General features: G+C 63.0%; 53 protein-coding genes and 8 pseudogenes. 37 read left to right on the top strand and 24 right to left on the bottom strand.

The genetic code is table 11. The features are described 5' to 3' along the window. Positions 1–12 precede the first annotated feature (12 nt). A complete protein-coding gene (locus tag C1I89_RS31465; protein WP_102776166.1) occupies positions 13–231 on the bottom strand; it encodes an enoyl-CoA hydratase/isomerase family protein in 219 nt (72 codons plus the stop codon). 59 nt (positions 232–290) lie between these two features. Beyond that, a complete protein-coding gene (locus C1I89_RS31460; RefSeq protein WP_369008029.1) occupies positions 291–965 on the bottom strand; it encodes a CaiB/BaiF CoA transferase family protein in 675 nt (224 codons plus the stop codon). Positions 966–1,176: 211 nt separating this feature from the next. Here C1I89_RS31460 and C1I89_RS31455 point away from each other — a divergent pair, with 211 nt between their 5' ends. Then, positions 1,177–2,397 carry an ISL3 family transposase gene (locus tag C1I89_RS31455; protein WP_102770835.1) on the top strand — a complete coding sequence of 407 codons (1,221 nt, stop codon included), beginning with the start codon at positions 1,177–1,179 and terminating at the stop codon, positions 2,395–2,397. Positions 2,398–2,466: 69 nt separating this feature from the next. Here C1I89_RS31455 and C1I89_RS31450 read toward each other — a convergent pair whose 3' ends face one another. The 17 genes from C1I89_RS31450 to C1I89_RS31370 all read right to left on the bottom strand — a co-directional run bounded on the left by C1I89_RS31450 (position 2,467) and on the right by C1I89_RS31370 (position 23,127). Then, positions 2,467–3,066: an ABC-type transport auxiliary lipoprotein family protein gene (locus C1I89_RS31450; protein ID WP_181391097.1), complete on the bottom strand. Its 600-nt coding sequence runs from the start codon at positions 3,064–3,066 to the stop codon at positions 2,467–2,469. Between the two features lie 131 nt (positions 3,067–3,197). Beyond that, positions 3,198–4,163, bottom strand: a complete 966-nt coding sequence (locus C1I89_RS31445; protein ID WP_102776163.1) for an MlaD family protein — start codon at positions 4,161–4,163, stop codon at positions 3,198–3,200. Continuing rightward, a complete protein-coding gene (locus C1I89_RS31440; RefSeq protein ID WP_102776162.1) occupies positions 4,160–4,942 on the bottom strand; it encodes an ABC transporter ATP-binding protein in 783 nt (260 codons plus the stop codon). Before C1I89_RS31440 ends, C1I89_RS31445 begins: the two co-directional genes overlap by 4 nt. Before the next feature lie 2 nt (positions 4,943–4,944). After that, the gene (locus tag C1I89_RS31435) at positions 4,945–5,718 is read right to left on the bottom strand and encodes an MlaE family ABC transporter permease (RefSeq protein ID WP_102776161.1); all 774 of its coding nucleotides are present in this window, start codon (positions 5,716–5,718) and stop codon (positions 4,945–4,947) included. A 31-nt stretch (positions 5,719–5,749) separates the two neighbouring features. After that, complete coding sequence (locus C1I89_RS31430) at positions 5,750–6,970, bottom strand: acetate/propionate family kinase (protein WP_102776160.1); 1,221 nt, start codon at positions 6,968–6,970, stop codon at positions 5,750–5,752. Positions 6,971–6,991: 21 nt separating this feature from the next. Further along, positions 6,992–7,744, bottom strand: coding sequence for an SDR family NAD(P)-dependent oxidoreductase (locus C1I89_RS31425; RefSeq protein WP_102776159.1), 753 nt, complete (start codon positions 7,742–7,744; stop codon positions 6,992–6,994). A 48-nt stretch (positions 7,745–7,792) separates the two neighbouring features. Next, on the bottom strand, positions 7,793–9,211 hold the full coding sequence (locus C1I89_RS31420) for a bifunctional enoyl-CoA hydratase/phosphate acetyltransferase (protein WP_102776158.1): 1,419 nt from the start codon (positions 9,209–9,211) through the stop codon (positions 7,793–7,795). Further along, on the bottom strand, positions 9,208–11,568 hold the full coding sequence (locus C1I89_RS31415) for a DUF3141 domain-containing protein (RefSeq protein WP_102776157.1): 2,361 nt from the start codon (positions 11,566–11,568) through the stop codon (positions 9,208–9,210). The genes C1I89_RS31420 and C1I89_RS31415 overlap by 4 nt, the downstream gene beginning before the upstream one ends. Before the next feature lie 18 nt (positions 11,569–11,586). Next, positions 11,587–12,768 (bottom strand): acetyl-CoA C-acetyltransferase, encoded by a 1,182-nt coding sequence (locus C1I89_RS31410; protein ID WP_102776156.1) that lies wholly within the window; start codon positions 12,766–12,768, stop codon positions 11,587–11,589. A gap of 66 nt (positions 12,769–12,834) precedes the next feature. Next, the gene (gene phbB / locus C1I89_RS31405) at positions 12,835–13,581 is read right to left on the bottom strand and encodes an acetoacetyl-CoA reductase (RefSeq protein WP_102776155.1); all 747 of its coding nucleotides are present in this window, start codon (positions 13,579–13,581) and stop codon (positions 12,835–12,837) included. Beyond that, positions 13,571–14,035, bottom strand: coding sequence for a phasin family protein (locus tag C1I89_RS31400; protein ID WP_102776154.1), 465 nt, complete (start codon positions 14,033–14,035; stop codon positions 13,571–13,573). Before C1I89_RS31400 ends, phbB begins: the two co-directional genes overlap by 11 nt. A 42-nt stretch (positions 14,036–14,077) precedes the next feature. Next, the gene (locus C1I89_RS31395; RefSeq protein ID WP_102776153.1) at positions 14,078–15,202 is read right to left on the bottom strand and encodes an ABC transporter permease; all 1,125 of its coding nucleotides are present in this window, start codon (positions 15,200–15,202) and stop codon (positions 14,078–14,080) included. Position 15,203: 1 nt separating this feature from the next. Continuing rightward, entirely contained in the window at positions 15,204–17,969 is a 2,766-nt protein-coding gene (gene rbbA / locus C1I89_RS31390) for a ribosome-associated ATPase/putative transporter RbbA (protein WP_102776152.1), read from the bottom strand. Between the two features lie 10 nt (positions 17,970–17,979). Continuing rightward, positions 17,980–19,059 carry an HlyD family secretion protein gene (locus C1I89_RS31385; protein WP_102776151.1) on the bottom strand — a complete coding sequence of 360 codons (1,080 nt, stop codon included), beginning with the start codon at positions 19,057–19,059 and terminating at the stop codon, positions 17,980–17,982. Beyond that, a complete protein-coding gene (locus C1I89_RS31380; protein WP_440130678.1) occupies positions 19,056–20,579 on the bottom strand; it encodes an efflux transporter outer membrane subunit in 1,524 nt (507 codons plus the stop codon). The genes C1I89_RS31385 and C1I89_RS31380 overlap by 4 nt, the downstream gene beginning before the upstream one ends. Positions 20,580–20,591: 12 nt before the next feature. Then, positions 20,592–21,362 (bottom strand): enoyl-ACP reductase FabI, encoded by a 771-nt coding sequence (fabI, locus tag C1I89_RS31375; RefSeq protein ID WP_258231563.1) that lies wholly within the window; start codon positions 21,360–21,362, stop codon positions 20,592–20,594. Between the two features lies 1 nt (position 21,363). Continuing rightward, positions 21,364–23,127, bottom strand: coding sequence for a PHA/PHB synthase family protein (locus C1I89_RS31370; protein ID WP_102776148.1), 1,764 nt, complete (start codon positions 23,125–23,127; stop codon positions 21,364–21,366). A 240-nt stretch (positions 23,128–23,367) separates the two neighbouring features. On the opposite strand from C1I89_RS31370, the gene C1I89_RS31365 reads away from it, so the two are divergent. Beyond that, positions 23,368–24,036: a TetR/AcrR family transcriptional regulator gene (locus C1I89_RS31365; RefSeq protein WP_102776147.1), complete on the top strand. Its 669-nt coding sequence runs from the start codon at positions 23,368–23,370 to the stop codon at positions 24,034–24,036. A gap of 396 nt (positions 24,037–24,432) precedes the next feature. Here C1I89_RS31365 and C1I89_RS31355 read toward each other — a convergent pair. The 3 genes and pseudogenes from C1I89_RS31355 to C1I89_RS31345 form a co-directional block, all read right to left on the bottom strand. After that, positions 24,433–25,119: pseudogene (locus C1I89_RS31355) on the bottom strand (MarC family NAAT transporter). Between the two features lie 38 nt (positions 25,120–25,157). Beyond that, on the bottom strand, positions 25,158–26,456 hold the full coding sequence (locus tag C1I89_RS31350; protein ID WP_102776146.1) for a phospholipase A: 1,299 nt from the start codon (positions 26,454–26,456) through the stop codon (positions 25,158–25,160). 74 nt (positions 26,457–26,530) lie between these two features. Beyond that, entirely contained in the window at positions 26,531–27,526 is a 996-nt protein-coding gene (locus C1I89_RS31345) for an NAD(P)/FAD-dependent oxidoreductase (protein ID WP_258231562.1), read from the bottom strand. A 58-nt stretch (positions 27,527–27,584) separates the two neighbouring features. Here C1I89_RS31345 and C1I89_RS31340 point away from each other — a divergent pair, with 58 nt between their 5' ends. After that, on the top strand, positions 27,585–28,550 hold the full coding sequence (locus C1I89_RS31340; RefSeq protein WP_102770808.1) for an IS5 family transposase: 966 nt from the start codon (positions 27,585–27,587) through the stop codon (positions 28,548–28,550). Positions 28,551–28,708: 158 nt separating this feature from the next. Here C1I89_RS31340 and C1I89_RS31335 read toward each other — a convergent pair. Continuing rightward, positions 28,709–29,023 (bottom strand): annotated as a pseudogene (locus C1I89_RS31335) (FAD/NAD(P)-binding protein); the annotation flags it as partial. Between the two features lie 1,165 nt (positions 29,024–30,188). Further along, complete coding sequence (locus C1I89_RS31330) at positions 30,189–31,154, bottom strand: IS5 family transposase (RefSeq protein WP_102770808.1); 966 nt, start codon at positions 31,152–31,154, stop codon at positions 30,189–30,191. 277 nt (positions 31,155–31,431) lie between these two features. On the opposite strand from C1I89_RS31330, the gene C1I89_RS31325 reads away from it, so the two are divergent. From C1I89_RS31325 to C1I89_RS31170, 34 genes and pseudogenes are all read left to right on the top strand, one after another. Then, complete coding sequence (locus tag C1I89_RS31325; RefSeq protein WP_102776145.1) at positions 31,432–32,178, top strand: hypothetical protein; 747 nt, start codon at positions 31,432–31,434, stop codon at positions 32,176–32,178. Positions 32,179–32,296: 118 nt separating this feature from the next. Continuing rightward, positions 32,297–32,386 (top strand): annotated as a pseudogene (locus tag C1I89_RS36070) (AlpA family transcriptional regulator); the annotation flags it as partial. A gap of 68 nt (positions 32,387–32,454) precedes the next feature. Then, on the top strand, positions 32,455–32,526 hold the full coding sequence (locus C1I89_RS36065) for a hypothetical protein (RefSeq protein ID WP_440130679.1): 72 nt from the start codon (positions 32,455–32,457) through the stop codon (positions 32,524–32,526). A 43-nt stretch (positions 32,527–32,569) separates the two neighbouring features. Continuing rightward, positions 32,570–33,339, top strand: a pseudogene (locus C1I89_RS34725) (ParA family protein); the annotation flags it as partial. A 406-nt stretch (positions 33,340–33,745) separates the two neighbouring features. Continuing rightward, positions 33,746–34,003, top strand: a complete 258-nt coding sequence (locus C1I89_RS31310) for a hypothetical protein (RefSeq protein ID WP_003460282.1) — start codon at positions 33,746–33,748, stop codon at positions 34,001–34,003. Beyond that, a complete protein-coding gene (locus C1I89_RS31305) occupies positions 33,996–35,648 on the top strand; it encodes a ParB family protein (protein WP_102776144.1) in 1,653 nt (550 codons plus the stop codon). The genes C1I89_RS31310 and C1I89_RS31305 overlap by 8 nt, the downstream gene beginning before the upstream one ends. A gap of 15 nt (positions 35,649–35,663) precedes the next feature. Continuing rightward, entirely contained in the window at positions 35,664–36,224 is a 561-nt protein-coding gene (locus C1I89_RS31300) for a DUF2857 domain-containing protein (protein WP_011489279.1), read from the top strand. Positions 36,225–36,227: 3 nt separating this feature from the next. Beyond that, positions 36,228–37,472 (top strand): STY4528 family pathogenicity island replication protein, encoded by a 1,245-nt coding sequence (locus tag C1I89_RS31295; protein WP_102776143.1) that lies wholly within the window; start codon positions 36,228–36,230, stop codon positions 37,470–37,472. A 331-nt stretch (positions 37,473–37,803) separates the two neighbouring features. Next, positions 37,804–38,583, top strand: coding sequence for a PFL_4669 family integrating conjugative element protein (locus C1I89_RS31290; protein ID WP_011489281.1), 780 nt, complete (start codon positions 37,804–37,806; stop codon positions 38,581–38,583). Then, positions 38,580–39,107, top strand: coding sequence for a DUF3158 family protein (locus C1I89_RS31285; protein ID WP_102776142.1), 528 nt, complete (start codon positions 38,580–38,582; stop codon positions 39,105–39,107). Before C1I89_RS31290 ends, C1I89_RS31285 begins: the two co-directional genes overlap by 4 nt. Before the next feature lie 73 nt (positions 39,108–39,180). Further along, positions 39,181–39,621, top strand: coding sequence for a single-stranded DNA-binding protein (locus C1I89_RS31280; RefSeq protein ID WP_102776141.1), 441 nt, complete (start codon positions 39,181–39,183; stop codon positions 39,619–39,621). Positions 39,622–39,900: 279 nt separating this feature from the next. After that, positions 39,901–41,913 (top strand): DNA topoisomerase III, encoded by a 2,013-nt coding sequence (locus tag C1I89_RS31275; protein ID WP_102776140.1) that lies wholly within the window; start codon positions 39,901–39,903, stop codon positions 41,911–41,913. A gap of 247 nt (positions 41,914–42,160) precedes the next feature. Beyond that, a pseudogene (locus tag C1I89_RS31270) lies at positions 42,161–42,751 on the top strand (DNA topoisomerase); the annotation flags it as partial. A gap of 533 nt (positions 42,752–43,284) precedes the next feature. Next, positions 43,285–44,886, top strand: a complete 1,602-nt coding sequence (locus C1I89_RS31265) for a DNA cytosine methyltransferase (protein WP_102776139.1) — start codon at positions 43,285–43,287, stop codon at positions 44,884–44,886. A gap of 244 nt (positions 44,887–45,130) precedes the next feature. Further along, on the top strand, positions 45,131–45,688 hold the full coding sequence (locus C1I89_RS31260) for a hypothetical protein (protein ID WP_102776138.1): 558 nt from the start codon (positions 45,131–45,133) through the stop codon (positions 45,686–45,688). Positions 45,689–46,219: 531 nt separating this feature from the next. Next, positions 46,220–46,597: pseudogene (locus C1I89_RS35685) on the top strand (hypothetical protein); the annotation flags it as partial. A 330-nt stretch (positions 46,598–46,927) separates the two neighbouring features. After that, complete coding sequence (locus C1I89_RS31250) at positions 46,928–47,140, top strand: hypothetical protein (protein ID WP_003290186.1); 213 nt, start codon at positions 46,928–46,930, stop codon at positions 47,138–47,140. Between the two features lie 21 nt (positions 47,141–47,161). Next, positions 47,162–47,554, top strand: coding sequence for a hypothetical protein (locus C1I89_RS31245; protein WP_102776136.1), 393 nt, complete (start codon positions 47,162–47,164; stop codon positions 47,552–47,554). A gap of 172 nt (positions 47,555–47,726) precedes the next feature. Next, positions 47,727–48,413, top strand: a complete 687-nt coding sequence (locus C1I89_RS31240) for a hypothetical protein (RefSeq protein ID WP_102776135.1) — start codon at positions 47,727–47,729, stop codon at positions 48,411–48,413. 79 nt (positions 48,414–48,492) lie between these two features. Next, positions 48,493–49,230 carry an ABC transporter substrate-binding protein gene (locus C1I89_RS31235; RefSeq protein WP_102776134.1) on the top strand — a complete coding sequence of 246 codons (738 nt, stop codon included), beginning with the start codon at positions 48,493–48,495 and terminating at the stop codon, positions 49,228–49,230. Between the two features lie 97 nt (positions 49,231–49,327). Further along, the gene (locus tag C1I89_RS31230; RefSeq protein WP_102776133.1) at positions 49,328–49,606 is read left to right on the top strand and encodes a uridylate kinase; all 279 of its coding nucleotides are present in this window, start codon (positions 49,328–49,330) and stop codon (positions 49,604–49,606) included. A 286-nt stretch (positions 49,607–49,892) separates the two neighbouring features. After that, positions 49,893–50,705, top strand: coding sequence for a GTPase (locus C1I89_RS31225; protein WP_102776132.1), 813 nt, complete (start codon positions 49,893–49,895; stop codon positions 50,703–50,705). Beyond that, entirely contained in the window at positions 50,702–50,893 is a 192-nt protein-coding gene (locus tag C1I89_RS31220; RefSeq protein ID WP_102776131.1) for a hypothetical protein, read from the top strand. The genes C1I89_RS31225 and C1I89_RS31220 overlap by 4 nt, the downstream gene beginning before the upstream one ends. Before the next feature lie 119 nt (positions 50,894–51,012). Beyond that, the gene (locus tag C1I89_RS31215) at positions 51,013–51,366 is read left to right on the top strand and encodes a DUF3085 domain-containing protein (protein WP_102776130.1); all 354 of its coding nucleotides are present in this window, start codon (positions 51,013–51,015) and stop codon (positions 51,364–51,366) included. Between the two features lie 148 nt (positions 51,367–51,514). Continuing rightward, positions 51,515–52,357: a phosphoadenosine phosphosulfate reductase domain-containing protein gene (locus tag C1I89_RS31210; RefSeq protein ID WP_102776129.1), complete on the top strand. Its 843-nt coding sequence runs from the start codon at positions 51,515–51,517 to the stop codon at positions 52,355–52,357. Next, a complete protein-coding gene (locus C1I89_RS31205) occupies positions 52,357–52,872 on the top strand; it encodes an XF1762 family protein (RefSeq protein ID WP_392388257.1) in 516 nt (171 codons plus the stop codon). The genes C1I89_RS31210 and C1I89_RS31205 overlap by 1 nt, the downstream gene beginning before the upstream one ends. Before the next feature lie 262 nt (positions 52,873–53,134). Then, a pseudogene (locus C1I89_RS31200) lies at positions 53,135–53,952 on the top strand (DUF3577 domain-containing protein); the annotation flags it as partial. 2 nt (positions 53,953–53,954) lie between these two features. Continuing rightward, a pseudogene (locus tag C1I89_RS35680) lies at positions 53,955–54,251 on the top strand (DUF3577 domain-containing protein); the annotation flags it as partial. Between the two features lie 57 nt (positions 54,252–54,308). Continuing rightward, entirely contained in the window at positions 54,309–54,998 is a 690-nt protein-coding gene (locus C1I89_RS31195) for a DUF3275 family protein (RefSeq protein WP_102776128.1), read from the top strand. Between the two features lie 94 nt (positions 54,999–55,092). Beyond that, positions 55,093–55,419: a hypothetical protein gene (locus C1I89_RS31190; protein ID WP_102776127.1), complete on the top strand. Its 327-nt coding sequence runs from the start codon at positions 55,093–55,095 to the stop codon at positions 55,417–55,419. 86 nt (positions 55,420–55,505) lie between these two features. After that, the gene (locus C1I89_RS31185) at positions 55,506–55,838 is read left to right on the top strand and encodes a hypothetical protein (protein WP_102776126.1); all 333 of its coding nucleotides are present in this window, start codon (positions 55,506–55,508) and stop codon (positions 55,836–55,838) included. 96 nt (positions 55,839–55,934) lie between these two features. Then, a complete protein-coding gene (locus C1I89_RS31180) occupies positions 55,935–56,342 on the top strand; it encodes a hypothetical protein (RefSeq protein WP_094840513.1) in 408 nt (135 codons plus the stop codon). Positions 56,343–56,358: 16 nt separating this feature from the next. Then, on the top strand, positions 56,359–56,619 hold the full coding sequence (locus tag C1I89_RS31175) for a hypothetical protein (protein WP_094840514.1): 261 nt from the start codon (positions 56,359–56,361) through the stop codon (positions 56,617–56,619). Positions 56,620–56,695: 76 nt separating this feature from the next. After that, the coding region (locus C1I89_RS31170; protein ID WP_102776125.1) for a hypothetical protein at positions 56,696–57,185 on the top strand (490 nt) is incomplete at its 3' end.

Genomic DNA, 57,185 nt, shown 5'->3' with positions numbered 1-57,185 from the left:
CACCCTATGGGGTCAGGCCACATCAATAAAGGACTTAAGGTCGGCGCCAGCGCAAAACGCCTGATCGCCCGCGCCGGTGACGATGGCCACGCGGATCGCTTCGTCGTCGCGCACGCGTTGCCATGCCTGCGACAGTAGCGCGTAGTGTTCTGCGTCGAGCGCGTTACGCCTTTCTGGCCGGTTGATGGTAATGGTGGCGATGCCGTCGCTGATGGAAAAGTCGATGGACACTAGGTTTTCTCCTTGAATGGCCGCGACGGCCCGTGGCCGTATTCCGCGCGAGCCAGTGATCAGTCTTGCCCGGTGATGCGGTCTATTTCGTCCGAGCCATAGCCGAGAGAGGCAAGAATCTCGCGAGTGTGTTCGCTCAACGCGGGAGGCGGGCCATGCGCGGCGCAACGCTCGCCATCAAAGCGCAATGGCTGAGACACTACCTGTAGCGCCGCGTCGTCGCCGCGCGGCAATTTTTGGATCATGCCACTAGCCAAGGTGTGCGGATGCGCCAGCACCTCGGAGACGCTCAGAATGGGCGCGCAGGGAATACCCACGCGAGAGAACCGCTCCGTCCAGGCATCGCGGGTATCGCGCACCAGCAAGGCGGTGACTGCAGCCAATACCTCTTCGCGGTGCGCCACGCGGCCGGCATTGGTGGCAAAGCGGGTGTCTTCGGCCAAGGCGCGCGCGTCTACCTCGCGACAGAAAACCTGCCACAGCGCATCGTTAGCCACGCCCAGCAGGATAGGACTGTCGCTGGCTTGGAACACTTGATAAGGGCACAGAGACTCATGGGCCGACCCCCACCGCCGTGGCTCGGTGCCGCGTTCCCCAAAACTCTGCATGACATAGCCCCTGAACGCCAATGAGGTGTCGAACAGCGACGCCTCGACGCGTGAACCCTTGCCGGTGCGCAAACGATTGACCGTGGCCGCCAGGATATCGATGGCCGCATGCATGCCTTTGGCGATTCGGTGGATCGCGAGAAGCTGACCAAATGCTCAGCGATCAGCAATATCCCCCATGCCGCATATTGCATACGAAACGATTCAACGCGTTAGCTCATACCAAAAGAATTAAGTGCCAGCCTCCAAAAAAAGGTTCATCGCAGAATAGCGTGGAGCGATTTGGCCAGATTTCGTACTCTTGAGGCCAGTTTCTGGTGTTCAGGAGGATCGGACGATGCTGGATCGCAAGCTGTTGGAGTCCCTGGGTGGCTGGGACGGCTATCGGGTGGATCGCGTGGTGTGGCCTGAAGGCGATGGGCGCACGGTGTCGCTGTATCTCAAGCCCACGGCCAAGGCCATGCATTGCGAGCAGTGCGGCGCGCGGTGTCGCCAGGTGCACGAGACGACGGTGCGACGCGTGCGCGACCTGCCCTTGTTCGAGTATCGGGTGGTGCTGCATGTGCCGCGACGGCGGCTTTGGTGTGAGCGGTGCGGCGGCCCGCGTCTGGAGCGGCTCGGCTGGCTGGGACGCTATCAGCGTGTCACGGATCGGCTGGCACAAGCCTGCAGCCAACTGCTGCAATCGAGCAACGTGCAGGCGGTGGCCAGGTTCTTTGATCTGGGCTGGCACACGGTCAAGACGGTGGATAAGGCGCGACTGCGTGCATCGATCCCGGAGCCGGACTGGTCGCGTATCGAATACCTGGCAATGGATGAGTTTGCCCTGCACAAGGGCCATCGGTATGCCACCGTCGTGGTCGACCCCACCAGCCGCCAGGTGCTGTGGCTTGGTCTGGGCCGCTCGCGCGAGACGGCACGGGCCTTCTTCGAGCAACTGCCCGAAGGTGCCGCCCAACGCATCAAGGCGGTGGCCATCGACATGACCACCGCCTACGAACTGGAGATCCGCGCGCACTGCCCGCAAGCCGAGATCGTCTACGACCTGTTCCATGTCGTGGCCAAGTACGGGCGTGAGGTCATCGATCGGGTGCGCGTTGATCAAGCCAATCGACTCCGGCAGGATCGCCCGGCGCGCAAAGTCATCAAGTCCAGCCGCTGGCTGCTGCTACGCAACCGAGACAACCTGGATCGCCAGCAGCGCGTGCGGCTCGATGAATTGCTGCACGCCAATCAGCCGTTACTCACCGTCTATGTCTTGCGTGATGAGCTCAAGCGGCTGTGGTTCTATCGCAAGCCCGCCTGGGCTCAACAGGCCTGGGAGCAGTGGTGTGAGCAGGCCGAGTGCAGCGGCATTGACGCGCTCAGTACCTTTGCTCAGCGTCTCAAAGCGTACCTGCACGGCATCCTGGCCAGATGCCGCCATCCCTTGAACACCAGCATCGTTGAGGGTATCAACAACACCATCAAGGTCATCAAGCGCCGCGCTTACGGCTACCGCGATCAGGAGTACTTCTTCCTGAAAATCCGCGCAGCCTTCCCCGGTAATACTCGATGAACCCAAAAAAAGGCCTCCTGCCAGTACGGGGGGCAAGCCTGTGCAGTTCTGCTTGGCACCGCGTAGATATCAGAGGTCAACAAGTAGTCCTGCCGTATCGACGGCCATGCGGTGTAGTAGTTCGCTCATCGCTTGCGCTTGCCCCTGTGCCGTGTCCGACTCAGCCTCAATCCGGTACTCGCGCACTGTGCTACGCAGTCGCTGTGGGGCTGAGCCCGTGCCCCACAGCGTGATATCGGCGACAGAACGAAGCGTACGTTCCTGGCGGTCATAGTCCAGCCGAATGAGATGGGTCTGGATGACCACGGCGGATGCTTCGGTCGCGCAAGTACCTTCGCACAATCGCCAGTTCGACAGTTGCGTGCGCAACGCCGCATGGAACTCTCTCGACGCGGCGATTTCGATGCGCTCAGCCCAATACGTATTGGGCCATTCGGCCAAGGTACTGGTGTCGGCGCGATAGCGGACGCGCCGCGAAACCATATATTCGGGCAGTTCGAGACGCCTTACTGCCGCCACACGGATGCTCGCGTTGGCATCCTGCTGCCCATCCTGGGAGGCGCCGGCTACCGGCAGGGCTGGCAGCGCCAGCAGAACCGGCGCGCGCGTGTTCGAGGTGCAACCCGCCATGGAAAGCGCGACAAATGCGGCGCCTATGACGGAAGCCAAGCCCTTTCCTATTCTGCGATTTGGCGCCAGCGCGCATGGGCGGGTGCGATTCGTATCTCGTCCTGTGTCGCTTCTCAGCATAGTCTTTGTTCCACCTGTCAGTCTGCAATCTTGCGGGTAAGAGTGACGGTTCATTCGCGCGCATTCCCGAAGATGATCGCATTCGGCCTTTCTTCCAATAGTTCGCTCAAGGATCGCAGCCCACGCGCCGCTTGCGAAAGATCACTGACGGCCGACTGCAGGTCAGCGCGCACCGGCGCGTTCGGCGAGGTCATGTCCGCCAGCTGGGTCATGGCCAGATTGGCCGATTCGGATGCCTTGCGGGTTTCTGCGAGCAACCGCACCAGTTCCGGTTGTGCGGTCACGACCGTTTGCTTCGATGCGTCGGCCAACGTTCTGATGGATTGCAGCGTCTTGGCGGAGTTCTGTTCCAGGTGAGCGATGGCTTCACTGGCCGTCTTCAACGTGGCGCGCGACTGTTCCGTCGTCAGCTTGAATTCGGTTGCGGCCGAGTCCAGCGTCGTCTGCATGGTGGACAGGGCGGACCGCATATCCTTGACGGCCGCGCGGACGTCGTTGGATATGTCGCGCAGCGGCAGATCCGCGACCTGCTCGATCAGCGCCCCGAAACGGTCGCGCAAGGCCGGAATTTCCATTTCGCCCGGCGCGCCCAGCAGCGTGGCCGGTGTGTCGGGAAGAAAATCCAGTTCGATGGCCTTTTGCCCGGTCACGATGCTCTGCATGGCCAGTCGTGCCCGCAGCCCCCGTTTCACCAGTGTCGGAAGATCTGGTATTGCATCCTCCGATCCGTCGCGGAAACGCATAGCGGACGATTGCAGTTTGACGGAAACTGGAACGGTAGTGTCCAGTGAGCGCATGTTCATTTGAATACCAACATCCGTCACTTCTCCGACGGTCACGCCGCGAAATGTGACCGGTGCGCCGACCGTCAGCCCGCTGACATTGCCGTCATAGTAGATCTTGGCAGTTTGATGGCTGCTGAGCAGATCGCTGCCGCCCAGCCAAAGCACCGAAGCAATCAGGACGATGATCGACGTGACGACAAAAGAGCCGACCAGTAAAGCGTTGCGTTTCATGAAGACGCTCTCTTGATGGGAGGTGACGCTTCTGCTGGCGGCAGGGCATCGCGATGAAGGAAGGCGTGCACCGTCGGGTGCGTCGATTGGTTCGCGAGTTCGCGGGGGCAGCCATGCGCGATAGGCTGCTTGCTATCGGCATCGAGAAAAATCCCGTCGTCCGCGATGGCAAACAGACTGGGCAGTTCGTGGCTGACGAACACCACGGCGGTGCTTGTGCGTTCACGGATATCGAGTATCAGATCGTCCAGACGTTTCGAGCTGATGGGATCGAGTCCGGCGGATGGCTCGTCGAGGAACAATAGCGGCGGTTCGGACGCGATGGCTCGGGCAAGCCCCGCGCGCTTTTTCATACCGCCGCTCAGGTCGGAGGGGTAGAAATTGGCAAAGTCCGCCAGGCCGACCCATTCGAGGACCTCCCGGGCTTTCGCGTTGCGCTGCGGTTGCGTCAGGCGTGTCTGCTGGCGCAGGGCCAGATCTACGTTCTCCTGTATGGTCATGGACGACCACAGGGCGGCGCTTTGGAAAAGCATGCCGAATCCGCTGCGCAATTGGTCCCGCTTCTCGTCGTTGCTCCTCCAGAAGTCGACGTCGCCGTAACGGACCGCGCCGCTTGCCGGAGGGAGCAAGCCCACAAGGTGCTTGAGCAGCGTGCTCTTGCCGCAACCGCTGCCGCCCATGACGGCGAAGATGCAGCCCTTGTCTACCTTGAATGACACATTTCGCTGGATCAGCCGTGGGCCGAAACGCATTTCCAGGCCTTCGACGGTGAGCAACATGATCAGATCCCCAGTGCGTTGGCGCAGACGGCGAATATGGCGTCGATGACGATGATCCCGACGATGCTCGTGACGACAGCGCCGGTCGTGGCCTGCCCCACGCCGGCGGCATTGCGGCGCGCGTACAGGCCGTAGTAGCAGCCGACCATCCCGACGAGGATACCGAAAACCACCGATTTCGACAGGCCCAGGCCCAGGTGGGGCCAGGCGAGCGAGGAAGACGTGTGCACGAGGTATCCGGCGGGGGATATCTCCAGCATTCCAATCGCTACCACCATGCCGCCGGCAATGCCCGCAACGCATGCGAACACGAAAAGCAACGGCATCATCAACAGCAGCGCGACCACTCGCGGCAAGACCAGGAACTCCATGGCGGGAAGGCCGAGGACTTCCAGGGCGTCGATTTCCTCATTTGCCTGCATCGTCGCGATCTCCGCGGCGAAGGCGGCGCCAGTGCGCCCGGCCACCACCACGGCGGTGATGATGGCAGCCATTTCTCTGGCGGTGGCAATGCCGACGAGGTCGGCCACGAATATGCCGGCACCGAACTTCGCGAGCTGCACCGCGCCGACAAAGGCCAGAATCGCGCCGACGAGAAAATTCACGATGATAACGATGGCCACGCCCCGGGCGCCGCAGTCCGCCAGCACACGGCCGAAATCTTCCATGCGAAAGCGCCACGGTCCATGCCGATACAACGCTGTCAGCAGGACTTCTCCAAGGAAAGCGACCGGCTTTTTCAGTGCTGAGATTTGTTCAGCAATAGGCACGTTCATCGATAGTCACTCTGGCAGGGGACCGCGGCAATCACGATGTACCCTCATCGAGCAAGGCATGCGCCGACACCGCGGCGATCCATTCTTCGTTGGTTGGCTCCACCGCGACCGTGACGGCGCTCTGGCTCGACGAGATGACCGGCGCGTTGCTTACGTTGGCGGCCGTGTCCAGGTGCACGCCAAAAAAGGCCAGGCCGTTGCAGATGCGGTCGCGAATGACGGCGTTGTGTTCGCCGATCCCCGCGGTAAAAACCAGCATGTCCAACCCACCCAGCGTCGCGACGAGCGCGCCGATTTCACGCACGATGCGCCGCACATAGAGCGCGAGCGCGATTCGCGCGCGTTCGCCCGTCTCGCCTGGGTCGTATTCGTGTTCGATCAGGATGCGGGGGTCGGCCGACAGGCCCGATACGCCGAGCAGGCCCGATTGGCGGTAGAGCACCTGGCCGACTTCTTCGAGTGTGAGCTTTTCGATTTCCATCAGATAGATGACCGCGCCGGGATCGAGCGCGCCGGTGCGTGTCCCCATCATCAGGCCGTCGAGCGCCGAAAACCCCATGGTGGTCGCGACGCTTTGCAGGCCACGCATGGCGCACAGGCTGGCGCCGCTACCCAGGTGGGCGACAATGGTGAGCCCGCACGCGGCATCGCCATGGCGCTCCGGCAAGGTGGTCGCCATATAGGCATACGACAGGCCATGAAAGCCGTAGCGTCGCAGGCCGCGCTCCCAGGCAGCATAGGGCAGCGGCAGCATCTGCTCCACCTTGGGCAGCGTGTGGTGAAAGCCGGTATCGAAGCAGGCGACCTGCACGATGTCGGGACGCTCGCGCAGCAGGATCTCGATGGCTTCCAGCGCGAAAGGCTGGTGCAGCGGCGCCAGGGGGATGTAGCACTTGAGGTCGTCGAGCACGTGGTTGTCCACGCGCACGGCATCGAAATACTTGCTGCCGCCGTGCACGACGCGGTGCGCCACCGCCGAGATCTGGCGCCCCTCCAGGCGAGCGATCACGCGCCCGCGGATGAACTCGAGCGCCGCGTGGTAAGGCTGCTTGGCGTCAAGGGGGATGGGTGCCGACGCGATACCCGTCTCGTCGGCGCGCGGATCGGGGGAGCCGATGCCTTCCACCTTGCCCTTCCAGAGTGGGCTGCGCGGGACGGGCTCGGCCTGCGCATCGAAGACCGCGTATTTGATGCTGGATGAGCCGCAGTTCAGCACCAGGATGAGATCAGGAGAAGTCGATGTGGGGGGCATGGCGTGCGGTTTCCTTGGTGGCTAGCGCGCGGTATAGCCGCCGTCGACGACCATGGCGCTGCCGCTTACGAAGCTGGCGCCCTCGGACAGCAGGAAGGCGATCGCATGCGCGATTTCTTCGGCGCGGCCGAGCCGGCCCAGAGGATGCAACGCAACCAAGTTTTCGCGCGCGGCGGTGTCATGGCGGTTCAGGATCGGCGTATCGACGTAGCCCGGATGGATCGAGTTTATACGCAGTCCTCGGGGCGCATAGGTCAGCGCCGCCGAGCGCGTCAGCCCCGTCACGCCGTGCTTGGCGGCGACATAGGCAGCATTGGCCGGACTGCCGACCAAGCCGAGAATGGACGACATATTGACGATGGCCCCGCCACCTGAGGCCAGAATGGCCGGAATCTCATAGCGCAGTCCGTATAGAACGCCGTTCAGGTTGATGTCGATGACGCGTTGCCAGTCGGCTTGCGACACCTCGCCCGCCGGCGCAGGCGTGCCGCCGATGCCCGCGTTGTTCACCGCGAGATGCAGTGCGCCAAATGTCTCTAGCGCGCACTTGACTGCGGCTTCGACCTGACTGGGATCGGACACGTCGGCCACATTGCCGATCGCCTGGCCGCCAGCGGCCTTGATCGATTCGACGACGCGCTCGACCGCGTTGGCCTGCACGTCCGAGACGACCACGGACAGGCCGTTGTCGGCCAGCAAGTGGGCGGTGGCCTCGCCGATACCCGACGCCGCGCCGGTCACGAGGGCAGTTTGACCTGAGAAGGTATATTTCATGGCAGTTCTCCAGAGGATGAGACGGGGCCGGTCAGATGGTAGGGACCGTCATGGTGGCGTTGCGCGGAAGTGGTGGGCGACCGCCACCGCGATCGCGTAGGATGCGATGCGCGATTCGCGTGAATCGGCGCGGCTGGTGAGGATGACAGGCACGCGTGCGCCCAGCACGATGCCCGCGCTGCTGGCCCCGCCCAGGTAGATCAGCTGCTTGGCCAGCATATTGCCGCTTTCGAGGTCTGGAACGACGAGAACGTCGGCCTGGCCGGCGACCGGCGAGCGGATGCCTTTGATATGGGCCGCGGCGATCGAGACGGCATTGTCGAAGGCCAATGGCCCGTCCAGAATGCCGCCCGTAATCTGCCCCCGGTCTGCCATCTTGCACAATGCGGCGGCGTCCAGGGTGGCCGGCATGTCGCCGTTGATCGTCTCAACGGCGGCCAGAATGGCCACCTTGGGCTCGGCCACCCCGATCACTTGGGCCAGTCCGATGGCATTGCGCACGATGTCGGCTTTCTCCTTGAGCGTGGGAGCGATGTTGACCGCGGCATCGGTGACGATGAACGGGCGGGGATACGCGGGGGTATGCAGCAGGAAGCAGTGGCTGATGCGGCGCTTGGTGCGCAATCCCGCGCTGGGCGACACGATGGCCGCCATGAGTTCGTCGGTATGCAGGCTGCCTTTCATCAGGGCTTCGACTTCTCCCTTGCCGGCCAGAGCCGCGGCTTCGGCGGCAGCGGCGTGACTGTGGGGGACGTCGATGACGGTGCATCCGTCCAGACTCAACCCGTGTTCGGCGGCCACGGCGGCGAGCTTGTTGCGCGGGGCGATCAGTATCGGTTCGATCAGGCCGGCATCCTGCGCTTCCAGCGCCGCCGACAGGCTGACGTCGTCGCAGGGATGCACCACACCCACGCGAATCCGCCCCTTCGGCGCCACCCATTCCAGCAAGTTCCGTAATCCATCCCTCCCGTGGACGTCCAGGCGGATCTCCGGCAAAGCAGCGCGGGCACGCTCGATGCGCTGGCCGGGCGCGATGACTACGGCTTCGCCTTCTATCACGGCCTTGCCTTGCTGGTCGATGCAGGCGCAAGCCAGCGTTACATGACGTGTGGCCGGATCCTTGGCGGTAACGGTCACTTGCACGGTCAGACGATCGCCAACCCGGATGGGCGCCAGGAAGCGCAGCGCCTGGCTGCGATAGACGGTGCCGGGACCGGGCAACTGATTGCCAAGCACTCCCGACAGCAAGGAAGCCCCCCACATGCCATGGGCGACGATCTCCTGGTATGGCGTGGTTGCCGCGAAATCGGGATCGATATGCTGGGGATTGAGATCGCCGCTCAACAAAGCGAACAACTGGATGTCTTCCAGCATGAGGGTGCGCTCGACGGCGGCGCTCTCGCCTATCGTGATCTCATCGAAGGTACGGTTACGCAGCATAGGCGCGCGGGTTTCGCGATTGCTCATTTCGAGAGTCTCCGGCGGCTGGTCGCAGAGGAGGGGCGCTTGTTGTCGACGGTCTCCGATGCTGCCGAGGGCTCGCTCGGCGCGGAGGGGGTGGCGGTCGGATGCTGGGCAGCAGCGTCTGCCGAGGTCCGGACGATTCGATTCGCCTGCGCGGTCATACGGACGGCATTTTCGAGGTCGACCGCCCCGGCTAGCAGCCCTTGCACGCGCTCCAGCGCCGTCTGGGCATCGGCCGTGAGCGGAGCGCCGTCGATTTGGGCCAGTTGCGTGATCGACGTGGAGATTTGCTCGATGACCTCGGGGGCGGTCCCTTTGAGCAGAGAGGGAATGGGTTCGATCGCCTGGTCGCCGTAGGCGGCGAGCAGCACGGCCTGCGTTCGGACCAGACGACGAAACGACGCGAGATCCTGGCCCTCGGTCAGTCCCACGTCCGGCAACTGGGACGCATAGTGGAAGTAGCGCTCGTCGATCTTCTCGTGATGCTGAAAGACGTAGAACAGCGCGCGCAAGGAGACTTCCAGCGCACCGCCTTCGTGAAGCAGGGTCTGCAAATGCTGCATGGCTTCCTGCAGGAAGCGGCGGTGCTCTGGAGAGGCCCCGGGATGCGTGCGCACCGGCGTTCTGTCGCCGTAAGTCTGTCCCGCCAGCGCCTGTATCCACGGCGAGCCGAACAAGGTGTCGAACGTGATGGCGTAGATGCCGTCGCGACGGTCGCGATACTGGTTCAGCGCCTGGACGACGGCATCCGATATGTTCTGCTGCAGCTGCAGGAAGGGATTGCCGGCCGGCACGGGCGCGCGCTGTTCGCGGATGTCATCGGCGAGCTTCCCCATGGCCGCGGCCAGCGGGTTGTCGCTGGTCCACGCCTCGAACGACAGGCGCAGCGGGTGCAGCTTGTGCAGCCAGGCGGCCGTATAGGGGGTGGAGAAGGCGCGGACCCAGGGCTGCACGAAGCTGCGGTACAGGGCCAGATTGATCTCCGAAATACGCGCCGCCGCGCTGAAGCGGCGATCCGATTCGGGATCGGGCCGGACGATGGCCCGCACGTCCTCGACGCCGCTGCGGTGGATCGACAGCAGATAAGGGTCGTTCACATCGCCGGCGTCTTCGGGAACGTCGTCCACTGTGGCGCGGTAGATGCCGGCAGGCAGCAGGTCGATCTGGTCTATCGTGCTGGCGAACTTGCGATGTTCTTTTCTGCCGACGCTGCCGGAGACGAAAATCCCCAGGTGGCCGATGCTGGGGTGGGTGGCGTAGACGATGGTCTGGTCGTGCCCGATGACTTCATTGTCGTCGCGGTACAGGTCGGTGATCCAGCCCAGGGCCTGCGCGGGCGGCGTGATGTTGTCGCCATGCGAGCAGAACACCAGGATGGGCGATTTGATATTGCGCAGGTCGATGCGGATGCCGTCGGAGGTGATCAGCTGCGCCGTGGAGAGCTTGTTGCCGATGAACAGATTGTCGACGATGTACTGCATCTCGACGTCGTTCAGGAACACATGGCCGCCCCAGTATTTTTCGAAGCCGATATAGCGCGGGCCTTCGGTGTCGATGTTGGCGTACAGGTGGTACTGCTTGGTCCACAGCGTATTGGCCGGATCGAGGTTTTCGAAGTTCTGAACCAGCCAGGCGCCGTCGAAGCGGCCGGCGCCGGTGTCGCCCGTCAGGGCGGTCATCCAGCTGCCGCCCATCAGCCCGCCGGCATAGCGCATGGGGTTGTCGCCGCCCCAGTAAGAGACGGGCGTGCCGGCCACGATGATGGGGCCGAACAGCTCCGGCCACACGGCGGCGGTCATCAGGATCTGCCAGCCGGCCTGGCAGTTGCCGATGACGGCGGGCTTGCCCTGGCTGTCCGGGTGCAGCTCGGCCACGCGACGCAGAAATGCCGCTTCGGCGCGCATGACGTCCTCGACGGTCTGGCCGGGCACCGGGTTGGGCAGAAAACCGACGAAATAGCAGGGGTGGCCGGCCGCCAGCGCCGCGCCGATTTCGCTGTCGGGCTTGAACCCGCCGATGCCGGGCCCGTGGCCGGCGCGCGGATCGACCACGACGAAGGGGCGCTTGGTGTCGTCGATGACCTGTCCGGGCTGAGGCAGGATGCGCGCCATGCCGTAGTTGACCGGCCTGGGCAGATCGAGCCCGGACATCACGACTTCACCGGGGAAGTTGAGTACATTGGGCGCCGTCTTGCGCAGTTGTGCCTGGTACTGGTCGCCGACCTGCCGCTCCACGTCGGCATAGAGCACCGCGCGCTGGCAGGCATCGACCGTGTAGTCGGCCCATGCCTGCGCCAGCCCCCATGGGTTGGCCAGCCATTGCGTCCAGGGGGCATCGGCGTTGCTTGTTTTGTCGTTCATCTTCGTGGCCTCGGTTCGTCAAGCGGCTTCGATGGTCAGCGCCACGCCTTGCCCGCCGCCGATGCACAGCGTCGCCAGGCCCTTGCGCAGCGCGCGGCGGCGCAGTTCGTGCACCAGCGTCACCAGGATGCGGGCGCCCGATGCGCCGATCGGGTGGCCGAGCGCGATGGCGCCGCCGTTGACGTTGACCTTGGCGGTGTCCCAGCCGAGTTCCTGCGCGACGGCCAGCGACTGCGCGGCAAAAGCCTCGTTGGCCTCGATCAGGTCCAGGTCGTCCAGCGTCCAGCCGGCCTTGTCCAGCGTGCGGCGGGTGGCCGGGACGGGGCCGATGCCCATGATGGCCGGATCGACGCCCGCGCTGGCATAGCTTTTGATCCAGGCCAGCACCGGCAGGTCCAGTTCCTTGGCCTTGGCGGCGCTGGCCAGCAGCAGCACGGCGGCGCCGTCGTTGATGGTCGAGGCATTGCCGGCGGTCACGGTGCCGTCTTTCTTGAAGGCCGGCTTGAGCTTGGCCAGGGCCTCGACGGTGGTTCCGGCGCGCGGCTGTTCGTCCGTGTCGAAGCGCAGCGGATCGCCTTTGCGCTGGGGGATGAAAACCGGCGTGATCTCGTCCTGGAAGCGGCCCGAGGCGATGGCGTCGGCGGCCTTGCGCTGGGAGGCCGCCGCGAAGGCGTCCTGGGCTTCGCGCGTCAGGCCGTGGCGCTGCGCCAGGTTTTCGGCGGTGATGCCCATGTGGTAGTCGTTGAAGGCGTCCCACAGGCCGTCGCGGATCAGGCTGTCCTCGGCGTGGGCGTGCCCCAGGCGCAGGCCGGTGCGCGCCTTGGGCAGCAGATAGGGCGCCAGGCTCATGCTTTCCTGCCCGCCGGCCAGAATCAGCCTGGCATCGCCGCAGCGGATCGCCTGCGCGGCCAGGTGCACGGCCTTCAGGCCGGAGCCGCAGACCTTGTTGAGGGTCAGCGCGGGGACTTCATGGGGCAGGCCGGCGGCAATCGCCGCCTGGCGGGCCGGGTTCTGGCCGCTGCCGGCCGTCAGGACTTGTCCGAGGATGACCTCGTCGATCTGCGGCGGCGCGACGCCGGTGCGTTCGAGCACGCCGCGGATGAGCGCGGCGCCCAGCGCGTGCGCCGGCAGGCTGGCGAGGGAACCCTGAAAGCTGCCGATGGCGGTGCGCGTGGCGGCGATGATGGCGATGTCGTTCATGACAGTTTGCTCCTGATGAAGGAAGCCTCGCGTGCGGGACGGCGCGGCGAGGACGGTCCTTGCGGTTCAATACATATGCTGCCCGCCGTTCATGGAAACATTGCTGCCTGTCATGAACGCGGCCTGTTCGCTGCAGATGAAGCCGACCAGGGCGGCGATTTCGTCGGGCCGCCCGAGCCGGCCCACGGGGATGCCCGCCTCGATCTGCTTGCGCACGTCCTCCGGCATGGCCATGACCATCTGGGTGGCCAGGTAGCCCGGCGAGACCGTGTTCACCGTGATGCCCTTGCGCGCGACTTCCTGCGCAAGCGCCTTGGTGAAACCGTGGATGCCGGCCTTGGCCGCCGAGTAGTTGGTCTGCCCGAACTGCCCCTTGTTGCCGTTGATCGACGAGATGTTGAGGATGCGGCCCCAGCCCCGCGAGAGCATGTCGTCGATGAACAGCTTGGTGACGTTGAACATCGAGTCCAGGTTCACGCGCAGCACCGCATCCCAGTTGTCCTTGCTCAACTTGCGGAAGGTGGCGTCGCGCGTGATCCCCGCATTGTTGACCAGGATGTCCACGAGATGGCCGTCGTCGCGGATGCGTTCGGCCATGTACTGGCAAGCGCCGTAGTCGGACACATCGACGTCGTAGGAGTGAAAGGTGTAGCCAGCCTCGGCTTCTTTGCGCAGCCAGATCGCGGCGTCTTCATCGCTGCGGGAATGGGTCACCAGGACGGTATGCCCCGCGTCGTGCAGCACGCGCGCGATGGCCTCGCCCAGGCCGCCCATCCCGCCAGTGACTAGCGCGGTGCGGGGTTCATTTGCCACGGCTCGCGTCCCCGCTCTGAGCGCCGGTCACGGTCGATGCCGCTTCGGCCCATTTGGCGCCCCACTGATTGAAGACGTCGAGCAGCGGCTGCGCCGAACCCAGCTTGCTGGCGGATTCGATGGTGACCTGCTGCCATTCTTGAATGGCTTGTTGCAGGCCGCGCGTGAGCGCAGCCTGGTTCTCGATGGCAAGCTGGTTCAGTGCTTGCGTATCCGTGACACGTTGCTGGAATACCCGCCAGAAGGTCTGGGATGGCAATGTGGCGAGCGCCTGCCAGTTCTCGGCCTTGAGCAAGCTCTCGATCTGGGCGGTGGACTCCGCCATGCCATCTTTACCGGCCTTGACGACGCTTTCGAGCCAGCGCTGTCCGCATTCTTGCGTCAGCTTGGCCAGACGCAGCTGCAGTTCAGCGTTGGCTTTGAAGAAGCCAAGCGAGAGCGTATCGGCATTCATAGTGATTCTCCTAGTACGTTGGGTGTCCCATCGGGACGAGTTTCAGGCCATCTGGCTGATGGTCCGGCGAAAGCGCGCAAGGGACAGGCCGAACAGCACCGCACCGATCACAAAGAGCGCCAAAAACGGTTTCCAGACGACATCCAGACCTGCGCCGCGAAACAGGATCGCCTGCCCGATATCGACGAAGTGGGTGGTTGGCGCCAACTGCATGATGTTCTGAACGAAGGCGGGCATGCTTTCGCGCGGGGTGAGTCCGCCCGATAGCGTATTCATGGGCATCAGCGTAAGCATCAGCAGCAGGCCGAATTGCGGCATGCTGCGAGTCAGCGTGGCCATGTAGATGCCCAATGACGTCATTGCGAACAGGCACAGGGCCACCCCGCAGAGAAACAGCGGGATCGACCCTTCGATGGGAACCTGCAGGAAGCCGCGCACCACGAAGTTCAACGACAGGGCGGTGGCGACCAGCACCACCAGGCCCATTGACCAGACCTTGGAGATCATGATCTCGCCGGGGGTGACGGGCATGACCAGCAGGTGCTCGATCGTGCCGTGCTCGCGCTCGCGTATCAGGGCGGCGCCGGTCAGCACAATGGTAAGCATGGCAATGGTGTTGGTCAGCTCGACGATGCCGCCGAACCAGCTTTGTTCGAGGTTGGGATTGAAGCGGGCGCGCAGCGCCAGATCCACCGGCAGGTCGGCCTTGTCCCGGTAGCGCTTGACGAAAGTGTCGACTTCGCCCATTACGACCTGCTGAATGTAGCTGTTGCCGGCGAATGCCTGGCTCATCCGCGTCGCATCGATATTGAGCTGGATTTCGGGATTGCGTCCGGCCAGTACGTCACGCTGAAAATTAGGAGGAATGTCCAGCGTGAAGGTGTATTCGCCGCTATCCATGCCGGCGTCCAAGTCGCTGAGCGTGATCATGCGTGGGCGCGTGAAATCGGGCGGATAGAACGCCGAGGCGATGCGCGCGGACAGCGGCGACTGGTCTTCGTCGACGATGGCGATGGGCGCGTTATGCAGGGTTTCCGGCATGGCGGTGGCGGAGGTGTAGATGGAAACCGTGAACACGTAGACGATGAGCATAAGCATCATGGGGTCGCGCGCCAGGCTCCATAGTTCCTTGCGCCCCAGCCGGAGGATGTTCTTCAGCTTATGCATGTCAGTGCTCCTGCTTCTTGAGCAGCGCTACCGCCGCGCCGAGGATGACGGGCACGGCGGCCGCCATCGGCCAGAAGGCGCCTTGCAGGTCGCGCAGGGTCAACGCCTTGCTGAACACGCCGCGGCTGATGGTGAACATATGCGTGGCGGGATAGATCTCGCCGACCAGGCGGCCGGCCCCCTCGAGCGACGATACGGGGTTGAGCAAACCCGAAAGTTGCGCGGCGGGCAGCAGCGTGCCGATCATGGCGATGAACATGGCCGCGATCTGGCTGCTGGTGATGGTGGACGCCAGCAGCCCCATCCCCGTGGAGACGAAGCAGAACACCAGGGTGGCCATGGCCAGCGTCGGATAACTGCCGGTGACGGGCACGCCGAATACCGTCACCGCGAGCAGGCTCATGCACAGGAAATTGAACATGGCCAGTGTGACATAGGGCAACTGCTTGCCCAGCAGGAACTCGGTGCGCGTGATCGGCGTGACGTACAGGTTGATGATGGAGCCGAGTTCCTTCTCGCGCACAACCGCCAGAGCGGTCAGCATGGCCGGCAGCATCAGCAGAAGCAGCGGGATCACGGCCGGCACCATGGCGGGCAGGCTGGCCACGTCGGGGTTGTAGCGGTAGCGGCCCTGTATCGTGGCCGAACCGGCGGTGGCGTGGTCGCCGAGCTGCTCGCGCGCTTTCTCGCCCAGCCATTGCTGGTGCATGGCCTGCACGTAGCCCTGGATGGTCTCGGCGCGCTGCGGCATGGCGCCGTCGACCCACGCCGCCACTTCGGCCGGACGGCCGCGCAGCAGGTCGCGCCCGAAGCCTGGCGGAATTTCCACCGCCAGGGAAAGCTCGCCGCTGCGCATGCGCCGGTCGAGATCCGCATAATCGGTGATGGGCGGCTGCTCGGAGAAATAGCGCGAACCGGAAAGCTCCAGCGCGTAGTTCTGGCTGAGGGTGGACTGGTCGTGGTCGAGCACGGCGTAGCGCAGATTCTCGACGTCCATCGTGATGCCGAAGCCCATGACGAACATCAGGATCAGGGAGCCGGCCAGCGCCAGAGTGGCGCGTACCGGGTCGCGCCGCAGTTCCAGCGCTTCCCGCCAACTGTAGGTCAGCAGCCGGCGCAGGCTGAAGCCGCGTAGCGTGTCCGCGTCTGCTGGCTGACCGGTCTGCTCCGGCGTCGGCACGGCGGCAGGCGGGTCAGCTGAGGATGGTTCGGCAGCGGGTTGTTCTCCGCCGGCTTCGAGCAAGTAGCCAATGAAGGCTTCCTCCAGCGTCCTGGCCTTGCGTTTGCGCACCAGTTCGGCGGGCGCGTCGCTGTCCAACACCTTGCCCGCGTGCATCATGGACATGCGGTCGCAACGCTCGGCCTCGTTCATGAAATGCGTGGAGATGAAGATGGTGACCTTGTCGCGACGCGACAGCTCGATCAGCAGCCGCCAGAAGTTGTCGCGCGCCACCGGGTCCACGCCGGAGGTCGGTTCGTCAAGGATCAGCAGGTCTGGCTTGTGTACCATGGCCACGGCAAGCGACAGCCGCTGCCGCATGCCCAGCGGCATGGCGTCGGGCAGCTTGTCCAGTACTTGCTCCAGCCCGAAGCGTTCGACCATTTCCTGGACCCGGCCGGCGACCTGGTCTTCAGGCACATGAAAGAGTTGCGCGTGTAGCACCAAGTTCTGCTGCACGGTCAGTTCTCCGTAAAGCGAGAACGCTTGCGACATATAGCCGACCCGGCGGCGCGTAGCGATATCGCTGGAGTCTATTTTCTGCCCGAACAGCCACGCTTCGCCTTCGCTGGCCGGCAGCAGGCCGGTCAGCATTTTCATGGTGGTGGACTTGCCGCAGCCGTTGGAGCCGAGAAAGCCGAAAATCTCGCCGCGGCGGATACGGAACGATACGTGGTCCACGGCCGTGAAGTCGCCAAAGCGCATTGTGAGACCCTGGGCTTCGATGGCGATGTCCTGATCGTCCGCCTGAAGGGGCGGAATGCTTACCGGTTCGTGGCCTCGCTTTTTCTCGTCGGGCAGCAGGCGGATGAAGGCTTCTTCTAGGCTGGCGCTATGGGTGTGTTCGAGCAGTTCGCCGGGCGTACCGGTAGCCAGCACTTTGCCGTCGTCCATCGCGACCAGCCAGTCGAAGCGCTGGGCTTCGTCCATGTAGGCGGTGGCCACCAGTACGCTCATGCCGGGTCGCTCGCCGCGGATACGGTCGATCAGATCCCAGAACTGCGCGCGGGCCAGCGGGTCGACGCCAGTGGTGGGCTCGTCGAGCAGCAGAAAATCGGGGTCGTGGATCAATGCGCAACATAAGCCCAGCTTCTGCTTCATGCCGCCGGAAAGCTTGCCGGCCGGCCGTGCAAGGAAGGGATGCAGGCCCGTGCTGCGGGTGAGATCGTCGATGCGCCGACGCCGCTCAGCCTCGCTGTGGCCGAACAGCCGGGCGAAGAACTGTAGATTTTCCTCCACTGACAGCGTCGGGTAGAGGTTCTTTCCCAGTCCCTGCGGCATATAGGCGATGCGTGGGCAAACGGTGTCTCGGTGTTGCTTGCTCGACATGTTGCCGCCCAGCACGGTGATGGTACCGTCCTGGATCGCACGGGCGCCCGCCAACAGCGACATCAGGCTGGACTTGCCCACGCCGTCCGGGCCGATCAGGCCGACCATTCGGCCGGCGGGCAGGTCCAGATCGAGGTTGTCGAGCGCGACAGTGGAACCATAGTGCAACCGCACCTGTTTCACGCTGGCGACGGGGGCAGTGGTTTGTCCGGATACCATGGCTTGAGCCCTATTGCGCGAAAGGCGAGGCCAGGGAAACAGGCCACGCGTCCTGCTTGTCCAGCTTGACCCAGGCCACGCCCGGCAGCCCTGTTTTGACCTGATCCAGATGCTTTCGCAGCAAGTCCGGCGCGATCTGCGCCTTGACCCGGAACATCAGCTTCTGGCGTTCGCTGGAGGTTTCCACGCTCTTGGGGGTGAACTGCGCGGAACTGGCGACGAAGGAAATGGTGGCGGGCACCGGCATGGCGGGGGCGGCGTCGAGCACGATGCGCGCTTCGCTGCCCAGGGCGACCTGGCCAGCGACCGCCGAGGGCAGGAAGAACGTCATGTAGACATCGGACAGATCGATCAGGTTGAGTACTCGGCCGCCAGCGGCAAGCACTTCGCCCGGTTGGGCGACGCGGAACTGCACGCGGCCGTCGCGCGGCGACTTCAGTTCGCTGTCGCGCAGATCGGCGTCGATGCGCGCGACCGTGGCGATGGCTGCATTCACCGATGACTGAGCTCCCACGCGCTGCGCCTTCGCGGCATTGACGGCGGCAGCTGCGGCCCTGGCTTGCGCCTTGGCGGCGGCCACGGCAGCTTGCGCGCCGCGCACCGCCGCCCGGTCGTCATCTAGTTCCTGGACCGACGAGGCGCCTTCCTTGGAAAGTGTCTGTGAACGTGCCAAGCGCCGCTGCGCGGCATCCAGTTCGGCTTCACGCTGCGTGACTACTGCTTGCGCGGCCACGGCGTCGCTTTCCCGAAGCGCGACCTGCGCGTCGGCCGCCGCGACGGATTGTTCGGCCTGGCGCTGGGAAGCCACCGCCTCTTCGCGCTGCGCCTGCAGCGTGTCGGTCTGCATGCGCGCCAGCGGTTGCCCGGCCCTGATGAAATCGCCTTCCTGGACCAGGATCTGTTCGATGCGGCCAGACAGCTTTGTGGCGATGTCGATCTCGGTCGCCTCGATGCGGCCGTTGCCGCTGGTGAAGCCGTCTCCTGGGCCATTGTCCTGCAGCCTGGTCCAGCCCCACCAGGCCAGTGCGCAGACGCCTGCGGCGGCTACGGCAAAAAGGATTTTTTTCCTCGAGGCGGGAGATAGCGTCATGGTGATTCAGTCGGTGTGGTCGAAGAGGAGGGGGGGACGGCAGCGGTGCGCGCAGCTGCTGCTTCGGGGAGCGGTTCGGCGGCGCCGCCGCCGAGGGCGGCGTACAGCAATATCTGGCTGGAAAGCAATGCGCGGCGCGCCTGGACGAGTTCTTGTTGCGCGCTGAGCAAATCGCGCTGTGCATCCAGCACTTCGAGATAAGCTGCCGAACCGTTGTCGTAGCGCAGCTGGGCCAGCCTGGCACGCTCTTGCTGCGCTCCTAGCGACACGCGCGAGATGGACAGCTGTTCGCCTTGCCAACGGCGCGCCGATAGCGCGTCGGCCACTTCTCGGAAGGCGGTTTGAATGGTCTTTTCGTATTCGGCCACCGCCACTTCGCGGCGCACTTCGCTGAGCTCCAGATTGGCCCGCCGCCGGCCTCCATCGAAGATGGGCAGCGAGAGTGCCGGCAGGAAGGTCCAGGCCCGGCTGCCGCCGTCGAACAGGCCGTCGAGCTCGGCGCTGGCGGTGCCCCAGGCGGCCGTCAGTGCGATGCGCGGGAAGAATGCGGCACGAGCGGCGCCGATGTTTGCCTGCGCGGCCCGCAGCCGGTGTTCTGCCGCGACAATGTCCGGGCGAGCCGTCAACAGCGCGGAAGGCAGGCCCGGCGCGAGTTCCGCCAGCACGGTGGTTTCGTCGAACGGTCCCTGGGGAGGCAAGGCGCCCGGGTCGCCGCCGACCAGTTGCGCCAAGGCGTGCAATTGCGCGGCGCGAGATTGCGCCAATTGCGCGTGCAGGCTCTGCGCTTGCGTCAACAGCGTCTGCACCTGCGTAAGGTCCAGCCGGGACGTAGAGCCGACTTCATAGCGGCGGCTGAAGATGCGATAGGATTCCGCACGGCTGGCCAGTGTCTTTTGCGCGATTGCCACCCGTTCGTCGAGTTCGCGCAAACCCAGATAGCCATCGGCCACCTGCGCGATGAGCGACACTTGCACGGCCTGGCGGGCCGCGTCGGTACTCAGCCAGGACTGCAGCGCGGACTCGCTTAGGTTGCGTACGCGGCCCCACAGGTCCAGTTCCCAGGTGCTCAAGCCGACTTCCGCCCGGTATTCTCCCGAGACGCGAGGTTGCCCCGTCAGGTTGAGATCGCCTGGCACGCGCGCGCGTCCGCCCTGTCCCTGAACGCCCAACGTGGGAAAGCGGTCAGCGCGTTGGATCTGGAATGCTGCTCGCGCCTCTTCGACGCGCAGCACAGCCACACGCATGTCGCGATTGTTCCGCAGTGCAGTGTCGATCAGGCGCTGCAACAGGGGATCTGTAAAGTATTGCCGCCATGCGAGTGCCGGGGCCGCGATGCCGGTGTCGGCGCCCACCAGATCTGGCGCCCAAGTCTGGGGCACTGGCTGCGGCGGCGTGTCGTGGGGCGGCGCCAGCGACATGCAGCCGGCGAGGGCCGCCGTCAGGGCGCCGAGCGCCATCGCGCGCGCCGGCGCTGCGATGGCGCCGGCAAGCGAAGAGGGATAGGGAAGGGCTGCAGGCATGAGTACGTCGGGTCAATTGAGAATGTGGTAGCCGCCGTCCACGTGGATGGTCATCCCCGTGATGGCCCGGGCGCCGTCGCTGGCGAGAAAGGCGCAGAGCGGGCCGACATCGTCGATGGAAAGCGTATGGCGCAGTGGCGAGCGTCGCGTACTGTCCTGAACCAGATCGTCGAAGTCGGCCAAGCCGGATGCGGCCCGAGTGGGAATCGGCCCCGGCGACACCGCGTTGACGCGAATACCGTCTGGACCGAGCTCGGCGGCGAGATAGCGGACCGTGCATTCCAAAGCGGCCTTGACTGGTCCCATCAGCCCATAGTTCGGAACCACTTCCGAGCTGCCCAGGAAACTCATGGTCATCAGGCTTCCACCGTCTCTCATCAGCGGCTGCGCCAGACGCGCCATGCGCACGAACGAATGGCAGGAGACGTCCATGGCGGTGAGGAACCCGGCGCGTGAACTGTCGGCGACACGTCCTTGGAGATCCGCCTTCGGCGCGAAGGCGACCGAATGCAGCAGGAAATCGAGACGGCCCCATTGGCGGCCGATGGCATCGAATATGTCCTGTAGTTGAGCGTCGTTCGCGACGTCCAGCGGTTGCTGGATATCGGCCTGAATCTCTTGCAGCAGAGGGGCCACGAATGGACGCGCCTTGTCGCTCTGCCATGTGGCTGCCAGCTTCGTCCCGCTCTCGTGGAACGCGCGGGCGCAGGCCCATGCGATGCTGTGTTCGTTGGCGATGCCTACGACGAGGCCTTTCTTTCCTTGTAGGGCCGCGAATGTCACGTCAGCGCTCCGTGACATAGTCGCCTGGCGCGTCGCCCAGGATCGTGTAGCCCTTGCTGGCCGCGCCCATGCGCGGCGGCTTGACCTTGTCGCCTGAGCGGGCCTGCAGCCAGGCCAGCCATTGTTCCCACCATGAGCCCTGATGCTCGGTGGCCGAGGCGGTCCATTCGTCGACGGCGATGTTGGCGCCGTAGGCCGGCCGGGTACGCACGTGAAAACGCCGCCTCGGGTGCCCGGGCTCGCTGACGATGCCGGCATTGTGGCCGCCGCTGGTCAGGACGAAGGTGATCTCGGCGGGCGACAGGTAGTGCAGCTTGTAGACGGACTTCCATGGGGCCACGTGGTCGGTGGCCGTGCCCACGCAGAAGATCGGCAGCTTGACGTCGGCCAGCGAAACGGCGCGGTCCCCGACGGGATAGCGCCCCTTGGCCAGATCGTTGTCGAGGAACAGGCGGCGCAGGTATTGCGAGTGCATCCTGGCCGGCATGCGGGTGGCGTCGGCGTTCCAGGCCATCAGGTCGTTCATGGGACGGCGCTCGCCCAGCAGGTATTCGCTGACCAGGCGCGACCAGAGCAGGTCGTAGGAGCGCAGCATCTGGAAAGCCCCCGCCATCTGATCGGCCCGCAAGTAGCCCGTCTCGGCCATCTGCGCTTCGAGCAGGGCGACCTGGCTCTCGTCGATGAACAGGGCGAGCTCGCCGGGCTCGCTGAAATCGGTCTGGGCGGTGAACAGGCTGAGCGAGGCCAGCCGTTCGTCGCCATCGCGGGCGGCCGCGGCGGCGGCGATGGACATGAGCGTGCCGCCCAGGCAGTAGCCGGTGGCGTGGATCTTCTGGCCCGGAACGATGGCGTTGATGGCCGTGAGGGCGGCATCGATGCCCAGCGAGAGATAGTCGTCCATGCCCAGGTCGCGTTCGGCGTTGCCCGGGTTTTTCCAGGACACGCAGAAAACGGTATGGCCCTGGTCGACCAGATACTTGACGAGGGAATTGTGCGGCGAAAGATCGAGGATGTAGTACTTCATGATCCACGCCGGGACGACCAGGATCGGCTCGGGATGGACCTGTGCCGTGGTCGGCGAGTACTGGATCAGTTCGATGAGACGGTTGCGCAGCACGATCTTGCCGGGGGTTGTGGCCACGTCGCGGCCCACCTCGAACTGCTCGGTGCCGGGCGGCGGCAATCCCACGATCTGCCGGCGGACGTCGTCGAGGTAGTAGGACATGCCACGCGCGAGATTGGCGCCGTTTTCTTGGAGGGTGCGCTCGATCACCACCGGATTGCTGAAGAGCCAGTTGCCGGGCGAAAACACGTCGAGCATCTGCCGGGCGCCGAACTGCACCAGTTTTTGATGGTGCGGATCCACGCCCCAGACGCCGGTGGTGGCTTCGTCCCACCAGCGCCCCTGCATGGAAAAAGCCTCGCGCAGTAGATCGAAGGGGTAATGGTTCCAGGCGGGGTCGGCAAAGCGCCGGTCGGTGGCGGGCGTCGCGCCGGCGGCGGCTGCGTCGGGCGCCGTGGCGATCCGTTGGCTGGCAAGCTCGACCAGCCGCGCCAGTTGCTGCGCCGCCAGACGCTGCAGGCGCATGCGCTTGCCGGGGCTGGTCGCCAGGTGGCTGGCCCAGTTCATCCAGGCGGTGAGGGTGGACTCAGGAGAGAGGGAGGCCCATGCCCGTGCCCACGCAGCATGCGCTTGTGCGTCCAGGGCATCTTCTTTGGATCGTTGTTCTATCTCATTGCAGGCATTGGCTGTCACTACAGACATTCCTAAAAAAACCATTTAGACGGTTTTTTATCTTAGCATCGTAACGCAGTGCACAATCAGAAAGGAAGGCATTATTTTTGATTAATATCAAAGTCGCGTGAGTTTCCATCTTGGCCGGGCCGGCAGCGCTGCGATGTTTGCCTCGGCTGACGGTTGGGGCGGCTTGCTACGATGAACTAAAATGTCCCGAATCAGCGGGCTTGCCACAGGCAGTCTGTACCGAGACAGGAGAAGACGCGTTTGTCGCCAAGAAACACAGGGGATGCATCGAAGGGCCGTCGGCGCTACTTGCCTTCGACGGAACGCAAGGTCGAAATTCTCGAGGCCGCACTTCAGGAGTTTTCATCGAATGGGTACGTCAACACTACCGTCGAGCGTATCGGTGCCCGAGCAGGTCTAACCAAGAGCGGCGTCTACGCGCACTACCGCAGTAAAGACGAAATCTTTGAGGAAATGCTGACGCGCCTGCTGGCGCCGATGGAAGGGGAGGCCACATGGACACCGCAAGAAGCGGATTCGCTGCCCGAGATCGTGGATTCTTATCTTGATTACGTCTACAGCAGATTGCGCGAGCCGACTGTCCTGGCAGCGTTGCGGCTTATTTTGGCGGAGAGTTCCCGTGTGCCCCCTGATCTGATGAAGCAATGGCGAATACGCGTGCTGGAACCCCAGTGGGCCCGGCAGCAGGCCGTGGTCGATTCCTGCATCCGGTCAGGGAAAATGCGGCGATCCCTCTTGTCCGCGAATTTTCTCATGGCCGCTTCGCCTGCTGTCTTTGGGGCTGTTCTACAGATGCTGTTTGCCGACGGCTGCCCGGTGTCCATGCAGACTGCACGCGCGATTCATCGACAATATCTGCTAGAAGCGTTTGGCACGGACACGGCTGGCGCCGGGCATGGTAGGCAGTAAGCTTAGCTGCCCTACTTCATTAGGAAGTGCTTACCATCCCAGCAGGCTGATCTGCAGGAACGGCTCCACGATAATGGACAGCTCGGTGCGGTGAGCACGGCCATGGGCGCGGCTGGCCCGTGGGCCAGCTCGACGGCGGATTGCCAGAGCGTGGCTTCCTTCGCTGTGCAGGCCTCGCAGGCTGATGCGCACGACTGCTTAGACGTTGGCCAAGACGAACATGATCGCGGCGCCGACGGTCAGGGCGAGCCATATCGATGTCCGGCCGGCCGGACGGGCCGGCGCAGCATGGCGCCGCAGGTTTCGCAACGCGCAACTTCGTCGGATCGCAGATTGCGAGACGCTGGTACAGGGTGTCGCAATGCTCGCAAACGATGAGGTGGGGAACGGTGTGCATCACCCTGCTGCGTAGTCACGCACGATTTCCAGCACGCCGTTTATGAAGAACTGGATCGCCATGCATACCAGCAGAAAGCCCATGACTCGCGAAATCGCTTCGACCCCGCCAGCTCCGAGTGCCTTCGCAATCCTGTCTGCAAAGCGCAGAACTATCCAGAAAAGCAAACCGAGCAAAGCAAATACGATTATCGGGCCTATGTCCAGTACCCATGGCGCATAGGCTGCAACCTTCGAGTTGTTCACGGACGCGGCGCTGCTGATGAGCATTGCAATTGTCCCTGGGCCTGCGGTGCCCGGAAGCGCCAGTGGGACGAACGCGATATTGGCTGATTGTCTGCTATCCAACTGCTCTGACACTGCATCAGCCTATGGAGTGTCGTCTATGCGGGATGAGGGAAACAACATGCTGAATCCAATGCTGCCCACAATCAGGCCCCCCGCGATCCTCAGACTGGGAATGGAAATGCTGAAGGTCTGCATGATCCAGGAACCACCGTAATAGGCGACCAGCATGATGCCTACTACATAGAAAGCTGCCTCGGTGATTTGACGTTGACGTTCTCGATAAGAAAGCCGTCCTCCGAGCGACAACAGCAGCGTCATTGAAGTCAGGGGATTGGCTAGCGGTAGTAACAAGGCCAGTCCAATGCTTACCAATTGTCCAAGCTGAATGAGTTCATCCATAAGCGCGTCTAGAATCCAAGGACATCAATCCAGCCGAATCATGGGACGATCGAAAGTCCGATTCTGAATTGTGACCTATTGCGTTGGTCGTAACCGAGCAGTGTTTCGCCGTAACCGTTGAAGTATTGCAGGTGGACGTAGCCGTTCAGGTCGAACCACGATCGTAGGGGCCATGCGAAGTCGATTTGAGTGGTTCGACGACTCTGGCTGCCCTGGCGGTACATGGCCGAAAGAACGGGGCCCTTATCCTGCGCCCATCGCAGGGTCCAGTCTACGTAGCCGGCGTAGTCGGCATAATCGGAGTTTTCGCTACCCTTGCTGAAATACCCCTTGATTTTGGGAGCGAAGCTAAGTGTGCTTCCGCCGGCAAAGCGGTAGTTCAGCGCAGGCTGCAGATAGGCGTCGTTGACTGAACGAGAGTCTTCTCCATCTTTGCCATTGGACAGGTGCTCCACGCCCCCGTTGATGCCCAAACGCCAGACATGATCCTGAGACTGCCAGACTTTGTCCGACAGCCAGAAAAGGCTGGGATTGAAGGTCGTATCGATGAAGGGCCGCGAGTCGCTTTGCAAGTCCCACAACGAGGTCTGGGTGTAGCCGAAATAAACGTTCTCGAAGAAGCGAGCCGGCCGGTCGCTGGGGGGGGTGAACAATCGGTACTTGGCGCTGAGCTGAAAGCGAGCGGTGGTGCGCTCACGCGTGCCGACAACGAAATAAGAGGGCTGGTAAGTCGACAGGGCGCTGCGGAAACTATCGAACGCCGATTGCGAGCCGGCTGTTCCGCCGGCAGCTACCGCATCTGCCGGCGCCGGACCCGCCGTAGACGAGGCCCCGATTTCCGATACTTGCGCGGGAGGTAGTGGCATACCGGTGATCGGGTCCACCACCGGAACAGTGGCTGGCGTGGCCGCTAATGACTGTCCATGGTCCGGGTCTGCGGCTTCGAGCGCCAGCAGGGCGGCTTCACCCTCAATGGAAATCGCTTGTATACCGCGTGCTTGCGCTGGCACCACGACATCCCAACGTACGCGTGCGAAATTGTCCACCGGGATGCTGAGAGTTGCGGGTTCACCAGGGAGAGTCGCCACGGTGCGTAGAATACCGCCCGGACTGCGCCACTGCAGCACCAGATGGCGCGGTGTGGTCCAGCGAACGCTGGCGTCCCCATCGTTGTAATACATAGCTTCGAGGTGGACTGTTTCTCCGGGAGCGGCTACTGGCCGATCCAAGCGGTAGGTGACACCTGCCGAGGCAGGTGAGGTGGCTATGACTGATGCAACAGCAACGATTGCGCAACGCCAAGTGGCTTTTGGCCGACACGTAGAGAAAAACGACATGCAGATGGCTCGTGGGTGAATGGGAAGCCGTTGTGGCGCTTCAATCAAGGTCGAACGGTCTATTGATCTGCATGTCAGCTCATGCGAATGCGAGGTTGGACGATGCCGTTGATACGCTCGGCTAGCCATAGCATGGTCGCTTTGGGTAAGCCATGAAGCGCTTGTTGATGGCGACGGTAGAGCATGGCATGACTGAACTGTGCGAATCGACCTTGAATGAACCCACCGCGGAACAGACCGTAACGACCCAGCGTTCCGAAAGCGTTGTAGTCGCCGAGCGAAACCAGCGAGCCGTAATCGCGAAAGCCGAAGTCGGGAAGCCTTTCCCCCTTTAACCAGCGGGGAAGATGTCGGGCGAGATGCATCGCTTGCTGGGTTGCCACCTGAGCAGTCGGCGGCAGGGGACGGTCGCTTTCTGGTAATTGGAGGCTTGCGCAGTCCCCGAGTGCGAAAATCCTGTCCTCCTCGATCGCTTGTAGGGTCGGGCGGACGATGACCTGGTGGGAGCGGTTGGTTTCCAGTCCATCGATTCCTGTCAGGAAGTCCGGCGCCTTCACGCCAGCAGCCCAAACCATCAGATCGGCTGGCACGGCTGATCCATCGTCGCATGTGAGTCCCTCGGATGCAGCCGCTGTGACGCGCTTGCCGGTCTGTACCTGAAAGCCGATCTTGCGAAGCAACTCCTCCGTCGAAGCCGAGATGGCAGGCGGAAAGGCGGAAAGTAGACGGGAGCCGCTTTCCAGCAAAGTCAATTCCAGTCGTCCGCGTACCGCGGGGTCGCCGTAGTTCGAGGCGATTTCCAGCAAGTGGCTCAGTTCGGCCGCCAATTCAACGCCGGTTGCGCCTCCACCTACGATGGCCACCCTTAGGGCCTCATCCTGGACGACGGCGCGTGTGACTTTTGCGCGCAATGTCGCGTTGAATGCCTCTGCTTGGATCTGGCTGTCAATGAAGTGGCAATGCTGAGCGACGCCAAGCGTGCCGAAGTCGTTGGCCCGGCTGCCCAGGGCCAGTACCAGGACATCACAGGCTATCGCGCGCTCTTCGACAATTAGGGAACCTCTGAACAAGTCCAACGAACCTGTCAGAATATAAGTTATTGAAAACAGTCCGATCCGAGTGAACCCGATGAGCCAGTTGAGTTTTTCCGAAGCCGAGTACGTTGGCAAACGCAAGAAAACGCGCCGTGAGAAGTTTCTGGCCAAGATGGAGCGTGCGGTGCCGTGGAAGCTCTTTGCCGATCTGGTCGATCCGCATTACCCCAAACCGGGCATCGGTCGTCCACCGTATCCGCTGGAAACGATGCTGCGCATCTACTTCATGCAACTGTGGTTTTCGCTGTCGGACCCGGCCATGGAAGAGACGCTGTACGACAGCTTTTCGATGCGCCAGTTTGCCAAACTGCCTGGAGGTCGTGTGCCGGACGAGACCACCATTTTGAACTTCCGTCATCTGCTCGAGCAGCACAACATTGCCGACCAAGCGCTTGAGGCGGTCAACCTGCTGTTGCAGGATCAAGGCATTCAGGTGCGCAAAGGCACCATTGTGGACGCCACAATTATCGATGCACCCAGCTCGACCAAGAACGCCAGCGGCACGCGGGACCCCGAGATGCATCAGACCAAAAAGGGAAACCAGTGGCACTTTGGGATGAAGGCCCACATTGGGGTTGATCTTCACAGCGGGCTGGTCCACACGGTGGTGGGCACCGCTGCCAATGAGCATGATGTTACTCAGGCGGCTGCGTTGCTGCATGGTGAAGAAACGTTGGCTTTTGGCGATGCCGGTTATCAAGGCGTAGACAAACGACCCGAGCACCAAGGGCGTGACGTAACCTGGCACATTGCCATGCGCCCCGGCAAACGGCGCGCCTTGGGTAACAGCGCAATTGATCGTTTGACGCAAAACATTGAGCGGGCCAAATCCAGTCTTCGAGCCAAGGTTGAGCATCCGTTTCGTGTCATCAAATGCCAATTCGGGTTTCGTAAAGTCAGATTCCGTGGACTGGCCAAGAACACTGCGCATTTGAAAATGTTGTTTACGCTGTCCAATATCTGGATGGCACGCCGCCCGTTGACGGCGGTGGCAGGGTAAGTGCGCCCAAAAAGCGCCAACAGGCCCGAAAACGGGCCTGATCGGGGTGCAAACAACCCGAAAGTGGCGATGATTTGAGCAGTTTTTAACCATTTTTGAATACTTTGGTCATGAGGTCGATTTTTGGATGTTTGAAATCGAGTTCTTCAGACCTTCCTTAGCTCGCCAGTCGGTGTTCTTATCTCGCCTAACTGGATTGATCCAGTGGCCCGATCTAGACCATGCATTTCTCCGAACTGATACTGAAATCCATGGTCGCGCGCATGGGCAAGATAAATGACTTGCTGTTGCTGCACGTTGCGGGTTCCCGCCGCAATGGTGTGGAGCATGGGCTTCCAGATATGCGTCGGGCTTCTATCGATGAGTGTGACGTGCGCATCGCCGCTGCGCCCGAGCTGGTCTCCGAGTCGGGTGGCCAACATCAGTCCCGCGATGCCGCCGCCTACGATCACGATCCGTACTGGTTTCGCCATGGTATTCAACAGATGATGAATTTTGGATAGTCTACATTGAGTGTTTTGAATTCACAAAGGCCTTCTTACATTTGGCGGTGTTTCAATTTGGAATATCGATCATCAGAAGCCTAGCCATCATAACCTATTGATTTTAAAAAATTTATTCATTACACACATGCTCCATTACACACTCTATTACACACATTGGCGCTGGATTGCCTCGGCATAAGCGTTTCCATCATCGAGCGGCGCCATGATCCCGCTTGGAGCAGTGTTTGTAGGTCACGATGGTCGCCGTCGGAGTGCTGGGTGGCAACGGCGCATGCAGCGATCAGTCGCTTCTGGATGAACGCGCATATCTCTACGTTCCGATCCGTCGAGAGGACGGGCAGGAAGAAGCTCAAGAGATAAGAAAGTGTGGGCATGAAAGCAGTCTCCTTGAAATTGGGAGCCGCCTTGCCGGGAGCGCGATGACACTGAGCCTTGCCGGTTCGGCGGCAAGGTGCGGCGCGATGCCGCAGCGACGTGCCGCTTCTATGAGAAGCGCCACCACCAACGGAGGTTGGACATCGCGGAAAAATTCATCTGAAAGAAGATCCTATCGTTCTTTTCGTCAACTGGCCTGACGCAATTTGTCAGACGCACGTGTAGCGTGCCTCATTATAGCATCTGTCCAGAGGTGGGGCGATAGGCTCAGAAAAATTCACCAAACGATACCGACGCATGTCCCAGTTCCGCAGCCGAAGCTCGCAATGGCTAAACACCATTGACCTTGGATTCGGAGATTCAAACCTGATTTGGTCTCGCATCTCCATTATTTTTATTTCATCTATCAGCATTCATCCCAGGCCCGACCCAGCTTCGCATCTGCCTGAAAGCTGCATTTCCGCCCCGGAATCTACATCGAGAAGCGCAAGGCCCACGTTCTTAGACCTGTGTAGCCAAGCAGTTATGAAAATTCAGGCTTGTCGAATATGGGTCTAGCGATAACCCTCACGTAGGTGCGCAAAGTAAATGTCGAGCTAGGGAAGGTCTGAAGAACTCGATTTCAAACATCCAAAAATCGACCTCATGACCAAAGTATTCAAAAATGGTTAAAAACTGCTCAAATCATCGCCACTTTCGGGTTGTTTGCACCCCGATCAGGCCCGTTTTCGGGCCTGTTGGCGCTTTTTGGGCGCACTTACCCTGCCACCGCCGTCAACGGGCGGCGTGCCATCCAGATATTGGACAGCGTAAACAACATTTTCAAATGCGCAGTGTTCTTGGCCAGTCCACGGAATCTGACTTTACGAAACCCGAATTGGCATTTGATGACACGAAACGGATGCTCAACCTTGGCTCGAAGACTGGATTTGGCCCGCTCAATGTTTTGCGTCAAACGATCAATTGCGCTGTTACCCAAGGCGCGCCGTTTGCCGGGGCGCATGGCAATGTGCCAGGTTACGTCACGCCCTTGGTGCTCGGGTCGTTTGTCTACGCCTTGATAACCGGCATCGCCAAAAGCCAACGTTTCTTCACCATGCAGCAACGCAGCCGCCTGAGTAACATCATGCTCATTGGCAGCGGTGCCCACCACCGTGTGGACCAGCCCGCTGTGAAGATCAACCCCAATGTGGGCCTTCATCCCAAAGTGCCACTGGTTTCCCTTTTTGGTCTGATGCATCTCGGGGTCCCGCGTGCCGCTGGCGTTCTTGGTCGAGCTGGGTGCATCGATAATTGTGGCGTCCACAATGGTGCCTTTGCGCACCTGAATGCCTTGATCCTGCAACAGCAGGTTGACCGCCTCAAGCGCTTGGTCGGCAATGTTGTGCTGCTCGAGCAGATGACGGAAGTTCAAAATGGTGGTCTCGTCCGGCACACGACCTCCAGGCAGTTTGGCAAACTGGCGCATCGAAAAGCTGTCGTACAGCGTCTCTTCCATGGCCGGGTCCGACAGCGAAAACCACAGTTGCATGAAGTAGATGCGCAGCATCGTTTCCAGCGGATACGGTGGACGACCGATGCCCGGTTTGGGGTAATGCGGATCGACCAGATCGGCAAAGAGCTTCCACGGCACCGCACGCTCCATCTTGGCCAGAAACTTCTCACGGCGCGTTTTCTTGCGTTTGCCAACGTACTCGGCTTCGGAAAAACTCAACTGGCTCATCGGGTTCACTCGGATCGGACTGTTTTCAATAACTTATATTCTGACAGGTTCGTTGGACTTGTTCAGAGGTTCCCTAGTTGAACATTCCGTCATGACCTGGATTGGCGCTCGTCGATCGAACATAAGTTAGCTCATATTTTCGACGAAACGATGACATTTTAAATACGTGTGCACGGCGCCAGCTAGTTCTTAAGGCTCTCGAAAAATCAATATCAGAAAGTCGGAAATTATCTGACTTATAGCGAATGATTTAGAGAACGCAATAGGAGATGGATGCATGCACGATAGTCCCCCTATTTCAAAAGTCTACTATCTTCCCATCGAAGCAGCTATACGCTGGGCCGGTTTGTTGAGGTACACGAACGAAATTCTGCCGTCAATCTCTTCATCCCGACATTTGCCGAAGTCGATTGACTGTCCGAGATGGAATGAGCTTCGTTTGTTCTTGGAGCGAATATATGACGCAATCCAGAACGGAGAACTCGCATATGGCCGCGAAGGTATTACGTTGAATGACAATTCGCTTTGGGATTCCCCGCACCTGACCGTGCGACACGTAGACCTTAAGCGATGGATGCGGGAACACTATCCAGAGCACCGACCAGGGTTCCTCTTTAGTCGCAGCGAGCGTATAGCGCATCCCATCATCACACTAGAAACAGGGCAAGCCATGCTCGTCGAGCGGCTGGCCCTTAAATCCGCCTTGGAGCAATGCAAGGGCCAACTGAACGAATTACAGGAGAAATACGACGCTCTTCTCAAGCAGTCCACCATGATTCCTGCCTGCGCTCGTTGCCCGATCAGCGATCGAGCCGAGGCCACCTATCTGAACATCATCGGCGGAATGCTGGACCTGATGCTCGGCCTGTCTCCATCGGGCACACCGTATTCCAGTTTCAAGACCCAGGAGGCCGTGGTGAGCGCATTGGTGGCTCATCACAGCGGGGCCATGGGCATCGCAGAGCGGACGTTGAATGGCAAGTTCGCCACGGCAAGGCGGCGGTTGCGTAGCGCAGCCGTTTGAAGTTTGCCAGCTTGTATATGCAGTCGCGGAGATTGCATTTGCAATGTCTTTCTGCAGCTATGTCTATTGAATAGAGGTCACGTCAACAAACGCCACTGAGCGTTCAGGAGTGACCGCCATGTCGCAAACACCTGTACTGCATCCGAACGAGCGCCGCATCCTGCGGCTAGATGAAGTCGAAGCCAAGTCTGGCTTCAAACGCGCCCACATCTACAACCTGATGAAAAAGCGCCAGTTTCCCNNNNGCGCCAGTTTCCCCAGGCGCTGCGCCTGGGCGTGCGCGCAGTGGGTTGGGACTCGATTGAGATCGACCAGTGGATCGCCGAACGCGTCAATAACCGTACGTGACTCGCTCTCCCTCGGAATTCCCTATCCCCTGACGGAGAGCGTCATGCAGGTTGTATCCATTATCTCGACCAAGGGCGGTGTCGGCAAAACGACCACCGCCGCCAACCTCGGCGGGCTTGCCGCCGACGCGGGCTTGCNNTCGACGTGCAGCCCACGTTGTCCTCCTACTACGAGCTGGCCCACCGCGCGCCTGGCGGCATCTACGAGCTGCTGGCTTTCAACGAGCGCGATCTCAACCGGCTCGTGTCCCGCACGAGCATCGCGGGCCTGGACCTGGTGCTCTCCAACGACCACCGAGGCGAACTGAACACCTTGCTGCTGCATGCGCCGGACGGGCGTCTGCGGTTACGCCATCTGTTGCCGGTGCTGGCGCCTCTCTATGACCTGTTGTTGATCGACACCCAGGGCGCGCGCAGCGTCTTGCTGGAGATGGCCGTGCTCGCCTCCGATCTTGCGCTGTCGCCCGTGACCCCGGAAATCCTCGCGGCCCGCGAGTTGCGGCGCGGCACCATGCAGTTGCTGGAGGACATCGCGCCGTACCGACACCTCGGCATCGAACCGCCGCCGCTGCACCTGCTCATCAACCGCGTCCACCCCGTGTCCGCCAACGCGCGGCTGATCCAGCAGGCCCTGCGCGACCTGTTCCAGGAGCATGTCGGCATCCGTGTGCTGGGTACTGACGTGCCGGCTATCGAAGCCTATCCGCGCGCTGCGACCCGCGGCCTGCCGGTGCATCGCGTGGAGTACCGACAGCCACCGGGCAGAGTCGCGCCAGCCGCGCTCGACACCATGCGCGCCCTTNCCCCGGAAATCCTCGCGGCCCGCGAGTTGCGGCGCGGCACCATGCAGTTGCTGGAGGACATCGCGCCGTACCGACACCTCGGCATCGAACCGCCGCCGCTGCACCTGCTCATCAACCGCGTCCACCCCGTGTCCGCCAACGCGCGGCTGATCCAGCAGGCCCTGCGCGACCTGTTCCAGGAGCATGTCGGCATCCGTGTGCTGGGTACTGACGTGCCGGCTATCGAAGCCTATCCGCGCGCTGCGACCCGCGGCCTGCCGGTGCATCGCGTGGAGTACCGACAGCCACCGGGCAGAGTCGCGCCAGCCGCGCTCGACACCATGCGCGCCCTTGCCAGCGAGTTGTTCCCGCAATGGCAGGATCAATTGGCCTTCGTGTCCGGCCGCCCGCAGCGTCCTTCTGAGACTGGGAGGCAGCATGGCAAGCGCACATGAACTGGCCCGCGGCCACAAGCGGCTACGCGTCCTGATCGAATTTGCGATCAGCGAAGGCTGGCACGTCAAACGCACACCGGGTGGACACCTCAAGTTCACCAAGGTCGGCTGCGCCGCGATCTACACCAGCTCGACCGCGAGCGACCACCGGGCGACCCTCAACGCCCGCGCGCAGATCCGCCGTGCCGAGCGCCAGGCCCAAGCCCAGGCCGCCAGCGTAAAGGAATGCGGCCATGGCTGATATGAGGTCCCAGGACATGGCTGGAAAGCTGCTTGCCGCCGGGTTCGAACGTAGCGGTCCATCGGCCACCGCCTTGAGCGACCCGATTGTCGACACGCCGATGGTCGTGACGTTAGACCAGTTGCGTCCCTACGATCACGATCCACGCAAGAAGCGCAATTCCGCCTACGAGGAAATCAAGGCTTCCATCCGTGAACGCGGCCTGGATGCGGCGCCGGCCATCACGCGCCGTCCAGGCGAAGATCACTACATCATCCGCAACGGCGGCAACACGCGGCTGGCGATCCTGCGTGAACTCTGGTCGGAGACCAAGGACGAGCGATTCTTCCGCATATCGTGCCTGTTCCGCCCCTGGCCCACACGTGGCGAGATCGTCGCATTGACCGGGCACCTTGCGGAGAACGAGCTACGCGGCGGCCTGACGTTCATCGAGCGAGCCCTCGGCGTCGAGAAAGCGCGTGAGTTCTACGAAGAGGAAAGCGGCACCACGCTGAGCCAATCCGAACTGGCTCGCCGCCTGGCCGCCGATGGCTACCCGGTACAGCAGTCGCACATCAGCCGCATGGTCGATGCGGTCCGCTATCTGCTACCCGCGATCCCGACCGTGCTCTATGGCGGATTGGGCCGCCACCAGGTCGAGCGGCTATCGGTCATGCGCAAGGCCTGTGAACGCACCTGGGAGCAGTACGCCAAAGGCCGCTCTCTTCCTCTGGATTTCGACGGCTTCTTTCAGGAAGTGCTGTCGCAATTCGACACGCAGGCTGACGAGTTTTCGCCGCAGCGAGTGCAAGACGAGCTGATCGGCCAGATGTCCGAATTGCTGGGCATCGACTACGACGTACTGGCGCTGGACCTGACTGAATCGGAGAGCCGTCACCGTGCGTTGGTCAGCGACCCGACGCCGCCATCAGCGCCGCCCGCATTGCCTGAGCCTGGGGCCATCGCGCGACCGCCGGTTGAATCAGCACCATCCACTATCACGCCTGCACCACGTCCAGGCCATGCAGCGGCCGCGCCTACGCGGCGCGAGGACGACACGGCTCCGAGGGAGGCCTCCGCGGCTAGCCCTACGGCAGGGGTCGGCGATTTGCTTCAGGAGCACATCATCTCCCCGGCACCAACGACGGAGCGGCTCCAGTCCATCCAGCGCATGGTCGCCGATCAGTTAGGCGATGCGCTACCGCCCGATTTCTCAGCGAACGTATTGCAGTCGATTCCAGTGCAGGCCGGTGGCCTCTATCCCATCTCGGACATCTGGTATATCGACCCTGGACTGGATACGCCCGATCGGCTACGCATCCACATCGCGCAGTTCGCGCGCGAGATCGCAGGCGAGGCCGAGCTGGACGAGTACGTCGCGGATCGTCCCGATGGCATCGGGTTCGCGTGCCGCGCCCAGGCCCGGCCTTCGTCGCCCCTGGGACGCGCCGTGCTCGCGCTGCTGGTTTCTCTGGCCGGTCAGCCGCCGGCCGACGTTGGCTTGGACAGCGGGCAAATCGTTAACGACCTGCCGGCACTGCTGCACGGCCAGGACGATGCGGCCTTGCGATTGAGCGACACCGCGCTGGTCAAGCTGTTCCGACTGCTGCGGTTGGCCCGACGCCTACTGGACCTGGAAGCCGGCGCTGTCGGTTCTGGGACCTGAGCGAGGGATGCCAGCATGTCCGCACCGAACCCACTCAATCAGGCCGTCCTCGCCCAGGCGCTCTACGACCTGCGCAACGGCCAATTGCGTCGATGCAAGGCGATGGGGTTCGGGGAGGAAGAGTTGGACGCGCTCAAGCACCCGGCGCTGATCAGCGTGTTGGCCAATGCCAACGTCTCCTGGTGCTCTGTCTCCGTGAACCGCGAAGTGCTCCGACGCTTGCTCAAGCAGGCGCAGGACGTGGAGAAGGAGATCGCCACCGTCGATCGCATGCTGCGTCTGGGCGCCAGTACAGAAATGGTGAGTCGCTTCTACGGGCTTACGCATCAGGAAGTCGCGCTACGACGCGAAGTTCTCGGTCTGCCCAAACGCAAGGGTCGCCATCCGGTTCTAGACGAGGAGCAGGACACGGAACTGTGGCGGCGCTGGAAGGCCGTGACCAGCAGCAGGAATGTCGATCTGGAGGACGAAACCTCGGTCCTTGATGCGGCAATGGACCTCGCCGAAGGCATGGAACTGCCGCTGTCGGTGGTCTGGGCTGCGATCAAAGGCTGGATCGATCAAGGATTGGGTTGAGTTATGGCCGTGGATGACTCAGCACCACGAGCATCACGCCATGGCCCCGTCGCCCTCGCTGATCTGTTCGACAGCGCGCTGAAAGACCTTGCGCCCAAACCCCGCGCGCCCACATCCGCACCCGCATCTGCACCGTCGCCTGAGTCAACATCTGGTGACGGTTTCCTTTTCAGCGGCAATCGGCACGAGAGCGTGCCGCGGCGGCTCTTTCTCGACCGACGCCTAACACCGCTGGAGCGCAATGCGTGGCAAGTGTTTCGGATGATGCTCAACGAGGATGGCGTCACTGCGTTTCCGACGTATGAGCAACTTCGACCATGGCTCGCTTCAACACCCTGCGCTGGACAAGCCTCCCACGAGACCGTCGCACGCGAGCTGACGCTGTTGCGCCTGACACGCTGGTTGAGTCTCGTGCGGCGCAGACGCGACCCCAAAACCGGCCGTATTCTCGGCAACCTCTATGTTCTACACGACGAGCCCTTGACTCCATTCGAGGCGATGCAGCTCGACGCGGACTACTTGCAGCTCGTCAGCCAGGCTCTGGGCCACTCGGCCAAGGCCGTTCAGGTCGTGGGCCTGCACACCCTCAAGGAGATCGCCAAAGACCCGTTGCTGTCCGGCCGCACGCTGCCCTCGCGGCTGCAGGTCCTTGCCGAACGCCTCGCCAGCCAGGGCATCGGGACGCAAGAGAGTTATCCACAGGAGGACATGGTTCACGATTCCGAAGAAGGGGCTCCAAGCCTTCTTCGGAATCCCGAGCACCCGTCTTCGGAATCCGAAGCAGGGCCGAAACCCGCGTCAGACGGCTCTCTTTGGAATCCGAAGCAGGACCGTACTGTACGTAGTAGTCGTATTAATGAAGTACGTACTACCGCGCGCGAGCGTGGGCAGGCGCGCGCGATGCAAGGTGTCCGCTTGCCTGATCGCTTCCTTGGTTTGAAAGAAGAGCAGCAGGCCGGGGCGATGGTGGCATTGCAGCAGGTCGATGTCCCGCTGCGTCAGGCCGTGCTGGACGAATGGGCCGATCGTTGTCGCGGCAACACCATCCGCAACCCGGCCGGCTACCTGTTCGGCATCATCCAGCGCGCCATCCGTGGCGAGTTCAACGCGTGGGCCAAGCAGGCTGGCGCGACAGCACACCCCACCGCCGCGCGAGATGCGCAGTCTGAGGCACCACGCAATGTGGTTCCACCCGAGGTGGCCAAACAGCACATCGAACGGCTGCGTGACCTTCTGCGCAAGAGCTGATCGTTACGAGCGGCATGGTCATGAGGCAGACATCCGTGGCCGTCAGTAGAGCTATCCCCAGGGGATAAATGTAATGCAAGGCGTAACGCCGACAGGTACGGCCTGGTACTTTCGTCCACTGCACTGCAATGGCGCCGGTTTCAGGAGCGACGCTGACCATTCGCGCGAACAGCGCTCCATGGCGTTTGATGGAGCTATCCCCTGGGGATAGCTCGTGCCTCGGGCTGGGACTGCCACGACAACCGGGGACTGATTCATTTCGGTTTGTTGACTGACTGCCTTCCGTTGCGTGCCGATCCTGACGGCTCCTTTTCCACAGCGGGCGGTCACCATGGCAACCAACGAACCTTTACAACTCAATCTCGGCTCCTTGCGCAGCGCGATGTCGCTGACGCTTCACACCCACCACGCCTCGCGCATCTGGCACGGGCGTGCCGCCGCTGAGGGGCGGCCGGGCATTGTCGGGCTCAACGGCTACATCGCCGTGATGAACAAGATGAAGCGCGGATCGGAGCAAGACGACCCGTACAGCGACTGGTGGATGTTGCGCATCGAGGAAAAGCTCGATCAGACCAAATCCACGCTGCAATCGCTGCGCGAGCAAGTTGATCAGGCGCTGGCCGGCGTACCCGCAGCATTGAGCCTGGGCGAAAACCTCAACGTGCAGCCGGTGAAGCTCCCCTTGTTTGTGAACGCGCAGCTCGGCTTCGCGGCGGTCTATCTCCTGGCCGACTACGACGACATCGCCCGCAAGTTGATCCTCGCCCATCACACCGCGCTGATCGATCGCTCGACATTGGAGCGCTGGCTCAACGAAGGCGCCCACGCGCTGCGCAGCCTGTTCAGTCTGGCGCAGCAGTACCGCTACTCGGGCTGCACCCGCGACGACTTCGCGGCCAAAAATGCCGCAGCGCGGGCGGCGCTGGAGAAGTTCGGCGAACTGCCCCAGGAGGTGCTCGAAGGCACACGCCGTTCGAAGTTTGCGCCCCCCATCGCGCGCCGTGGCCTGCAACAGCGCAGCGATGGTTCTGCCGCAGCGCCTCCGTCCGGCGATGAAGCCATCACCGCCGAGCCATCCGAAACCGCAGCCGGTGAGGACGAACCGGCATGAGCGATCTGAACCAACCGATCCGCTACTTCCGGGGCCTGCAACAGGAAGCCTTCATGCGGCTGGAACACGCGGCCTCTCTAAAAGGCCTTTTAAAGCCCTTTAAAGGTAAAGGGGACTTCGAGGCCTGGGCCAGCCAGTGCTTCGCCATGCGCGACGAACTGATTGGCTTGGCGCAGCGACAGGTGCTGCCACAGGCGTGCGGGCATCCCTTCCACCTGCTTCCCGTCGAGCTGGCCCAGCAGACCACTGGCGCAGGCACAGCCTTTCTTCGCTGGCGCAAGCACGATCGCTCGGCCATGGGCGTGGCCCTGTGGCAGCAGCTGATCGCCGGCTCCAGCACGCCGGTCAACCTGCTGCACGACCTGCATGCAATCGAATTGCAGCGCATCACGCTAAACATGCAGATAAGCCTGCTGCACACCCTGGGCAGGCAAGCACAGGAATGCGCCAGCAAAGCGGCCGAGGCGGACAACACCTACCTGTGCCGGCTCGCGTCCGTTTCTGTCGCAGTGCGCGATCAGTGATTGCGCCAGCCATCCGAGTACGCGCCCGACGCCGATGAGGCACGGGAATTTCAACCACCACGGAGATTGCACCATGAGCACACAATTCATCGGCGAAGGCAACATCGGCTCGCCACCGGAGTACCGCGAATTCACCAATGGCAACGACGAACCCAGCCGCCTGCTGCGCCTGAACGTCTATTTCGATAACCCCGTTCCCAAGAAGGATGGCACCTTTGAGGACCGTGGCGGCTTCTGGGCGCCGGTGGAAATCTGGCACCGCGACGCCGAGCACTGGCAGCGCCTCTACCAGAAGGGTATGCGGGTGCTGGTGATCGGCCGCATGGAGCGCGAGCCCTGGACGGACAACGAAGATCAGCCACGCGAGACCTGGCAAGTCAACGCGCGCAGCGTCGGCATTCTGCCGTACCGCATCGAGTCTGTGGTCCTCAGCCCGAAGCCACAGGAGGCAGAACCGAAGCCGCAGGCCGACCAGGAATCGACCGCGCCGAAAGAGACGAAGCGCAGGAAGTGACCCGGCACGGAGGGCGGCTGCCGCGGTGCTTAGCCGCCCTCCATGTGCCGCGAGCTATCCCCAGGGGATAGCTCCATCAACGTCCACCGAATTCCACGCGCTCCCGACAATCGCGGCTTCCGGCACGCGCACGTCCGACCACGCGCCTTCCTCGCACACGCCACCCCATTCCGTGAAAGTGGTCGCCACCGCATGCGGCTTGTTTGCTGCTGCCCTTGGTAGCGCTCGGCATCCTCGATTCCAGCAACCCAATGAACCACGGAAATCGGATGGACCGACATGCGGCTGTTCTTGTGCGAGAAGCCCTCCCAGGGCAAAGACATTGGCCGGATTCTCGGTGCCACGCAGCGCGGTGAAGGCTGTCTCAATGGTTCCGGCGTCACTGTCACCTGGTGCATCGGCCATCTCGTAGAAGCCGCTGCGCCCGAAGCCTACGACGAGCAGTTGAAGCGCTGGTCCATCGAGCAGTTGCCCATCATTCCCCAGCAGTGGCGGGTCGAGGTCAAACCGAAGACCGCCACGCAATTCAAGGTCGTCAAGGCGCTTCTGGCGAAGGCGACCCAGCTTGTCATCGCCACCGATGCCGACCGCGAAGGCGAGTTGATCGCTCGCGAGATCATCGAACTGTGCGGCTACCGCGGCTCCATCGAGCGGCTATGGTTGTCGGCACTCAACGATGCGTCCATCCGCGCCGCGCTGGGCAAGCTCAGGCCATCGGCCGAGACGCTGCCGATGTACTACTCGGCGCTGGCACGATCGCGGGCCGACTGGCTCGTGGGAATGAACCTCAGCCGCCTGTTCACCGTGCTCGGTCGACAAGCGGGCTACGACGGCGTGCTGTCGGTCGGCCGGGTGCAGACACCGACGCTCAAGCTCGTGGTGGACCGCGACCGCGAAATTGCGGCCTTCGTGTCCGTACCGTACTGGGCCATCGACGTGTCCCTGTCCGCAAGCGGCCAGTCTTTCACCGCGCAATGGGTTCCGCCCGATGCCTACACCGACGACACGGGCCGCTGCCTGCAGCAGCCGGTCGCACAGCAGGCCGCGCAGCATATCCGCGGCGCGGGCAGCGCGCAGGTGGTGTCGGTCGAGACCGAGCGCGTGCGCGAAGGCCCGCCGCTGCTGTTCGACCTGGGCACGCTTCAGGAGGTTTGTTCCAAGCAGCTTGGGCTGGACGTGCAAGAAACCCTGGAGATCGCTCAAGCCCTCTACGAGACCCACAAGGCCACGACGTACCCGCGCTCGGATTCCGGCTATCTGCCCGAAAGCATGTTCGCCGAGGTGTCCATGGTTCTCGACAGTCTGCTCAAGACCGATCCCTCGCTGCGCCCGATCATGGACCAGCTCGACCGCTCCCAGCGCTCGCGTGCATGGAACGACAGCAAGGTCACGGCGCACCACGGCATCATCCCGACCCTCGAACCGGCGAACCTCTCGGCCATGAGCGAGAAGGAGTTGGCGGTGTACCGGCTGATCCGGGCGCATTACCTTGCGCAGTTCCTCCCTCACCACGAGTTCGACCGCACTGTGGCGAACCTAGCCTGCGGCCAGCAGAAACTGGCGGCCACGGGCAAGCAGGTCGTGGTGAAGGGCTGGCGCCTGGTACTGACCGAGCCTCAGCCCGACGAGGACGGCGACGCTGCGGCGCGCAGCCAGGTGCTTCCCGCGCTGCGCGAGGGCTTGGCATGTCTGGTGGCCGACGTCGATCTGAAGGCGCTCAAAACGCTGCCACCCAGGCCGTACACGCAGGGCGAACTTGTCAAATCCATGAAGGGAGTCGCCAAGCTGGTGACGGACCCGCGCCTGAAGCAGAAGCTCAGGGACACGGTCGGCATCGGCACCGAAGCGACGCGAGCCAACATCATCAGCGGCCTGATCGCACGCGGCTATATCGTGAAGAAGGGACGCGCCATCCGCGCATCCGATGCTGCTTTCACACTGATCGACGCCGTGCCCGCGGCGATCGCCGACCCTGGCACTACCGCTGTCTGGGAACAGGCGCTCGACATGATCGAAGCTGGACAGCTTACGCTGGACGTATTCATCGGAAAGCAGGCTGCATGGATTTCGCAGTTGATCGCGCAGTACAGCATCGCGTCCCTGTCCATCAAGGTTCCCCAAGGGCCGGCATGCCCGCAGTGCGGCGCACCCACGCGTCAGCGCAGCGGCAAGAGCGGCCCGTTTTGGTCGTGCAGTCGTTACCCCGACTGCAAAGGCACGCTGCCGGTCGAATCCGGCACGTCCAAGCGCGGTGCCTCGCGCCCGCGCCGCAGCGGCCGCCAAGGTTCCTGACCCGACCCCGTTCCCCGTGAGCCGTGCCCGCCATCGGCGGCGTGGCCCTTGTCCCGCACGCCCTGCGGGACGCCCAGCGCGCAACGCCTTCTTGATCCGTGCGCGCGTCCCGCCTGGCCGCTCCGGCCACGGGACCTGAAGGTAGCTTCTCCGCGAACCGCATCCCGCGCGTTCTGCTGATCTGCATTTCTTCCGCCCACTGCGAAGGGTCTCCCGATGGCTTGTCGAACTGCACGAGNTGGCCGACGTCGATCTGAAGGCGCTCAAAACGCTGCCACCCAGGCCGTACACGCAGGGCGAACTTGTCAAATCCATGAAGGGAGTCGCCAAGCTGGTGACGGACCCGCGCCTGAAGCAGAAGCTCAGGGACACGGTCGGCATCGGCACCGAAGCGACGCGAGCCAACATCATCAGCGGCCTGATCGCACGCGGCTATATCGTGAAGAAGGGACGCGCCATCCGCGCATCCGATGCTGCTTTCACACTGATCGACGCCGTGCCCGCGGCGATCGCCGACCCTGGCACTACCGCTGTCTGGGAACAGGCGCTCGACATGATCGAAGCTGGACAGCTTACGCTGGACGTATTCATCGGAAAGCAGGCTGCATGGATTTCGCAGTTGATCGCGCAGTACAGCATCGCGTCCCTGTCCATCAAGGTTCCCCAAGGGCCGGCATGCCCGCAGTGCGGCGCACCCACGCGTCAGCGCAGCGGCAAGAGCGGCCCGTTTTGGTCGTGCAGTCGTTACCCCGACTGCAAAGGCACGCTGCCGGTCGAATCCGGCACGTCCAAGCGCGGTGCCTCGCGCCCGCGCCGCAGCGGCCGCCAAGGTTCCTGACCCGACCCCGTTCCCCGTGAGCCGTGCCCGCCATCGGCGGCGTGGCCCTTGTCCCGCACGCCCTGCGGGACGCCCAGCGCGCAACGCCTTCTTGATCCGTGCGCGCGTCCCGCCTGGCCGCTCCGGCCACGGGACCTGAAGGTAGCTTCTCCGCGAACCGCATCCCGCGCGTTCTGCTGATCTGCATTTCTTCCGCCCACTGCGAAGGGTCTCCCGATGGCTTGTCGAACTGCACGAGCCACCCGGAGACCCTTCGTGGTCAGCGGTATTCGGTGCCGGTGCCCGCCGGCGCAAAAACGGGCTCCCTTTGTGCGCGGATGTGCGCCAGACGATGCCGGCCCCAGCCACGACATGGGCCGGGTGTGATTGCTGACAGCAGACGGTTTTAGCGACGACCGGGCCTGCCAATCAGTCCACGGGTGGTTCCTCTTTCCTCCCGAGCCGAAGGCCGCTGGGCCTTCGGCGCCTTTCTCCTGCCCATCAACGTCCCGGCCCGCCCAACGGCTCTGGGCCACACGAACAGGAGACCCAACATGAACCCCCATCCTTGCCCCCCGACTCACGGCAGGCCGCGCAACGCGCCGCTGCTCTACGGCAGCGTGTGCAGCGGCATCGAGGCTGCGAGCCTCGCTTGGCAACCCCTCGGCCTCGAAGCCGCGTGGTTCGCAGAGATCGAGCCGTTCCCGAGCGCCGTGCTCGCCCACCGTTACCCCCGTGTGCCCAACCTGGGCGACATGACCGCGATCGCCCGCCAGGTGCGCGCCGGCACCGTGCCGGCGCCCGACATCCTGGTCGGCGGCACGCCATGCCAGTCGTTCAGCGTCGCCGGTGCGCGCCAGGGACTGGATGACCCGCGCGGCGCCTTGACCCTTGCCTATGTGGAGCTTGCAAATGCCATCGACCAAACCCGCCACCAAGACCGCCGCCCGTCGGCAACTCTCGTCTGGGAAAACGTCCCCGGCGTCCTCAACGACCGCAGCAATGCCTTCGGGCATTTCCTGGGCGCACTGGCCGGAGAAGGCCGTGCGCTCCAACCGCCAGGGGAAAAATGGGCGCACGCAGGTTGTGTGTCTGGACCCCGGCGCCGCATCGCCTGGCGCGTGCTCGACGCTCAATATTTCGGTGTCGCCCAACGCCGCAAGCGTGTGTTTCTTGTGGCAAGTGGTGGAGATGAGCTCGATCCCGTCGAAGTACTTTTTGAGCGCACAGGCCTGCTCGGGGATTCTTCTGCGGGCAGCGCGCCGTGGCAAGAAGCTGCCCGTACTGCTGGATCGGGTGCTGAAGCAGCAGGCGGATACGCAGGACTGAAGCAGCCCTACGGCACGGTCACGACGACCTTCGGATTCAGTGGCGGCACCGGCCCCGTCGATGTGGCGGCATGTCTCATGGCCGCAGGCCCCAAGCACGACATCTGCACGGAGACGTTCATGGTGCAGTCGATCGCCGGCAGCATCGCCCACACCCTCGACACTGCCAACGGCGGCAAGGGCAGCAGCGAAGACGGTACGGGCAAGGGTGTGCCGATCATCGCTTTCACCGCGCAGGGCAGCGGTGCGGATGCCACGATGGATCGGGCTCCGACGCTGCGTGCAGGTGGGCACCGCAACAGCCATGCGAACGCCGGTGTCGTACCCGCCATCGCCTTCGCGCAGAACAACCGCGGCGAAGTGCGTTTCGAGTCGGGCCATGGGCAGGTAGCTTGCACCGTCCTTTCCAACGGCAAGCCGGGCTATGGCGTGCCGATGGTGGCCTGCGTTGCCCTGCAGGGACGGCAGCAGGGTCTTACCGCAGAACTGGGCGGCGGCGTATCAGACGCACTGCGCACCAGCAGCGGCGGCGCTGACAAGCCCCATGTGCTGGCACCCGACTTCGAGGCGCATTTCCGCTACGACTGGAGCGAGCCCGGCCCCGGCGACTGGTCGCACTGGCGGGTGCGGCGGCTGATGCCCATGGAATGCGAGCGGCTGCAAGGCATGCCCGACGACTACACGCTGATCCCGTACCGCGGCAAGCCCGCCGCGGATGCTCCGCGCTACAAGGCGATCGGCAACTCCATGGCCGTCCCGTGCATGGCATGGCTGGGCCAACGCCTCGTGCAGTGCATGCACAAGACGGGATCGACAGCTCCGGATTGATGCACGACGTCGCCAGCGGGCCACGCCATTCTTCCTCCTGCATTGCCGACGTGTCGGCAGCAGCCAGCAGCCGGGGTGTCCAGGCTGCCGTGGGTTCTACCCGCGCCACCCACCAGTTCGCCTCGGCATCTCACCGGCGAACGCTGCCCACCGGGGCATCGATGCCTCTTTTTTTCCAACCCACGGGATGGCCGCCATGTCCCGTCGGAGGCATGTCGCCACCCGGTCGATTTCAGGACTTCCCATGGATAACATCACCAAGCAAGACCGCATCACGCTGAAGAACCTCAAGGTGGCCGACTTCGCCAGCGAGGAAACGATGTGCTTCAGCGCCACCGTCGTGTTCGACGGCACTCCAATCGCCGAGGCCCGCAACGACGGCCACGGCGGCTCGACGTTCCTCCACGCGCTCAATGGCAAGTCGGCGCTGCTGGCGCAGGCCGAAGCCTTCGCCAAGGGCCTGCCGCCTGCACCGCTCGACCTCGGCCACGAGGGTGAAGACCCTCATTACATCGACATGACGCTCGACTTCCTGATCGATGAACTGGCCGATGCCATGCACGCCGAGCGCAAGGTGCGAGCCGCGTTCAACCGCGACATCGGCAACAAGGTGCTGTTCATCAAGGACGGAAAACTGCTGTTCATCAAGGGCATCAAGCTCAAGGCCATCGCCGACCGCAAAGCGTACTTCGCTTCGCTGCGCGCCCGACAGGCCCAACCCATCGTCATCCTCGCCGAGCTTCCGCCCGAGCAGGCAATTGACCTGTGGAAGCAGCATGTCCTGGGCGACAAGCCCGCCTGACCCAGCGCCGACGCCCCCTCCCGACAGCCCCGCACTCGATGCGGGGCTTCTTTTTTTCGGAGCCCATCAATCGGGGCTGGGCCGGATGCCGTTTTCCAACTGACGCAGCGCGGCCCGCGCACGAAGCTGCCCGCATGTTCGCTGATTCGTCAGCACATGCCAGCAGCCAGGGTTTCAGGCTGCCGCGGGTCTCTCCCGCGTTGCCCACCAGTCCGCATCGCATCAAGTCTGCGGACGCGCGTCCCCGTGACGTCGATGCTTTTTATCAACCGCGTGCGGGAGCTGCCATCCCGTGAGGGACGAGGCCCCGCTTTTCCAAGGAGCCCGTCCATGTCCCAGCAAGCCTCTTTCGGCCAACTGGCCCTGACCTACTGCGGCAAGTTTCTGCCGCTCGAAGTCCTGCAAAGCGCCGCCGGTCACTACATCGGCACGCGCGATACCGAAGGCCCCGTTTCGCGGGAATCCCGCGAGTACTTCCGCAGCTATGCCGCGGCTCAACGTGCCCTCGAAAGAGGCGGCTGGTCCCAGCTCGCCATTCCCTNGCAGGCCGAAGCCTTCGCCAAGGGCCTGCCGCCTGCACCGCTCGACCTCGGCCACGAGGGTGAAGACCCTCATTACATCGACATGACGCTCGACTTCCTGATCGATGAACTGGCCGATGCCATGCACGCCGAGCGCAAGGTGCGAGCCGCGTTCAACCGCGACATCGGCAACAAGGTGCTGTTCATCAAGGACGGAAAACTGCTGTTCATCAAGGGCATCAAGCTCAAGGCCATCGCCGACCGCAAAGCGTACTTCGCTTCGCTGCGCGCCCGACAGGCCCAACCCATCGTCATCCTCGCCGAGCTTCCGCCCGAGCAGGCAATTGACCTGTGGAAGCAGCATGTCCTGGGCGACAAGCCCGCCTGACCCAGCGCCGACGCCCCCTCCCGACAGCCCCGCACTCGATGCGGGGCTTCTTTTTTTCGGAGCCCATCAATCGGGGCTGGGCCGGATGCCGTTTTCCAACTGACGCAGCGCGGCCCGCGCACGAAGCTGCCCGCATGTTCGCTGATTCGTCAGCACATGCCAGCAGCCAGGGTTTCAGGCTGCCGCGGGTCTCTCCCGCGTTGCCCACCAGTCCGCATCGCATCAAGTCTGCGGACGCGCGTCCCCGTGACGTCGATGCTTTTTATCAACCGCGTGCGGGAGCTGCCATCCCGTGAGGGACGAGGCCCCGCTTTTCCAAGGAGCCCGTCCATGTCCCAGCAAGCCTCTTTCGGCCAACTGGCCCTGACCTACTGCGGCAAGTTTCTGCCGCTCGAAGTCCTGCAAAGCGCCGCCGGTCACTACATCGGCACGCGCGATACCGAAGGCCCCGTTTCGCGGGAATCCCGCGAGTACTTCCGCAGCTATGCCGCGGCTCAACGTGCCCTCGAAAGAGGCGGCTGGTCCCAGCTCGCCATTCCCTGATCCAACTGGAGGAATCACGTCATGAACCAGCTACTGCCGCGGGAAGTAGTCGATCAGATCATGCGGGAAGAACAGCATTTCGCTGCCGCGTCCCAAGCCTTCTTCGAGGCCTGGAAGCGCGGTGTCGAGATCGCTGGGCCCGAATGGTTCGGTGACGGCACCCGTGAAGGTCTGAACCAGGCCAAGAGCAAGTGGGATCTACGTCCCAACATGCTGCAGCTCAACGATGCCCTCGGCGTCCTGAGCAGCGGCGAACGCATGTTCCTGTCCGCCATGGTCAGCTTCTACAACGCGCGCGAGGGCGGTGCCATGCTCAAGCGCTGCCACTTCAACGGACTGTCGGACTTCGACGGTCTCGATCTGCAACGCCGCAAGGTCATCGCCGACCTGCTGGTGAACTACAACGGCTGGTGAGCCGGTCCCCGGCGCACCACTGCTTTTCGTTCCCCCCGAGAGGGACATGCGCCCACAAAGCCATGTCACTCAATTTCTTCGCCATCGCCCAGCGCCAACGGCCTCGGGCTATTACTTGCGGATGCCACCGTCCGCATGGGCTGGCTCCGCTCACTTCTCGAAAGGAGCCACCATGGCAAACAACTACTACGAGGGCACGGGCGTTCTCATGCTTGATCGTGTTACCCCCGTCATCAAGGCGCTGTTCGGCGTCTTCGCATTGGATGAAAGCTATCCCGGCAACGGGCATGCCTACATCGCCAGGATCGCCGAGACCAATGATCCGCAATGGTCGAATGTGCTGGGCGGTCTGGAAGACCTCGCAGCGCAACTCGGCATACCCATGCCCGACGACGAAGGCTTGTCGATTTCTCCACTGCTCGAACTGCTGGCCGTGCACTTCGGAGCCGACCAGGATGAGGAACTGCAGAACCTGATCGAACAACACCAGTTCGAGGACAGCGCCGATCTGGAGGCCTTACTTCTGATCGCAACCTGCTTCGACGACGGCCATGACCTGACCGCCATCCAGTTCGAGGGCTGCTGGTATTGCAGCAAGCCAAGGCTGTTCGAGTTCGGCGGCGACGGTTGCTATCTGAGCCGCGAAGTCCAGGTCTTCAGAACATCCTCGCAGGCGCGCCAACTCGGCGACCAACTGCGCAAAGCCATTAAGGCCAGCGACATCGAAGAGGCCTCGGCGTTGATCGCACTGGAGGCCGCCAATCTGCTCGCGGGCATCAACGACGAGCATTTCCGCCTGAATGTGCGCCATCGCATCGCCGAACGGCTGGCCCAGACGCCAACGATCAGTACCGACTGACGCATTTTCTCTTTTCAACCCACCGGGTCCAATTCCCGGTGGCGGGGATTGGCTCCATTATTCAATCTGGAGAAATCCCATGTCCCAAAATCCCAATCCCTTTGTCCGCGGCTACTGGAATCTGAAAATCGTCCGCACGCTGTCCATCAGCTACGAGGACGGAAGCCCGCATGTCTGGCGAGCCATCCACGTGAGCCAACAGCACCTCTCCGATGAGGAACTGGTTTCTTCCCCCTGCATCGTCACCAGCGAGTTCGCTGTGGTCAGGAATGGCACTGAACCTGTCAGCGCCGAACTGATGGCCGAATGCAATGCTGTTGAAGGCGTCAGCGGCGAAGGCGTAGTTGGTGCCGTGGTCTATGCCATTCATGGCGACGACTTCGACGGCCGCCCGATCCACGTCGGTGACACCTATTCGGCCGAAGCCGCGCGAGACGTGGTGCAGCGGTTGAGTTTCGAGACCGGCTATTACAGCCGATGCTGGGAAATCAGCAGCGCGCACATCAGCCAGGAAACCGGCCAGTACCTCGCCAACCTGGCAGACCTCGCCACGCCGGAGGCCTTTCTGTTCATCGCCTTCCGGGTTCCGTACAGCCCGACGATCGGCGTCAAGCTGATTTCCACGCCCTGGACGGACCAGAACCTGGAGCATGCCGAGGGCATCGGCGCGGAGCAGCTTCGACAAGAGCACCGGAACAAGGGCATGCCGGACGACCTGGCGAACATCCTTGAACTGGCTGGCCAGGCCGATGTGCGCATTCTCATCCTCGACGCTGATGCGCCCGCGCTACTGGGCTTGCCGCTGGCCGAGTCCTAGCAGTCGCGCCACGCACCATTCTTCCTCTTTGTTCTCCCCCATGTCAGCCCGTCTCCCGCCCGGAGCTGGGCTGATCCATTTTCATAGGAGCAACCTCATGTTCCCCGACCTCATCTCGCATGCACCCGACTTCGAGCACCAGCTCGGAGCCTGCGTCAACGCCATGAGCCAGGACGACGCCATCGGCCAGATCCTAGTATTCGAGCGCGCGAGCGGCATGCTACACATGCGCCATATCGCCAGCGCCGACCTGGTGGACACCGACATTGACGACTACGAAATGGTCGTCTTCGACGGTTGCAACACCAGCGGCGACACGTGGAAGCATGTGTTCTTTCCACGTCAGCGCGAACACTATTTCGTGTACGAAGCCTGACCCATCCAGCCCCTTTCGAGGGGCTTTTTCTTGCCCGCAGCGCAGGAAACCGGGTGCTGTGCAGTGCCGTTTCATGCGGGCGGGCCGCCCATTCCGCGGCCATCCTTGCCCCATGTTCGTCGGCGTTGCCGACACATGCCCAGACAGCCGAGACCTTCAAGGCTGCAAGTGCGGGAAACCGTGCTGGTCTTTTTTCTTATCGGACGTTCCGCGTCCATCCACGCCACCCACAAGGGATCTCTCCCTTGCGGGCGGGAATCCCTTGTTCTTCCTCAAGGAGATTCCCATGGACCGTTCCCTCATCAAATCCATGATGCCTTCGCTTGTCGCAGGCCATGTGCCCCGCAACGTGCGGTCGTTCAAGTACCGCGTGTTCGATGATCAGCCGCAGTCCTCGACGCTGGGCTTCGCCATCGATCCCCAGCCCTTCGACGGCAAGGTGGTCGCCGCGACTGACGATGCCATCGTCGTCAAGCTCAAGCCATCCGAGTTCGCGGTGCTCGATCCCAACCTTGTGACCTCTGTTCCCAGCGAAGGCGCCAAGGTGCGTGTCCAACCGTACGCACGGCACCGTTTCGACGGCCTGCGCGCGGACACCCCGGAAGAGCGCACGGAGATGACGTCCGACGGCATTCCCTACACCGTCAAGACGCACATCCTCGGCTCCGCGCCGGCCAAGCTGCCCATCCCCGAGCCGCAGTGCATGGAACTGGGCCAGCTCATCCAACAGTTGGAGGAAATGCCGGCGCCCGACGGGTTCCGGCGCATCACCCACATGCTGGTCGATGCGGGCGCCCGCGACTTCACCTGGGTCGATCCGAAGCCGTCCAAGATCATCGAGACACCTCCGGCGATCAGCTTCACGGTTTCGACCGCGAAGTTCGAGGGCCAGGTGACGATCCTCTACGACCGTGGCGGCGACACCTACGTGGTGGAGCTGTGCCGCGATGGCGAACTGGTCGATCGGCACGACGAGGTGTATTTCGACATGCTCGGTGAAGTGCTGGAGAGGCTCATCGACGACGGGCGCTGGCGCCTGATCGACGTGAGCGTGATCGACGCCAAGGCCACCCGGCGACGCCAGGCGGTTGGGGCGTGACGCACGTGGCAAGCGACTGCTCGGTGGTGTATTCGTGCAACGAGTCCGCCATCAGCGATAGCGCAGGCTTCTGGCCCAACGAGTTCGGTTGGGTCCAGTTCGACCAGGCGACGCGCTTCTCGACGGAAGAGATCGGGAGATTACAGCTTCCGACCTCGACCGGCCGGGATGCGCGCTTCGTTCCCTGACAGGAAGCCAAGCAGCGCTACGGCTGAGTCCGCAGCCTGACGGCGACTTACCCCCACAGGCCTTCCATCCGCTCGGGTGGAGGGCCCTTTTTCTTCATCTCATACAGGAGATTTCAACCATGTCACTGCGGTTCAAAGGCGCTGACCTGCGTCCTGTGCTGGCCGAGGCCATCGCCAATCAATGCCGTGTGGTCCTCGTCAAGGACGAGGGCGTGTACTTCTTTGCCGAGCGGGGGGAGCACCGCCCCGATGACCGCGTAAAGCTGCTGGCCTATGCCGTCGGCTGCAACCCGGATTCCGATCCATTCGAGGGTTGGTGGCACCTGGCCGAGCATGTGCTGGGTGGCGACGACTTTGCCGAGTCCTTCGATCCGACTGACAGCGTCTTCACTTGCATCCTGCACGGCACAGATGACCTGATGCTGTCCGCTTCCGACACGCACCTGTCCTTGGAAGTCGTGCCTCCCATCTGACGCGGCATTCACCGCCCAGTCCTCAAGCCCCCTAACAGGGGCTCTCTTTTCTTCGCACCGCAGCCATCGTTGCGCGTGCGCGTTCGTCTCAGGACGCCATGGCCAGCCGCGTCGGCCCGCCCGCCGACTTGCCCACGGAGACGACCGCATGCACGACCCGTTCAAGATCACCCAACCGACCTGCATCAGCTTCTCGGGCGGGCGCACGAGCGCCTACATGCTCTGGCGCGTGCTGCAGACCAATGGCGGCCTGCCTGCCGATACCGTGGTCTGCTTCGCCAACACGGGCAAGGAAGTCGAAGCGACCTTGCGCTTTGTGCGCGATTGCGCCGAGCACTGGCACGTGCCGATCCGCTGGCTCGAATACGTGCCCATGGAACCGGGCTTCGCTCTGATCGACTTCGATCGGGCCAGCCGCCAGGGCGAGCCGTTCGAGGCGCTGATCCGCAAACGCCAGTACCTGCCCAATCCCGTTGCGCGGGGCTGCACGACCAGCCTGAAAATTCGCCCGATGCACCGCTTCCTGCGGCATCTGGGATGGACGGACTGGGACCAGATGATCGGCATCCGCGCCGATGAGCAGCGACGCGTCTCAAAGATTCGTGCGCGCGGCCACTCCACCGAATCGACCCATGAGACCATGTGCATGCCGCTGGCGGATGCCGGCGTCACCGTGCGCGACGTGAACGCGTTCTGGCAGGCACAGCCGTTCGACCTCGACCTGCTGACGGTGAACGGACGCACGCTCGAAGGCAACTGCGACCTGTGTTTCCTCAAGCCGCGTGGGCAGCGCCTGGCCCTTATCAAGGCCCGGCCCGAGGCCGCCGTGTGGTGGATTCGCATGGAATCCCTGAACCTCGCGAGCAAGCCCAGCGGCGCCCGGTTCCGCGCCGATGGCCCCAGCTATGCCGATCTGGCGCGCTTCGCTGCCGACCAGGGCGATCTGTTCGATGGCGCCGAGGAAGCCATTGCCTGCTTCTGCGGCGACTGATGCGCATGGACAGGCCATTGATCGCGCCACGGCTGCAACTCCTGCCCGCGTCGCTACGGGTCGCTAATGGCTTTGTACAGGACCACCACCGCCACCACCGCCCGGTCCAAGGGGTGAAGTTCGCCCTGGCCGTTGCCCCGCGCGGCAGCGATTGCATCTGCGGCGTGGCCATCGTCGGTCGCCCGGTCGCGCGGCACTTGGACGACGGCTGGACCCTCGAAGTAACGAGGCTATGTACCGACGGTGCGCCGAACGCCTGCAGCAAGCTCTATGGCGCCGCTTGGAAGGCGGCCAAGGCCCTCGGCTACACGCGGCTGATCACCTATACCTTGCCCGAGGAAGGTGGTGCCAGCCTGCGCGCCGCCGGCTGGCGGCTGGTCGGCACGCGCGGCGGCGGCGCCTGGAGCCGCCCAAGCCGCCCTCGCGCCGACACGCCCCAGCACCTGAGCGGACCCAAGTACCTGTGGGAAGCGCCGGGCGGCGCCCACAAAGGGAATCGCCCCGGTGCCGATTGATTGCTGCCCCGCGCGCGAGGCCGGCACATGCTGGCCCCATGCCTGCTGACGTTGTCAGCGACATGCCAGGCAACCATCGGTCTTCGAGGTTGCGGCGCAGTTCCCACTGCGTGACCGAGCCAGCTCGCACCGCATCCGTCCGCGAGCGGCCACCAGTGATGGTGGCGGATGCTTTCGCGTTATCAACCCACCGCGGGGTTACGCACCTTTCCCCGCATGCGTGGGTCGGTGTGTCTCCGCTTCTTCCCTATGGAGATTCACCATGAACACCACGTCCAACGAGAAATCGTATTTCGACCTCCACACCTCGGGCATCGGCTACATCCAGCGTGCCCGCGAGGTTCCCGTCCGGGGCGGCCGCCGTGCGCAGCCGTTCCTGGCATGCTCCATCGCCGCGCTGGTCGGTCCCGCCAAGGACCCGACCTACCGCTACTTCGACGTCAAGGTCTCGGGTGCCGAGGCCAAGAAGCTGGTCGAACGCTACATCGGCGTTGACGACCCGAAGCAGCGTCCGCTGGTGCGCTTTCGCACCGGCGATCTGCGCGGTGATCCGTACATCCGCGACAAAGGTGAAAAGAAGGGCCAGGCCGGCGCGTCCCTCAAGGCACGTCTGCTCAAGTCCGAACTGATTGACCGGGCCGAACTGGCCTCGATCAAGCAGCATGAACTGATCACTCGCGGCATTGGCTACCTCAGCCGTGTGAAGGACGTCACCCCCAAGGATGGCGACCCCTTCCTGTCATGCACCATCGCCGCCCTGACCGGGCCTGTCGATGAACCGGAATATCGGTACTTCGACACCATCGTCGCCACCCCCGAGGCCGAGCATCTGGTTCGCCGGTGCATCCAGGCCATCGAAGGGGACNTCGGTACTTCGACACCATCGTCGCCACCCCCGAGGCCGAGCATCTGGTTCGCCGGTGCATCCAGGCCATCGAAGGGGACCGCAAGGTGCTGATCGCCTTCCGTCTGAACGACATGAAGATCGATCCGTACATCCGCACCAAAGGCGAGCGCGCCGGGGAACCGGGAGCAAGCCTGGAATCGACGCTGGTTCACATCGGTCTCATCAAGATCGATNCTTCCGTCTGAACGACATGAAGATCGATCCGTACATCCGCACCAAAGGCGAGCGCGCCGGGGAACCGGGAGCAAGCCTGGAATCGACGCTGGTTCACATCGGTCTCATCAAGATCGATGGCACCCAGGTCTATCCGACGAGCCAGGCGCGAGCCGAGGCGCCGCAGGCCGAGGACGCACCCGCGCCCGAAGCCGAGGTTGCCGCCGACACCGTTGCCGACCAGCTGGTCGAGTCCGCCGAGCGCGAGCCCGCAGGTGAAGTCGAGGAGCAGGAGCCGGCATTGGCTGCTTCGTTCTGATCCGGCATGGCCCCTCACGGGGCCTTGCCTTTTTCCTATTCCCCAAGGAGAACCATCATGGCAGCCACATCGGCACCTACAAGATCAGTCCTGCCCATCGTCGTCCCGGGCCAGCTCACGTTGCGGACCATCCGCGGCAAGAACGGCCCGTTCACGGTCGGTCGCCTGACCACTCCCATCGGCGAGTTCGCGGTCAAAGACGCGGAACTGGAGCAGTACCCCGAAGGCAAGTACGACGGGGAATTCATCATTCGCTACATCTTCGCGAAGTCCTATCCGGTCGCGGGCGGCGCACGCTTTGAAATCCGCGCCAACCTCGATGGCATGACGCTCAACGGTATCGACAAGCTGAGCCGTGACGAGGCCCGCAGCTTCGCCACCCAGGAAGTCGATCCGCTCGATGAAGAGCAAGGGGCGCAGCCTGCGGCAACGCCGGCCAAGCCCGCCAAAGTGTCCAAGCCCGCCAAGCCCGCCCCCGTGCAGGCGTCGGCGGACCCGCTGGTCGACACCACACCCTTCGGTGTGGATGCGTCACCGCCCGCTGCGGCCGCTGCCCCTGGCAGTGCCGAAGAAGGCGACGCCGCGCTGTTCGGCATCCTGTGGCCGCTGGGTGAATCCGTGAAACTGGATTCGACCATCGACCGCCGCACCCTGCGCGCGCAGATCGTCCGCCTGGGCGAACTTGGCTACGCGCTGGACTTCAAGACGCAGGAGTGGAGCCGCCAGGCCGAACTGCAACCTGCGTGATCGGAGACGCTGCATCCGCGGTGTTCTTCATCCACCCGCCGGGGTTCTTTCCCCATGCGGGGGAGACCCCGGCCTTTTCTTNNNACGCGCCAGCGTGAAGGTCATCGCCCACGCGCTGCGTGGCAACGTCCTCTGGTCTGTTGTGCAAGTGACGGCCAAGGCCGAAGGCGTACACCGTGATCTCGCATCGGGCCAGTCCCTGTGCACCATCCGCTGCGATCTGCTGGAACGCAGCGGCGGCCAGTGGGGCTACAAGCCGCTGGACGAGTCCATGCACCCGTACTACTACTCGTGTCCGCTGTCTTATCTAGACCTCGCACCGGAGCAGTCCGCCGACTGGCGTGCAGGCGTTCGCGCCTACCACGCTCGGCGGCGCACATCCAAGGAGGCCACAGCCCAAGCTACGGCGCTGATGGCCTGAACCTAAGCTTTTTACTTCCACCCCAAGGGGCAGTACTTGCCCCTGCGGGCGGTGCTGTTCCCGTTCATCCNTTGGAGGTCTCCATCATGTCCAACATCGCTTCAGATACCCACCGTTCCGCACTGGATGAAACCGCGTGGCGGGCTGTCTGCGAGACGGCTGCCAAGCAAGCCATCCATGGCTGCGGACAGTCTCACGACTGGTACGTGGAACTGTTCAGTTCAGAAGTTGACGCGCAAGTACATCGGTTACCCGAGCATCAGCAGGCATATGCCCTGCAGATAGCAGAGGAATACGGGGACTACGCAACACCCGCCGAAAGGCAGGAGACTCAGGACTGGAATGCCGAAAACGGTATTTGCATGCACGGCATCGATCGGGATTGCTGCCCGGCCGGTTGCGGTGATCTTGAGTACTGACACGCGACTTCATCGCTGCTAACGCGGCATTCCATCACCCGCTGGGGGTTCTCCCCCACGGGGAGGCCTCCGGCTCCATTTTTCAGGAGGCCTCTCATGGGCTGGTATTTCTCCCCCCAATCGCGGTCTGAACTGATCGCGGAACTGATCGCACCGCAAGAGACCGAGCGCGCCAGCGTCAAGGTCATCGCCCACGCGCTGCGTGGCAACGTCCTCTGGTCCGTCGCCGAAGTGACGGCCAAGGCCGAAGGCGTGCATCGTGATCTGGCGCCGGGCCAATCCCTGCGCTACATCCGCTGCGATCTGCTTGAACGCAGCGGAAGCCAGTGGGGTTACAAGCCGCTGGAAGAGTCCATGCACCCGTACTACTACTCGTGCCCGCTGTCCTATCTGGATCTCGCACCGGAGCAGTCCGCCGAATGGCGTGCAGGCGTTCGCGCCCACCACGCGCGGCGGCGCACACCGACGGCTTCCACGGCACCCGCCGCAGCGCTGTTGGTCTGAGCCAGGAGGAACCGACATGGACCCGATCCTGGCCGCGCTTCCGCCCTCGCTGCTGAAACTCGTTGAAGGCAGTTTGTCCAACGACGAAGTGTCCTCCGACGAGGAAATGCAGGAGTACTTCATCGGCAATGGCCTCACCGAGGAACAGGCGCGGCAGGCACTGACCTACCGCGACCAGTACCTCAACAACATCTACCTGGACGGCTTCACGCCGATTACCGCGGTGGACGAGGCACTTCACTTCAACCCGCACACCCGGCAGTTCGAGCCGGACTGAGCGGTTTTCTTCCACCCCTTGGGGCAGTACTTGCCCCAGCGGGCGGTGCTGTTCCCGTTCATCCGAGGACACCACCATGCCCGCAGACACTTCTTCCACCACGCTTTACCGCATCGACGAATGCCCCGACGTGATGGCCGACGCTTGCGTCGGCGATGACCAAGGCAACCTCGTCTTCCTCTCGATCTGGGCGCGGGACACCGCCGTCCAGCAATTCCTCGCTCGCCTGACCCTCGGGCGCGACGAGCAGGGACTGGACCAGTTCCACGTCATCACCGACCAGGGCGGCAGCGTCCCGGTGTTCATCGGCAACGTCGATCGTCTGGAAAAGCGCATGACTCGCGCCTACCGACGAACGCTGTTCGGATCGCTCTCCAACGTGTGGCTGTTCGATCGCCGCTGCGTGAAGCCCGACAAGGCCAACGCCAGCGCGCTCGCACTGCTGCCACGCGGCAACGCCCACCGGCTTGACCGCATGTGGACGCTGGTGCGGGACACCTGCCCGTTGCCGCTGCTCGATCACTGGCGCGAGACCGTGCTGGAACTGCTGCAAACCCGCGAGATGC

The sequence above is a fragment of the Achromobacter pulmonis genome, from assembly GCF_002885955.2.
GTDB lineage: Bacteria > Pseudomonadota > Gammaproteobacteria > Burkholderiales > Burkholderiaceae_B > Achromobacter > Achromobacter pulmonis_A.
The sequence above is the reverse complement of the archived record's forward strand: the minus strand, read 5'-3'. Positions and strand labels throughout refer to the sequence as shown.

Excerpts from the sequence above, each read along its gene's own strand:
- C1I89_RS31455 (WP_102770835.1), top strand. The coding sequence starts at position 1,177 with ATGCTGGATCGCAAGCTGTTGGAGTCCCTGGGTGGCTGGGACGGCTAT.
- C1I89_RS31445 (WP_102776163.1), bottom strand. The coding sequence starts at position 4,163 with ATGAAACGCAACGCTTTACTGGTCGGCTCTTTTGTCGTCACGTCGATC.
- C1I89_RS31440 (WP_102776162.1), bottom strand. The coding sequence starts at position 4,942 with ATGTTGCTCACCGTCGAAGGCCTGGAAATGCGTTTCGGCCCACGGCTG.
- C1I89_RS31435 (WP_102776161.1), bottom strand. The coding sequence starts at position 5,718 with ATGAACGTGCCTATTGCTGAACAAATCTCAGCACTGAAAAAGCCGGTC.
- C1I89_RS31430 (WP_102776160.1), bottom strand. The coding sequence starts at position 6,970 with ATGCCCCCCACATCGACTTCTCCTGATCTCATCCTGGTGCTGAACTGC.
- C1I89_RS31425 (WP_102776159.1), bottom strand. The coding sequence starts at position 7,744 with ATGAAATATACCTTCTCAGGTCAAACTGCCCTCGTGACCGGCGCGGCG.
- C1I89_RS31420 (WP_102776158.1), bottom strand. The coding sequence starts at position 9,211 with ATGAGCAATCGCGAAACCCGCGCGCCTATGCTGCGTAACCGTACCTTC.
- C1I89_RS31415 (WP_102776157.1), bottom strand. The coding sequence starts at position 11,568 with ATGAACGACAAAACAAGCAACGCCGATGCCCCCTGGACGCAATGGCTG.
- C1I89_RS31410 (WP_102776156.1), bottom strand. The coding sequence starts at position 12,768 with ATGAACGACATCGCCATCATCGCCGCCACGCGCACCGCCATCGGCAGC.
- C1I89_RS31400 (WP_102776154.1), bottom strand. The coding sequence starts at position 14,035 with ATGAATGCCGATACGCTCTCGCTTGGCTTCTTCAAAGCCAACGCTGAA.
- C1I89_RS31395 (WP_102776153.1), bottom strand. The coding sequence starts at position 15,202 with ATGCATAAGCTGAAGAACATCCTCCGGCTGGGGCGCAAGGAACTATGG.
- rbbA (WP_102776152.1), bottom strand. The coding sequence starts at position 17,969 with ATGGTATCCGGACAAACCACTGCCCCCGTCGCCAGCGTGAAACAGGTG.
- C1I89_RS31385 (WP_102776151.1), bottom strand. The coding sequence starts at position 19,059 with ATGACGCTATCTCCCGCCTCGAGGAAAAAAATCCTTTTTGCCGTAGCC.
- C1I89_RS31380 (WP_440130678.1), bottom strand. The coding sequence starts at position 20,579 with ATGCCTGCAGCCCTTCCCTATCCCTCTTCGCTTGCCGGCGCCATCGCA.
- C1I89_RS31370 (WP_102776148.1), bottom strand. The coding sequence starts at position 23,127 with ATGTCTGTAGTGACAGCCAATGCCTGCAATGAGATAGAACAACGATCC.
- C1I89_RS31350 (WP_102776146.1), bottom strand. The coding sequence starts at position 26,456 with ATGTCGTTTTTCTCTACGTGTCGGCCAAAAGCCACTTGGCGTTGCGCA.
- C1I89_RS31340 (WP_102770808.1), top strand. The coding sequence starts at position 27,585 with ATGAGCCAGTTGAGTTTTTCCGAAGCCGAGTACGTTGGCAAACGCAAG.
- C1I89_RS31330 (WP_102770808.1), bottom strand. The coding sequence starts at position 31,154 with ATGAGCCAGTTGAGTTTTTCCGAAGCCGAGTACGTTGGCAAACGCAAG.
- C1I89_RS31325 (WP_102776145.1), top strand. The coding sequence starts at position 31,432 with ATGCACGATAGTCCCCCTATTTCAAAAGTCTACTATCTTCCCATCGAA.
- C1I89_RS31310 (WP_003460282.1), top strand. The coding sequence starts at position 33,746 with ATGGCAAGCGCACATGAACTGGCCCGCGGCCACAAGCGGCTACGCGTC.
- C1I89_RS31305 (WP_102776144.1), top strand. The coding sequence starts at position 33,996 with ATGGCTGATATGAGGTCCCAGGACATGGCTGGAAAGCTGCTTGCCGCC.
- C1I89_RS31300 (WP_011489279.1), top strand. The coding sequence starts at position 35,664 with ATGTCCGCACCGAACCCACTCAATCAGGCCGTCCTCGCCCAGGCGCTC.
- C1I89_RS31295 (WP_102776143.1), top strand. The coding sequence starts at position 36,228 with ATGGCCGTGGATGACTCAGCACCACGAGCATCACGCCATGGCCCCGTC.
- C1I89_RS31290 (WP_011489281.1), top strand. The coding sequence starts at position 37,804 with ATGGCAACCAACGAACCTTTACAACTCAATCTCGGCTCCTTGCGCAGC.
- C1I89_RS31285 (WP_102776142.1), top strand. The coding sequence starts at position 38,580 with ATGAGCGATCTGAACCAACCGATCCGCTACTTCCGGGGCCTGCAACAG.
- C1I89_RS31280 (WP_102776141.1), top strand. The coding sequence starts at position 39,181 with ATGAGCACACAATTCATCGGCGAAGGCAACATCGGCTCGCCACCGGAG.
- C1I89_RS31275 (WP_102776140.1), top strand. The coding sequence starts at position 39,901 with ATGCGGCTGTTCTTGTGCGAGAAGCCCTCCCAGGGCAAAGACATTGGC.
- C1I89_RS31265 (WP_102776139.1), top strand. The coding sequence starts at position 43,285 with ATGAACCCCCATCCTTGCCCCCCGACTCACGGCAGGCCGCGCAACGCG.
- C1I89_RS31260 (WP_102776138.1), top strand. The coding sequence starts at position 45,131 with ATGGATAACATCACCAAGCAAGACCGCATCACGCTGAAGAACCTCAAG.
- C1I89_RS31250 (WP_003290186.1), top strand. The coding sequence starts at position 46,928 with ATGTCCCAGCAAGCCTCTTTCGGCCAACTGGCCCTGACCTACTGCGGC.
- C1I89_RS31245 (WP_102776136.1), top strand. The coding sequence starts at position 47,162 with ATGAACCAGCTACTGCCGCGGGAAGTAGTCGATCAGATCATGCGGGAA.
- C1I89_RS31240 (WP_102776135.1), top strand. The coding sequence starts at position 47,727 with ATGGCAAACAACTACTACGAGGGCACGGGCGTTCTCATGCTTGATCGT.
- C1I89_RS31235 (WP_102776134.1), top strand. The coding sequence starts at position 48,493 with ATGTCCCAAAATCCCAATCCCTTTGTCCGCGGCTACTGGAATCTGAAA.
- C1I89_RS31230 (WP_102776133.1), top strand. The coding sequence starts at position 49,328 with ATGTTCCCCGACCTCATCTCGCATGCACCCGACTTCGAGCACCAGCTC.
- C1I89_RS31225 (WP_102776132.1), top strand. The coding sequence starts at position 49,893 with ATGGACCGTTCCCTCATCAAATCCATGATGCCTTCGCTTGTCGCAGGC.
- C1I89_RS31215 (WP_102776130.1), top strand. The coding sequence starts at position 51,013 with ATGTCACTGCGGTTCAAAGGCGCTGACCTGCGTCCTGTGCTGGCCGAG.
- C1I89_RS31210 (WP_102776129.1), top strand. The coding sequence starts at position 51,515 with ATGCACGACCCGTTCAAGATCACCCAACCGACCTGCATCAGCTTCTCG.
- C1I89_RS31205 (WP_392388257.1), top strand. The coding sequence starts at position 52,357 with ATGCGCATGGACAGGCCATTGATCGCGCCACGGCTGCAACTCCTGCCC.
- C1I89_RS31195 (WP_102776128.1), top strand. The coding sequence starts at position 54,309 with ATGGCAGCCACATCGGCACCTACAAGATCAGTCCTGCCCATCGTCGTC.
- C1I89_RS31185 (WP_102776126.1), top strand. The coding sequence starts at position 55,506 with ATGTCCAACATCGCTTCAGATACCCACCGTTCCGCACTGGATGAAACC.
- C1I89_RS31180 (WP_094840513.1), top strand. The coding sequence starts at position 55,935 with ATGGGCTGGTATTTCTCCCCCCAATCGCGGTCTGAACTGATCGCGGAA.
- C1I89_RS31175 (WP_094840514.1), top strand. The coding sequence starts at position 56,359 with ATGGACCCGATCCTGGCCGCGCTTCCGCCCTCGCTGCTGAAACTCGTT.